The sequence below is a fragment of the Streptomyces toxytricini genome (genome assembly GCF_014649915.1).
Classification (GTDB): domain Bacteria; phylum Actinomycetota; class Actinomycetes; order Streptomycetales; family Streptomycetaceae; genus Streptomyces; species Streptomyces toxytricini.
Window position 1 is genome coordinate 154,644 of record NZ_BMTY01000001.1, and the last position, 57,671, is coordinate 212,314.

The window sequence follows — 57,671 nt, forward strand, 5'->3', positions numbered from 1 at the left end:
TGCCGGTCCCGGCGATCTTCGCCTTGATCTGACCTGGCTCGCGGTCGCGCATCACCGCGTAGGACACGCCCTGGGCCTTCAGCTCTTCGAGCAGTGCTGCCGAGCGCGCCACGGCGCGCCGGGACATGAAGCGGTTGCCGTCGACGCGGTTCGTCTGCGGGTTCCGGCCGCCGTCGATGACCCACTCGCGCACCTGGTCGTACTCCTGCCGGCTCATCTTGTCCATGAGCGCGGTGAGTCCCGTGGCGTCGTCGATCGTCATCGCGCGGCCTGCCTGGAACGGCCGGCCGTTGTCGTCGATGCCCCAGAGCACCATGTTTCCGCGCCGCGGGTCGGCCAGGGCCTCCACCTCGCCGCCGGCCACGCGTCCGATCGTCTCGTCCGGCAGGTACAGCAGCGCGGTTCCGGCGCGCTTCACCGTCGCGCGTTCGGACCAGGCGGGGTCATAGGGGCTGATCGGCAGCCGGGCCGACTGTGAGTCGACCTGGGCACCGACACCGGTGACGCGGGTGAACTCCCGCTGCAACTGCTGGTAGCGCTCGTTCCGGGGGGAATGATCACCGAACTGCGGCTCGTAGTCGGACACCTTCTCCGCGAACGCCTGGTCGATGGCGGAGAGGCAGTCCGCGATGCCCAGCCGGGGGTCGGCCAGTGCGGTGCCCCGCCGGCCGAGGATCTCGTCGACTCGGGCGCGGATCGCCTTGGCCTGCGAGATCGGAATGACCTGTCCGGCCTGCACCCGGGCCTGCTCGACTGCCTTGTAGTAGACGTACTCGTAGAAGTACTTCCGCAGTCCGCGCGCCTTCTTCATAGTCAATCAGCTTCCTGTGGATGCTCCGGGTTGCATAGAGCTTACATCGTCTATTGAAAGAGAGTCGGAAGCTATTCGAAAGGTCAGTGTCGAGGCTGTCTGTCTTGGGTGAGAGATGGCCTCGGCGCCGGCTGTGATCCTTGTCCGGCCCCAAGCGGCCGCCGACTACTTCGAGTTCATCTCGATGGCCATCGCCCTGTCGAACCGGCCGTCGGCCAGCACCTCCCAACTCGGCAGCGAGGCCAGGTACTGGTAGAAGGCCGAGTGGACCCTCACGGTCACCAGCGACTTCAGGTCCTCCTCGGTGACGTCCTCCTCCGCGAACACCCGCGAGTCCTCGTCCTTCACGTGGCCGTTGATCAGGCGGGCGGCCTTGGCGTACGCGTCCGAGCGGATCTGGCTGACGTAGGTCTGAGACCCGTCGGCGCTGCGCAGTTCGCCGTCGCCGCCGACCGAGAAGTGCTCGCGATCCTGTTCCAACTCGGTCTGCGCGGACTTGTAAGCCTCAGCGATCTCGATGTCCAGGCTTTTGACCTTTGCCGAGCCGTCGGGATTGACCAGCATCTCCTTGCTGATCGTCCCCTCCGCATAGAGCAGACGCCGCCGCTCGACGCTGACCGCCTGACTCTCGGCGACTGCGACACCGACCTCGACGTTCTCGATGAACTGGTCCTCGTCGAACATGCTCATCCCCTCGTACTCGTCGGGGTCGACGACCACCGGAGCGTTGGGGTCATGCCCCTCGTCCACCGTGGTCATCGTCGTGATGACCTCCATGACTTCGTCGGCGTAGACGTCCGGGTCCAGGCGCTCGATGTCGACCTCCCGGTAGCCGTAGATCTCCTTGTACTGCGCCTTCGCGTCCGCGGCCTTGACCGCCTGCCGCATGCGCTTCTCCAGCATCTTCACGAAGTCCGGCTGATTCATCCGCACGTCGAAGTCCATGGCACTGGACAGCGTCGGGATCGTCTGGAGTGAGTACGTGTGCCCCGGGTGCTTGATCGTGTCCCTCAGCAGCCGGACCGACATCGGCAGGATCGTCTGGTTGCGGTTCCAGATCGGCGCATCGCCGGCCCGGAAGACGATCGAGTTGCGCGGCGAGAGGAAGGCCATGTCGTTGTAGCTGATCAGCGGCTCTTCCTTGGTGCTCATCGTGTAGGAGACCCGGCCCTCGGTCTTGCCGCCGATGACCTTGTCGAGATCCTGGCTGATCTGCTTGCTGTCCCTGTACGAGCGGTGAGTCCTGCCGCTCATCTTCTCCAGCGTCTCGATCATCGAGTCGTCCGTGGATTTCAAGAAGACGATGTTCGAGGTGTTGCCCTGCACGATCTTGTCGACGCTCTCGCCGTAGACGTCGCGCAGTTGCTGCAGGGTCTGCAGGATGAGCGTGAACTGCTGCTCCTGGCCCAGGCCGATGGAGAGCATCGTCGCGAAGCCGTCGATGCCCTTGCCCTCCGACTGCAGGTTGCCGAGCTCGTCGAGCATGAACCGCGTGCGGTAGAGCGGCTTCTGGTTCGACTTCGTCATGTACGACTGGTCGGCGCTCACGTCGAACAGCTGCTTGACCAGAATCAGGATCAGTTTCGCGTACTTCATCAGGTGAGGCGGAGTCACCAGGAACAGCGCCTTCGGGGACTCCGAGTAGCGAGACAGTTTCTGCGTGATCGCCCGTGCCTGATACGAGACCTTCTCCGGGTTGCCGCCGCCGGAGAAGTCGAGCCGCGTGTCCGGGTAGAGCGTGTCCCCGGCCTGGAAGGACAGGATCTTCCCGTCCCGAGTGCCGCCCTCACGCACCGGCTTCAGCTCGCGCATCACGCCGTTCTTCACGATCTTCTTGCCCGTCACCGGCTCGACCACGTAGTGCCGGCCATTGAGCGAGACCTGGTGGGTCTTCGTGAAGCTGAAGTAGAAGGTGCGCAGCAGCATCTTCGTCTGGGGGTTGACCAGCTCCAGCTTGAGCCAGGTTTCGGCGCCGGGGAACTTGCCCTTGAAGTTGTACCGGGCCCAACCTTCGCGGCCGACGATCTCCTCGTGCTCGAAGTCCTCGCCGAGGTTCTCGGTGAACATCGGGTCCGCGTAGGCGGACCACACGGCCTGTTGACCGACGAGGTGGTCGCGCTTGACGTAGTTCGGCGCGAAGCGCACGCCGAGGCGACGCGGGAAGCTCAGTCCGGCCAGGTCGGTGTTCTGCGACGGCTTGCCCGAGGTCAGCGTCGAGATCGTGGGGTCGGTGAAGAACGACATGGCGGTGATCGCGATGCCGTACACAGAGGCGAGCATCTTCTCTGCGCCGGCCATCGAGCGCAGCGCGTTGTGGGCGTTGCCCACCATCGTGCGCATGTTGTTGCGGGGCAGCGCTTCGCTCGCGTTGAAGTACAGGCTGAGCATGTCCTGATCGGCCTTGCCTTCCCACATGAAGGCCCGGGCCGCAGCCTTCGCCTGCTCCTCGGCCAGGGCGTCCGTGTCGTTGTCGAACTCGCCTGCCTTGACCCGCTTTTCCAGTTCGGCCTCAGGGTTCCTGACCTTCTTTGAGCTCATCTGCACGAAGAGCTGGTAGCAGTTGTAGAGCGTGACCTTGCCCCAGAGGTCATCGAGCTTCTGCTCGAGCAGCACCGGGTCCATGTTCAGCACGGCTGCGGCGCTGCGCAGCTCCCGTTCCTCTTCCAGGTAGAAGTCGATGAGTCCGTAGGCCGCGCGCTTGAAGGCGTTGTTGGCGGCATTGGGCCAGACCGGGTCCTCGCCGCCGTCGAGCGGAAAGAAGATCCCGGCGATGTTCTCCACATACAGTGCGCACTTGGTGAAGTTGCCTTCACGCGCTGCGTCGGCCGCCAGCCCCAGGGGGTTGTAGATGTCGGTCTTCATGGAGTTGATCAGGTTGAACTGCACCGGCTCGAACCCCCGGGTGACCAGGGGCACGTAGTTCTTCACCAGCAGCTCGCCCTTGGGGTCGTTGATGACCATGTTCGAGGGCTTCTTCTCTCGCGACCACATGTCGATGACCGGCTCGATGTACGTCTGGCCCTTACCGGCTCGGGTGATGGCCAGCACCATGGTGTTCACCGGCGCGGTATCGACTATGTACGCCCCGGCAGGGCGCTGGACCTCGTACTCCGGGAAGGTCCAGTCCTCCTTGATCAGGGCGGCGACGGTCTTGTACGTGTTCGATCCGAAGCCGAGTTTGTCCCGGTTCTTGCCGTCAGGGTTGTACGGGATGCGTGTGGCGTCGTACTTCTGTCGCAGGGTCTTGTCAGCGGGGAGGCCGGAAGCCTCGAACAGCTCGTCGCCGAAGACTTCGTCGATGATCGGCAGGGTCTGCGTCAGCGGACTGCCTTCGTCGTCGTCCATGACCTCGCCGGCGTAATAGACGAGGTTCCCCTCCTCATCGGTGACGTCCTCCTTGGCGCGCTGGGCGACCTCGACGGTGCCCAGACCCTTCTGCCTGAGCATCATGTGGCTGAGCATCGAGCTGACCTGCACGCTCGAGTGAGCACCGGCGTCAGGGAACCAGTCGTAGTTCTGCTGGATCTCTTCCGGCAGGGCGATGTGCTGGTCGTTCTGGTACTGGTTGATGTCGCTCGTGGTGTTCATCAGGTTCGCCGCGGCGACCCTCCGCGAGAACCACGTGCCGATGACCAGGGCGACCATCAGACCCGAGCCGAGCGTGATGAAAAGCTTGAACCCCGAGACGTCGGCCAGCTGCTCTTCGACCGTCGTCGTGCTCTTCTCGGGCTCAGCCGGCCTGCCGGCGCCGAGCTTGCCGTCCTTCCCCGCGGTGTACCAGGCGGGGACCGGAACAGCCTCAGCGCTGGGGTGACACTTCGCCTTCACGTCCGGGTTGCCGTCCCGGGTCAGGGGTCGGTAACACTTCACGACCGAGCCGCCCGCACCCGTCATGGTGTCCTGAACGTAGTACGCACTCGGCTTGCCGCTGCCGCTGCCGGACACACCCGAGCCCGCGAACACGCCCGCCGACAGCACCGCCGCGGCGACGAGCGAGTAGAACACCCAGGCAACGACCGTCACCAGCACTCCGGCAATCACCGCGACGACGATGCCCGGTCTGGTCGACCTCAGGGTCAGGAACTTGCTGCGGTCCAACTGCTGGCTGTCGTGCACGTCTCGGTTCGTCAGCGTCTCGCCGGGCTTCCGCGCCGAGATCTTGTCCCAGCTGCTCGCCTTCGGCCGTGCCGCCTTCCGTCTGTTCGTGGCCATCGTGATTCCTTACTCTCGAGCCTCGCCCATCCCGCTGTCCCGCTGTCCGTTGCGCCCGGCTGCGCAGACGGCGACGGCGCATGGGGAACGCGCCCCGTGCGCCGTCAGATCACCCCGTCGGTCATGACCGGATCGCTCAACGGATGAAGACCACCCCGACGATGAAGCCGGCCACACCCATCAGGAGCGAGAGCGTGACGATCATGACGACGAGGATCTTGTTCGAGCGGCTCTGCATCTCGGAAGCCCGCGCCAGCTCGTTGGCGTAGGCCTCCTTGTCGGCCTGCATCTCCGTCAGGCGGGCTTCGTACCGCCTGGCCGCTGACTCCTCGACCGTCGTCAGCTGCTTGAGCAGGTCGGTGACCCGCGTCGCCTGGAAGTTGGTCTTCTCCTTCTCCAGGTTGAGGTTGTGCTGCCACTCGGCGTCCCGAGTCGCCATCTGCGTGATGGCGTCCTTGCGGTTGCGCTCGAGCTCGTCCTCCATTCGGCGGATCCGGTCGGCGTGCTCAGAGCGCATCGATTCCAGGAGGTCCTGCTGTTCCCGGCGCAGGACGCCGATCTCGTCCGTGGTCCGCTGGTGCTCGGCCAGCGCCTCGGACTGGGCGATGTCCGCCTTGCGGTTGGCGTCGACGATTCGCTGGATCTCGGACTTCCACCGGCTCAGGCGCTCTTCCTCGGCCGCCAGGTACTCCGACTGCCGCTCGGCCAGCACCTCGAATATCCGCGTCTGCCCGGTCTGCATCTTCAGCGTTGCGTCCGACCGCCGGACCCGCAGGATCTCCTGCTGGTTGTGCGCGTGGGTGTCCTCGATGTCCCGGTCGATCTGGGCGACGGAGTCAATCTGCTCGCGCTCCATCCGCGAGCGGTTGCGCTCCTTGTACTGCAGCTCCGCCGAAAGCGCCGCCTGCTGCGCCACCTTGGCGGCCTGCGCCTCGTACTCCTTGGCGATCTCCGCCCGGCGGGCTCGGGCCTTTTCCTCCCTCTCTGCCTGCCGCTGCTGGTGCTCGGCCTCGGCCGCGTCCTTCAGCAGCTTGTACCGGGAGCCCTCGCGGTCGGTGGCCACCGCACGGATGACCTGCTCGGTGTGCGCCGACATGAGGTTGACGTAGAGCGCACGCAGCTCAACCTCGTGCGCGGAACGGAGCTGCATCAAGTCCGCGTTGGCTTGCCGGTTGAGCTGGGCGACCTGGTCCCCGAGCCACTCGGTCGCTCCCTCGGGCACGGCGATCTGTACGACCGGTGCGCCGATGGTGAAGGTCGCGTTGAACTCGTCAAGCCGGACGTCCAAGTCCAGCTCCTCGGAGAGGAACCGGCGGGCGATGACGTCGCGTACCTGGGCCTGATCCGCCAGCAGCACGGCGTCGCCGGCTTCCTGGTGGTCGCCTTCGATGTCGTAGCCGGCGTCGGTCTCGTCGAAGCCCTCGTAGCCGGTCACCTCGTCGCCGTCGTAGTCCGGCTCCGACTCGACCGAAACGGTGTCCACGTCGTCCCCGTCGAACACGGTTGCGTCCACCCGTTCATCGTCGTCGACGACGTCGCTGAAACGCGGCTCGTCGTCCAGGCCCTCGTCAGCCCCCTCGTCACCGGGGATCTCATCGAAGATCGCATCCCCCTCGTCCTCATCGAGGAGCGCCGGGGAGGGGTCGGCGGTCCCAGCCTCGGCGACCAGGCCGCTGTGTTCTTCCCACGCCTTCTTACCCACGGCTTCTTCGAGGGTCGTGACACCTGCGGCGACGAAGCGCGCCTGTGCGAAGGTCGCATCGTTCACCAGATCGACGAGCAGATCGCCGCCGGGCTTCTGCCACACGACGGCCCAGGCGTAGGCGGCACCGGTGAGCAGCGAGTACTCCTCCATGCGCGCGAGAGTCTCGTCGGTGGGGATGATGCCGAAGACTTCCTCTTCGAGCATCTCTGCCGTGGCCACCGTGCGGATCTGGTCGGAGCTGATGAGCTCGATGATCGAGCCCTTCGCCTCGTCCCGGCCGTGCCGCGCACTCAAGCCGCCGATCTCCTCGGCAGCAAGCACGAGCATCACCCAGGCCGTGCCGCTGGGAAAGACGAACGGAGTGTTCGACCGCAGCAACTCGACCGCTGCCGGGATCGCCGTCTCTCTCACCACGGAGGCAAGAAGCTCATTGGGCTTCTTCTTCCGTTCCTTCTTCTGGCGGACTGCCGCCGCTCCTAGGATGCCCATTGATGCCGATCTCCTCGCCAAAAGAACACAGTCCGCCTGGTTTACGAGCATCCTATCGTCGCCTTGTCGAAGTAAGCAACTATAGGGCTTCAAAGGGCTATCGACTCGTTAGTCGACTAGGCCCGCCAGCCTTCACCGACTCATCGCACCGCGCTGACCTCGATGTAGGCATCGGAACTCAGCAGGTGCTTGTCGTCGCTGACCAAGTCGCCGACGACGTCGATGCGGATCCGTCGCTCTGAGGGGTGCTCGTTGAGGAAGGTCGCCACCGCGGTGGTGACCTCGTCGGTCAGCCTCGCCACGGCCGCACGCGCGCCGCCGGCATCGGAGTCGGTGTCACCCTTGTCCTCGATGAGGTACTGCAGCACCCTCGCATCGACGTCGATCCGCACGTTGTGCTTGACGAACACCTCCTGCACCATCTGCCGAAGTTTCTTCCGCACGATCTTCTGCTGCGTCGGCAGCGACAGCGGCTGGAAGGGTACGATCGCGTCGATGCGGCCCAGCAGCTCGGGCGGGAACCGGTTGTCGCCTGTCGTCGAGGAGATGGAGCGGCGGATCAGCTTCTCGTACTCCATCAGCTGTTTGCCCGAGCCGGTGTCGTCGGCGGCGTACTGCGAGATGCTCTTGTAGATCTCCGTGCCGGCGTTCGTCGTCAGAACGATGTACGTGTTGAGGAAGCTCACTTCGCGGTTGTTGTCGTCGTTGAGCCGGCCGTCGTCGAGCACCTGTAGCAGCACGCGCGTGACCATCGCCGAGGCCTTCTCGACCTCGTCGAACAGCAGCACGGCGTGGGAGAGGTCCCACACCCGCTTGGTGAGTTCGGAGCGGAAGGCCGCGAATGACGAGTCCTCGGCGTACTCCGTCATGTCGAAACGGATCAGGTGCCGCTGGTCATCGCCGAACAGCAGCTTCGCCAGCTGCTTGGTGAGTTCGGTCTTGCCGACGCCGGTGGAGCCCGTGAACAGCAGGCTCGCCATTGGCTTTCCCTTGTCGTTGAGGTCCGCCACCGCCAGCTGTAGGCGACGCGCCACCGCGCTGGTCGCCCATTCCTGGCTGAACACCTTCTCGTCCAGCTGCTTCTTGATCTTCGCGCCGTCGACCTTGAAGGCCACGTTCACGTTCAGGGTCTCCATGAGCACGTCCGAGAGCAGGTCCCGGTCCATCGGCCGGTGCGTCAGGCGGAACCAGCCGACCATGGAGTCGAGCACGAGGATCGACTTGCGAGGTTGAGCGCTGGCCGGCATGTAGCGCTGGGTGTACTCGTAGATCTGCCGGAAGATGTGGTCGTCGTAGAACTCGTCAGCCACCCCATATCGTTCGGCCATGCCCTGCAGAATCTTGATGGTCGTCGACTGGTCGGGCGGGTTCAGGTTGATGCGTTGCAGTCGCTCGACGAGCGGCTGGTTCGGCGAGATGTGCTTGTGGAACTCCTCGTAGGTTGTCGCTGCGATGATCCTGATGCCGCGGGTTCCCGATGCGGCGAGGACCGGCTTGATCGCCTCGACGGCGGCGTCGGAGAGCTGAGCGACCTGATGGAACTCGTCGATGAAGAGGACCAGTTCGTGCTTCTCGTTTCTGACGAAGTCCTCGGCCTCGTCGAAGAAGCCCTTGAGGATCGCGGCCATGTTCTCGGCGGTGCCCGCCTCGGAGATCATGCGCGCTGGGTCCACTTCCAGGTAGAGGCGGTCCTTGTCCACCACCATCGTGGCCTGGACCAGGGCCGTCTTGCCTGTGCCGGCCTCGGCCAACAGGAGCGCGTTGCACAGCTCGGGACGGCGCAGCGAGGCCAACAGCTGTGTCGTCTCGTGCTCGCGGCCGACGATGTCGCGCTCGGCCTTCTTCAGCGGCTCCGACAGCTTGGACAGGAGCCGGTAGCGCTCGTTGAGCTGCACCTGTTGAAACATGCCACACAAGACCTCTCGACAGGACTGACGATTCGACTGCTAAATCAGTCGAAATCTATCATGAGCCGCATTCGATAGGGCGCTTAATAGGTGTCGAGAAGGGGTCGCGAGGGCATTCAGAGGTGGGTCTTGGAAGGCGGCCGCGCGATCAGTGACCGACATCTCGTAGTCGTAGGTCGTGCTGGGGGTTTCGGTGGTGCGAGCTGGCCGGCAGGCAGCCGCCCCCGCGTAGCCGAAAGGCCCCTGGATGTCATTCCAGGGGCCTTTCGAGGGCTTGACTCGGCCTCCCCCTTGGTCTCAGCCGACCGTCGGCTGGTCGACCTCGGCCTCGGCGGCCTGCTCCCGCTCGGTCTCGGGAGCCGAAGTCTGAGCCCGTGACTCCTTGGCCTCCGCCTCGCGGGCTGCACGCATGGAGGCCAACCCGCGGTCCAGCGTTCTGCTGTCGACCACGAACTCGGAGGCCTCGACGGACTCGTAGATGGTGCCGATCTGGTTGCCGTCCTTGTCCAGGATCGGCTCGGTGTTCGGCCCCGCGGCCTCGGCGATCTCCTCCATCTGACTGGTGGAGTACGGGGCGCCGTTGTTGTTGCGGACCTTGCCGTCCTCGCCCTGAACCCGATCGGACTTCAGATGCAGGTTCGTCTGCTTCATCTCGGCGTCTGCTGTGGTCACAGCCTGATCGACTCGGGCCTGGACCCGCACGACCAGGCCGGCGTCCAGCGAGGAAGCCTTGGACCGCCGCATCCCCTCGGCTTGCTCGCGCCCGGCGCGCAGCTCCGCGATTCGGGAACGCAACATGAGCGAGCCGGATCGCCGGCCCGTCTGCTGGGACGTCAGCTCCCGGGACACCCGTGTCATCGCCGCGACATCGTTCACCGGCAGATCGGCAATTGCCTCTGCCTGACCGGACTGGTCCAGGTAGTCCATCGCCGCCAGCAGCAGCCGTCGGCGATCCCTGGCCGTCTCGACGAAGGCCCGGTGTGCGCGCGCTCCGATGACGACGTCGGTGACGAAGTCGTAGCCCAGGTGATGCAGATCCAAGCCTTTGACCTCGTCGAAGTCATACGCGGTACCGACGACGACCTTGAAGTCCGTGCTGACCGCGTCCGTCTCCGTACTCGCCCGGTCCTCGGCGCCCGACCCCACGCGCAGCACCAGGCCGGAGGAAGCGAGATCGGCCTGGAGGCCGTGCAACTTCCGGTCATAGGACTGCTTCATCGTCCTGATGCGCGCGTCCAGCACCGCCCGGCCGCGCGTGCCCTCGGTCAGGAGCCTGCCGCCGGGCTGACCGTAGATCGTCCGGCCCAGATTCTCGGCCTCCTCGGAGTCTTTCATCCGCTGCAGAGAGGCATCCGCGCGCAGGGCCATGAGCGAGAGCAGCCGCCGGCCGTGAGCCGCCACGTCCTGCTGCTGCTCGTGCCATGCGCCCGCACCGCCGACAAAGGGCAGGAAGTGCCGGTACTTGCTCATCAGCCTCCAGTGGTAGGCCTCCTCGAAGCGGTAGAAGTCGTAGAGCGGGCGCGAATCCTCGGCGGCCACACCGGCCTTCTCGGCCCGTTCCCACTGGTGGGTGAGATCGCGGTAGACCCCGGCCTTCTCCCGGTGATGCCGTAGACGTGAGGCGTAGCTGCGCAGCCGGAAACCGAAGGAGACCAGATCGGCTTCCGTGTTCTGGTGGTCGCCCCGACGATCTGCAGCCAGCGCCGCCATCTGCTGGTAGTCCATCCCCATGACTTCGAGCATCGGCGTGCGCACCCGCAGTTCCGACTCCGGTATGGCCCGAAGCATCTGGTAGATGCCGTTGACGGCGCGCTCCGTGATCTGCGTACGTCCCTGCTCGACCAGCTTCTGCCACTCCTCCGTGCTCAGAGACTCCTTTGCGCGGCGCTCGTTGGCGTAGTCGACGATGCGCTCCATGGCCGCGGGCATCGGGGACCCAGCACGTTCGAGCTGGTCCTTCACGAGCTCGGTCACCAGCTGGTTCGCCTTGCGCATGCGAGCGTCGTCCGAGCCGGCGCGCCAAAGCGTTCGGTCCCCAGGCAGGCAGGCGACCACAAACTGCGGCAGGGACTCGGCACGGATTCGCTCGTGCGCCCACCGCTTGATGAAGGTGGTGACGTTGCGCCGCTCGTAGCCGACGGCGCTGGAGAGGTGAGCGACCGCCTGTTTCTCGTGGAGCCAGGTATCGACGCCGCGGCGGAGCCGGGACTTGTGCCGGTCCAGTAGCTTGCCGCGCTGTGTGCCGTTCTTCGTCACCTGGCCCCGGCCGCCGTCGACCATGGCCAGGTGGCAGTGCACGTGCTCGGTGTCGACCTGGATGACCCCCACGTACCGCAGGTCGTCGAAGCCGCTGGTGCCAGAGCCCATCCGCTCCAGGCCGTACATGATCGCCATGCGCAGCTTCATCTGATCGATGTGGCCGCGGTAGTCACCGCGGGCTTCGCAGCGGAAGTCGACGTCGATGATCTTTTGCTTCCGCAGGTACTCCTCGTCGAAGGACAGCACGGTCTTCAACACGGTGTGCCCCGAATCGAAGTAGTGTTGGATGTCCTTGCCGGCCGCCTTGAGCTGTTCGTCCGAGAGCGAGACCGAGCCGTAGCCGAAGGCCACGCCGCCGTGGCCTTGCGCCTGGCGCATCTCGTGCTTCGTCGCACCCCGTGAGATGCCGACGCGCTCGACGGCGGACTCCCGCGCCATGTAGCGCAGGATGAAGTCGTCGGTGCGCAGACGCTGGATCGGAGCCAGGGACTCCGTCGCCTGCGCGCGGGCCATGTACCGGGTGATGTAGTCGCCCGGCGTCGCGCCGCGCGATCCCTTGCCGTCGGGCAGCGGCACGCTGAACTCATTCACGATCACGATGTCCTGCTTCAGGCCCATCGTCGCTCTCCTTCCTGTCTCGCCACCGATGCACCACGGGCCCCGGCTGCTGTCAGCCGGCTCCACGGGCCGCGCGCGTCATGCCTGATCCGCCCTCAGGAGCCCAAGCTCTGCTCGTCGTCAACGCCGAAGTCCAGATCGGCCGCACGCCGGGCCACTTGGAGCTTGCGCTCGTCCAGGCTCGGGACGGGCTTGGCCCCATGTCGGCGTGCCTCCTCCTCCCGGTCGGGATCGAGGTTCAGGTCGCGTTGCGCCTCACGGGTCGGGACCGAGGAAGCGGACGGCACCCCCTGCTCCTCGGCCTTGTGCAGTGGTGTAGCCACGCGCTCCCGGTAGAGGTTCTCCATGGTGCCCTCGGTGCTCGCACGCTCGGTCTTGTACTGCTCCCGTTCGGCGGCGATCTCCGCCTCGATCTGCCGCAAGCGTGCGTTCATGCCGTCAGCCACCGGCGCTGCCTCGGGCGCGGGAGCTCCGACGACCTGCTTGATCTCGGTGTCCAGGCCCAGCTCGTCCTCGGTGAACAGCGGGTTGATCGCGTCCGAGCGCGACTTCAGCCCACGTGCGTCGGCTACGGCCTCGGCCCGCGGGACGCCGTTCTTGGAGTGGTCGGCGAAGTAGCCGGCGAGGTCGTAGCCGCTGGACTCGAGATCGATCTCCAAGCCCCCGATGCCGTGGATCTGGGTGAAGACCACGGGCACATCGCCTTCGGCCTGCACCTCCGACGGAGCGAGGATGAGCACGTCCGCCGTGGCCGGCAGCTCCCACTCGATCCCGGTGACCTGCTCGGGCACGGTGAAGCCACTCGTGAAGTATCCCTTGCCGGCCAGCACCACCAGCTGCTGGTCGTCGAACTCGTAGAAGGCGTCCACCCTCTCGCCCTGGCCGGGGGAGTAGGTCACCTGGGATATACCGAACGGCAGTGCCTCCGCAGGGGTGACCGAGCGCAGCTCGCCCGTCATGTGCAGATACGGACGGTAGTTTTCCTCCCGGCCCCGATGCTTGAGGTCGAGCGATTCGACCATGACGCCGAGCTCGACGACCACGCCCTCCAGCCGGTACGTCTCCACTCCTCGTTCACGCAGGACACGGTGGGCCCATACGTCGTTCATCGTCAGTCCTGCGGTACGCATCAGTTGCTCCTCTTGCGGTTGGCCCTGCTCTGGTGGGCGGTCCTGGTCGTGGACTCCGGTGTGACGTGGGTCCCGGGCACGTCGCCCCGGGCGTTCTGGATCTTCGCGATCATCCGTGTTGCCCAGCGCCACATGCCGCGCATCACGACGATCTCGCCCGCGACGAGCAGTGCGACCAGGAAGAGGAGCGGCACCAGCCACATGGCGATGGTTCCATCCGCGCTGAGCGCAACCCGGGATGCGCCCGACTGCTGGTGCAGCCATGCGCCCAGCAGCGGGATGATGACCACGGCCGTGATGCATGCCAGCAGGTAGTCGGCGAGAAGGACGACGGCCCGGAAGAACCCCGCCCACACCACGACGGAGACCCCACCGGCCTGATTCCTCGGAGCCAGGCGCCGCCATCCGGTGTGCGGCTTCGGAGCCTTGGGCTCCTTCTCAGGCTTGGACGTGGTCTTCCTCGCCGCCGAGGCCGTGCTCGTCGGGACAGTCGTCTCGGTCTTCTCCAGGGCCTGAGTCGACATCTTCGTGTCCTTACGTCTCGTAGAGGTCTTCTGGGGTGCGTGCCGAAACGGTGGGTGCTTCGCTCACCGTTTCGGCTTGGGGGAGGACTGTTCCCCGCCGGCCCCGACGAGGGCGTCGCGGGTCTTGCCGGAGGCCCGATAGGCGTCCAGCGATGTCGCCGTGCCGTCCTGAGAGGTGGAGTAAGTGAGGACCACGAACTCGCTCTTGGCGGCGCTGCTCTTGTCCGGTCCAACGCGGACCGGATCGAGACGGGCCACCCCCGTGTAGGAGTAGTTCAGGCCCTGCACTCGACTCACATGCACGTCAAGATCGGCAAGCGCGTACGTCGTCCCAGCGCCCTTCGCGGCTCCGGTCGCAGTCATCCACTCCGGCACGAACTCAGTCAGTACCCGGGACTTGTGGTCGAGGAAGCCGTAGCGCGCGTCGAGCAGCGCCTGCTGCTCCTTGACGGTCCGGCTCGACGCCGAGCTGTCCGTGAGGCCGAGCAGAAGGGACCGGCCCGTCGTCCTGTCACGGTTCACCCGCTCGATGTCCACGCCCGGCAACCGGGCCAGCAGCGCCGTGTGCCGTGCTGCGAGCTCGGTCCGGGCGTCGCTGAGGTCGACTTCGAGCTTCTGAAGGACCGCGTTGTCCTGGATGTCCGACACCGCCGGACCGTCGCTGAGCAGGCCGGCTCCGAGTGTGACCACCGAGAGCGCGAGCAGCGCCCCGGTGCCGCCGAGCAGGATCCTCCCGGCGTGCAGGCGCAACTTGTCGTCGATCTCCTCCTTCACGCTGCCCTCACCTCCTGCTCCAGAGCCTTGCCCGTGACCGTCGTTCCGGTCCGGATGTTCACGAATGCGTTGCGGACCAGGTCGTAGTCGGCGCGGGCCCAGGCCAGCACCGCCGGCTTTTCGCCCGCCGCGGTCCTGGTCTCCGTCGCCAGCCAGGTCACCGCGATGGTGCCGTCGTCGTTGACCAGGTAAGGCACCTGGCCGGCCCACTCGAAGCCCGAGTCGAAGCTCATGGGGATCCCGACGCCGGCTGGTACGTCCTTGTCGCCGGCGAGCAGGTACCACGGACCCAGGTCTTCCCGGTGTACCGAGGGGGCAAAGTAGGGGATGAGATTGCGCAGCGTCGACTGAGACGTCGCCGCGTCGAGCTTGCCGCCGTCTGCCGCCACCTTGGGCGTCAGGTAGCGGTAGTCGTTCTGCAGCTTCGCGACGTGACCAGCCGCCTTCAGGGCCGCGGTCAGACCACGCTCGGCGTCGTCGGCCTTCGGTAGCGCCGCGGTCTTCGCCTCGGTGATCCTGAGCTGCTCCCGCAGAGAGGACACCTCCGGTACAGCCGTACCGCGCACCGCGCTCTGGCCGTCGGGTATTCCTGCGGAGAGCAGGAAGCACAGCAGTGCGCCGACACCCATGCTCAGACCGGCCGCAAGGGTGCGCTTGCGCAGGCTGCCCGCGGGCTCCATGCGCTCAGGAGTGTCCCCGTCCTCCTGCGAGGACCTGGGCGTCGCGACGAAGCGCGTCTTGCGTACCGCGGACCCGCCCGACTCATCGGTTTGTGTCGACGCCATCGCTCCTCAACTCGCTGTTCCACTCGAATACCAGTCCGACTCTATCAGTGAGACGAGTCGAAAGGGGGTGTGAGTCATTTGGAATGGCGAGTCTCGCCGCTCGCCGGCACGCCGGAGAGGTTCGCGACCTTGCCCTGGGCGTCGACCGTGACGAAGAGGAGGGCGCGCCGGTACGCCGTGACGCTGGCTTTGCTCGCCTTGTTCTGGGACATCGCGTCGGAGGTGACCTCGACGTCGGCAAGGACGGCGTAGGTGTAGACGCCCGCCTTGGCGTCGATGACCTCCACGTACGGATCCGCGCCGAGGGCCGAGTTCAAACCAACCGCGTCGATGTAGTGGTAACGCCGCCCTTGGGAATCCTCGTTGAACCTCGACGGGGGCATGAACGACTTCAGGAACATCTCGTTCTCGGTGAGGTCGAACCGACTCTTCAGCCTCTCGCGCGCAGCCTCGTAGCTCTGCCCCGAGTCCCACGTGAAGACCATCGAGAGCAGCGACTTGATGCGCTCACGGTCGGTGCTCAGCCGACTCCGGCTGACACCCAGGGCCGCCATCACGTCCGCGTTCACCTGCTCGGCGTCACTCTTCCGGACTGCCGCCAGATGTCCCTCGATCTCGTTGATCCGGGCTTCCTGCTCAACCAGGGCCGCGTGCCGACTGCTCCAGGTCACTCCGCCAACCGTCGCGACCACCGTGAGGACCGCTGCCGTCCCCAGGGTCGAGAGGTTGCGCCGGAAGAATCCCCGTCGCGCGGGTGCTGCCGTCTGCTCCGTCATCGCTTCCCGCCCGCCTCCTGTGTGCCGATGCCGCTGAGTTCGGGTACTCCGGACCCGGCCGGCATCCTGACCGCCGGGTTCTCGTGCGGAGCCCCGGCGGCGGTTACCACGAGGGCCAAGTGGTCGAAGGCCCCCGCCGTGCCATTGCGTACGTAACGCGCGCTCGCCCAGGCGAGCACCTCGCCGCTCGTCGTGTCCCGGCACAGCCAGATGACCCTTGCCTGGTTCGTCGCGCCGGAACCGCCCTTCACGCTCAGATCGGGCATCACCGTCTCGACCTTCCATGCGTACGTGCTCGGGGCAGCCGCCTTGTCGCCGTCGTAGCGGATGTACCAGGCGTGGCGCGGATCGATCTCGGTGGTCGCGTCGAACGGCGTCAGCGACGACGTGCTGTACGCCTCGTTGTCGCTGACGAGGAAGGAGTCCTTGCCGAACAGCGGCGCCAAGTGCCTTCGGTGCTCGATGATTTGCAGCGTGGCCTGGTTCGGAGCCCCGTTCTTCGGGCTGGGCTGGACATCGGCCTGGTGGTACAACTCGGCGAAGGTCTGCTCACCCGCCGCGACCTTCTCCGCGTCGGCGGCTGCCGCCTCGGCGAGCTTTGACAACTGCGCGCCGACGTCCGCCTTCGCGGGCTTGGACTGGGCATCGTCCAACTGTTGCGTGAGCTGGAGGATCCGGGCCTCGTTGTCCGCCGTGGTCGTCTTGAAGCTCTCGCCGGTCACGCCCGCAGTGATGGCCAGGGCGAGGATCCCGGCACTCATCACCGCGGTGACGCCGCGACGGAGCAGGCGCGCGTTGTCCGCCCCGGCGCGGGCCTGGCCCTTCTCCCGCCGGCGCATCATCCAGCCCGCGAAGCGCTCTTCGAGCTCGACTCCGGTGACCTTCGTGTGCGTCTTCGATACCGCGGGCTTCTCCCCGGGCATCGACTCGCTCTCCTGTTCAGGTCCGACGCCCTCGGACTCGTCAGGGCTTGTCGTCACGGAACGCTCCTCACTCCGTGTTGTTTTCATAAACGACCGAAGCCTATACGAAAAGCCATTCAGAGCCGAGTGTGAATCCATTCAGTGAGAGCGTCGAAGGTGGAACCGGCGCGCGGACCTGACTCGGACACGAAGAAGCCGGTGCCCGGATCGCCGAGCACCGGCGTCTTCCTTCCAGGTCAGATGCTGCGCATCAGGCCGTTTTGATCTTGTCGGGGGTGAGCATCGCATCCGACATGTCCACGAACTTCCAGCCCTCGGCGGCCATCCGCGCCGCGCTGTCGACGCGGACCCGGCCCATGTAGGCGCAGTAGCCGGCCTCACCGAGGATGACCTTGTCCCCCTGGACGCCGAGCACCACGAGGGTGTGGCCGACGGAAGTGGATCCCGGCCCGGACCCGACCGAGTAGGGGACGGGGGTCGACTGCATCGTCTTGCCGGTCTCCCTCGCGATCGTGTAGGCCGTCTCCTTGCCATCGCCGACCGGGTAGGCCTGGAACGTCGTGTATTTGTTCACGAAGTAGGTGGAGAAGCTCACACAGTTCATCGCGTGGTTGTCGCCGCAGGAACCGGGGCCGCCGCCCGGACCGTACCGGTCGTCGAGGAACTTGTCGCCCTCCTTGTTGAAGAGGTCGACGAGGGCCTGGGCCTCCTCTTGCGTCATCCCGCCGTCCTTCGGCGAGATGGAACCGCCGGCCGTGGAGGCGCAGTTTCCCAGGATCGTGTTGATCGCGTTCGATATGTTGTCGATGATCCCGCCGACGATGTCCTCGACGCCACCGACGATCGAGCCGTCGACCGACCAGCCGCTCATCTTGCCGAACCACATCTCGGCGTTGTCGCCTCGTACAGCGAGCCCGGCCGCGCCGTCGGCGGAGCGCTCCCAGTTCTCGTGGAAGTGCAGCGCCGCCGCACGCGGCGAGCCCTGCGACTTCCTGAGCATGTCCTTGAAGACCGCAACGTCGCCCGGGTTGTCACCATCGACCATGAACGCCAACTGGGCCTTGATCGTGAACCAGTCGACGCCCTTGCGCTGCGCGTACTGGCGCAGCAGCGTGTTGCGGCCGAACGTCCACTGCCCAAGGCCGATACCGTTGTTCGTGTTCTGCGCGGCGTCGGCCTTCGCGGCGGTCATGGCATACGTCCCCGTCGGAAAGTTCTGCACACTCGTCGGGTCGATACCGGACTCCTGTGACCAGTTCCCGAGGATGCCCGCGATGTTCTCCTTCGGCATCCCCCACGTGCTGAGTACCGAGTAGATCTCCTTGGCGTTCTTCTCCACGTTCGCCGGGACTGTGGCACCGGAACCGGTGCCGACGTTGTCCGCGTTGACGACGCACGCCGCCCTGTTCGCGTTGATGCTGCCCTCGGTCAACGCCGTCGAGTTGAGGACACCGGTCAGGGCCGTGCCCAGCAGGGCCACGGTGGCGGTCATCGCGACCGCACCCGACAGCGTTGCCGCTACAGGGGCCATCGTCGCAGTGACGGTGATGCCCAGGACCGCGCCGGCCCCCTTGGCCAGGAAGCCGCCGATCGCAATGAAGGGTGCGGCGATCGCATGGCCAACCGCCTTGAGGATGTTGACGAAGAGGGTCCACAGCAGCTTCCCGGCGTTGACGGCCATCGCCATGGCTGCGAAGAACATGGACTTGAGCCAGTTCAGTAAGGCCATGGCCATGACCAGGCCCATGGCCGGCGGAGCAGCAGACGCACCACCGCCGATGGCGACGCCCTTGGCCGCCTTCGCGCCCAGGCCCTCGTCTTCCTTCGTCGCACCGCGCTCGTAGCCCGTTCCGCCGACACCCAGCTTGCGCTGGTCGGCCGGCTTGGCGTCCGGGCTGCCGCCGGTGGCCTTGGACACGCCTTTGACCGTGTCCTGGGCACCCTCAACAGCGAGGTTCTTCGCTGCGCCAACGGCGGCTCCCGGGAGCCCGCCGGCCTGTGCGCCGGCCACGGCACCGGAGACAGCAGCTCCCGCGTAACGCCCGACGTTACGACGGGTCGCGTTGCTACCGTCGCCTTCGATCGCTTTCTGGGTCGCGCCTCCGGCCAGGTTCCCGGCGACGCCGTTCATACCCTGCTTGATCGTCGCCCCGGCGTTCGCGGCCCCGGCTGTCTTGCCTGCGTTGTCCGCACTGTCCGGTACCTTCGACCCGGCTTCCGCCATCTCCGGTCGCGCGGGGTTCGCCGTGCCGGAGGGGTCAGAAGGACCGGAAGGACGAGAAGGACCGGAAGGAACGGGAGGGCCGGAAGGAACGGGAGGGCCGGGAGGGCCGGGAGGGCCGGAAGGACGGGAAGGACGGGAAGCACGTGGTGAAGGACGGGAAGGGCCGGAAGGATCAGCTTCCCGCCCCGGGAGCTGCTTGGGCACGGCGGTCTTGCCCTCAGGAGGCTTCTCGATGGCCTCCTTTCGGGTGGGCGCCGCCTTCATCCTGCTGTGCCGGCGCAGGGGCGCCGCCGAATCGAGGCTCTTGGTCCCGCGACCCTGCCGGGGCATCCCCTGACTCGCCGACGCGTCCGGCTGGTCCTTCGTCGTCCCCGTCTCGGAGCTCCGATTCGGCTGGTCGGCGGCCATGCTGGGTTCCTTTCCGGCTCAATCCAGGTAGCAGGATCCGACACTTCTTCGCCGCACTCACTGGAGCGTGGTGAGGAAGTCTTTGTCGTCGCGAACGGTGCTGTTGGACTGCACGTCCCGCAGACTCACGTCCAGTCGGAGCAGTTCGAGTGAGAGGTCCGACTGGTACTTGGACTTGTTCACTGCGTAGGTTTGATACGCATGTGAAAGGTTGTTCATGATGTTCATGAGCGGGCGCATCGTCACGTCAGAGGACTGGTAGTCCTTGGTGAGGCTGGTGCCATCCGAGAGAATCCACTGCATGTCCGAGATCTGCTGAATCGTCGGATCCGACCCCTCGTCACGCTTCTTGGTGAACAACTGGGCGTAGCTCTGTCCGGCCGGCACCAGGGCGTCCAGGTAGCCGTCGTAGACGTTGCCTGTTCGCCAGTTGAGGTCGAAGCCGCCGGGGGCGACGTGCCTGGTCTGCAGCGCCAGCGTCGAGACACCGTCCTTCGCCTCGGCTGCGGAGATCCCCGTGATCTTGTCGGTGGCGATCGAGGCCGGAACGGTCGGCGGACGCAGGAACAAGCCGTCGATCTTCGTCGTCTGCAGGTCGGACGTATAAGACCGAATCTGCGTCAGATTCGCGCGCATCTCGACGAGCTTCTGGTCCAGGGCCTTTCTGGCCTCGTTCTCCTTCTTCTTGAGTGCGACCCAGTAGTAGGCCTGCGCGGGATCGAAGGTCGGAGCGTCGAGCGCCGCGATCTTCTGGACCCCGGACGCACCGGGGTTGAAGAAGACCCGCCATTGGTCGTACTTGGTGAAAGTCTCGTCACCGGCCAGCTTGCCGCTGCTCTGCTTCGGCTGGGCTCCGGGCGCGGTGAGTTCGGCATTCGCACGGACCGTCAGGTTCAACACCTGGCGGTCGAAGGGCCGGTCGGCGTTCAGGAGGACCCCGATGTAGCCGGTCGAGCCGAAGGCGTAGAGGGATCCCTTGATCCCTCTGGTGCTGACCGGCTCGCTGTTGAGTGAGGTGTCCGACCCGAGCAGGAACGCCCTGTAGTCCGCGGCGTTGTACGAGATCTGAGCGGTCGGGTCGAAGTGCATCATCACGAGCGCCTTGTTGCCGCGCTCGTTGGTGTAGACCCCGTCCACGGTGCCGCCGAGATTCGTCTTCGACGTCTTGAAGTCGCTGGTGTACAGCGCCGTCTGTGACAGCGAGTCACGTCCCGCCTGGTATGCAGAGATCCCTGATGCGCTGATCGCGATCGCACCCGTGACCGCGAAGATGCCGAAGAACACCCCAAAACGCTCGATCGCGTGGTGCGAGTCAAGCTTGAACTTCCTGCTGAAGCCCAGTGCCTTGTTCCTGATCCCCATCTTCTGCTCTCTTTCGCGCCTGCACCGTGCTGCGAGCCCGGGTACGGCGAACCGGGTCGGAAGAGGCCTCGCGCCTCAACCGACCCGGTTCGCTCGATGGCTCTGTCACCGTCCGTGTGCGCAGTCCGTGACGGCCCCTTACTTGGAAGGGCCGCTCAGGAATCCGGTGACCTGGTCGAAGGTCCGCGCGATCACCGTGCCGCCGCCGAGATCCGTAATGGTCTGCTGGCCGCCGGAGCCGATCGTCGAGATCAGCGTCCAGCCGCCGGTGCTCAGAGCTCCGCCGACGAGAACGAGGAGCGCGATCGTGCCCCAGCCCTGCTGTTGGCCGGCGGACTGCGGGTTGGCCATCAGCTTCTTGATCAGGAGCACGCCGCCCCAGACCAGGCCGACAACGCCGAGCAGCATGAGTACAGAACCTCCCCAGAGCTGGACCTGGGACTTGGCGTTCTGCAGGAAGCTGGTCAGGTCCCAGGCGGCGCTCGGCAGGGGTGCCTGCATGAGGACGGCTGCCCCGTCGGTCTTCGGCATACTTCTTTCCTCTCGCCTTTCGATTCATTCAGTGGTGTGACATCGAGTCGCAGGGCAACAAGCGCTGACTACCTACCGTGGCAGGTAGCGACAAGGACTGAGTAGGCCGCTGGCATCCATCGACTCCTCTTGCTGGCTCGTATACGTGTGCATCCTGAGTAGTTAACTTACACCATTCGAATCGTCGATCGTAAGGGTGCGCTAGATGTATCGATAGACAGTCGAAAGAGCCTCGGAGACGAGGCGAATCGACGTGGCGGTGCGGGGGCGTGGAGGTGGCGCGCGGCCGTTGACGTGCAGCGGGAGGCTGTGGAATCCGCAGTTCGGGATGTGTAAGGTGCTGCTCCAGCAGTGCCGCGACGTCGGCCTGCTCGATTCAGAGGTGGGGCGCCCCCGCCCGCCCCCCGTCGATCGCGATCTTGACCAGGAAGTGTCAAACCGCCATGAACCCACTGCCCGGTGACCTTTTCGCCCGTCGGCTTCGTCAAGAGCGCGAACGCCTCGGCATCAGCCAGGCAGAGCTGGCGCGCCGTATGGCAGCACTGCTCGGCGCGAACGTCGACGCCACTGCCATCACGCGCATCGAGCAGCAGACCCGTGCGGTCAGGCTCGATGAGGCGGTCACCGCTGCCGAGGCTCTCGGGGTTCCGCTGATCACACTGGTCAGCGACAACTACGCCCGGGATAACGAGGCTGAGATCCAGAAACAGCTCGCCGAGCTCGCCATCGCCGAGCAGGAGCGAGAGAGGCTGCTGCAGAAGATCCACCGGATCACCCGGACCATCCGGCAACTCTCCGCCGAGCGGGAGGCCTTCGTCTCCCACGCGCTGAGCGTCAACCCTGAAACCGCCGGCGACCACGAGCTCGACCCGGAGACCCAGGCCGCTCTCGATGCCCGGATGCGTGACGTCCGCAACAAGCCGGCCGGAGAAGGCCCAGGCCCAGGCCCAAGTGCATGACGCTGTGCGGGCGGCCCGGTTGCACTTCCGGTCGCAGATGTTCACCGTCCCGGTTTCCGTCACCGGCCGGCCTGCATGATCTCCTCGGTGCTCGCGTCGTTCCGCCGTATCCGGGTGACATGACCAGCCCGGTCGTGTGGATCCGTGCGTCGAGGGGCACATCGTCCTGGTCGGCCTTCGGTCGGCCACGGGCCCGTGCATCCGTCGGCGGATGTAGCTCCAGGCCGTGCGGCTGCACGGCCGCAGTGTCCCAAATCACCAGGACAGTCGGACAGTTCGGAATAGGATCGCAGGCATGGGATTTGACTGGGAAAACATACTCGGCACAAGCGGGAACGGTCTCGACGAGGCATACGACAGGGCGGTCTCCTCGGTCGTCTACGGCGAGACCTCGGAGGACGACCACCCGCCACTCCCGATCGGCGAAGAGTTCGACAACACGGATGGCCTGCGCTGACCTGAGGGCGCACGCAGAGACTGCCCGATGAGCCGGGGTTGCTTGTGGGGCTGGGTCCGCTCTGGCGGGCAATGGGGATCAGAGGCTTCTGCCCCGTAATGCACCGGTGGTCAAGCGTGCCATCGGGAACCTCGCCTCGCGGTGTCCGGATGGGCGCGGCACGGGTGGCGAGAAGTCGCGCTCGGACGGCCCGGCGTCCGTCGCCGGCTTCTTCAGCGGGAGCTGAGCCGGCCGGGGAATCGCGGGTCAGGCCGGCACAGCGGAAGTGACTTCGGCTTTCCGTTCGGCTGCAGACACAACTGCTCCTCGCGGCCCTCGGCGCGTACTGAAGTGGCATCGTGCATCCGGCCTGGGCACCTCGCCGGCCGACCGGCCTGCCGATCGTGGAGGGCGAGACTCCGAACAGGACGCGCGGGGGCGGCCGGCGGAGCCTGAGCCCCCGCCGACGCCAGTGGTGCGCCCAGCCGGCCCGTCGCCGCCCGCCGCGCCTTCCAGGCCGCCGGGCATGACCCCGGAGGTAATCGCCACCCCGGTCGTGCGCTGACAGGATCGGACGGACGGCCCGCACCGGCCGATCGACGGGACCGACCAGGGGAGCAGCCCATGACCGCGTACGCCATCGCCCACCTCCGCCCCGAGACGATGCACGAGGACGTCCTCACCTACATCGAGGCCATCCAGTCGACGATGGACCCCTTCCACGGCCGATTCCTGGTGCACGGCAAGCAGGTCGAGGTTCTGGAGGGTCCCTTCCCCGGGACCGTCGTCGTCATCGGTTTCCCCGACATCGAGCGGGCCCGCGCCTGGTACGCCTCCGACGCCTACCAGTCGATCCTCCCGCTGCGGACGCGGCACATGGCCGGCGAAGCCGTCCTCGTCGAGGGAGTCCCCGCCGACTACGACGCCGCGGAGACCGCCGCGGCCCTGCGCGCCGAAGCCGGCCTCTGACGGGCCGTCCGCCTCTGCCGGGCCGTGCCGCCGCCGCGTCGCAGACCCCGGTCCGGGCTCCGCCTTGCCGCAGCTGCCGTGCCGGCCGGTGCCCGCGCTTCCGGGCGTTGGCGGTTTTCGCGGGTACACGGGCCGCAAGGAAAGGACGGCCGGCATGGATGAGTTGCGGATCGGGACGTGTTCGTGGACGGACAAGGCGTTGGTGGCCGGCGGGTGGTACCCGCCCGGGCGGCGTGACGCGGAGGGGAGGCTGCGGCACTACGCCGAACACTTCTCCGTCGTGGAGGTCGACGCCGGGTACTACGCCCTTCCCAGCGTGCGCAACAGTGTGCTGTGGAGCGAACGGACGCCGCCGGGCTTCCGTTTCGACGTCAAGGCGTTCTCCCTCCTCACCGGCCACCCGACCCGCAAGACCGCCCTTCCCGGCGACCTGCGCGACCACGACCTCCGGGACCCGGAGCTGATCGACGAGGTCTGGCACCGTTTCGGCGCGGCTCTGCGGCCCCTGCGCGAATCCGGCCGGCTGGGCGCCGTACTGTTCCAGTTCCCGCCGTGGTTCGGTCCGGGCCCGCGGGCGGAGGCCGTGCTCCACGCCACCGGGAAGCGGGCGTACGAGTGGCCGGTGGCGGTGGAGTTCCGCCATCCCGACTGGTGGCGCGAGGACCGGCGCGAGCGCACCGCCGCCCTGTTGCGGGACCTTGACGCGACCGCGGTGGCCGTGGACACGGTCCAGGGGCTGTCCACCTCGATGCCCGCAGTCACCCCCGTCACGTCCTCGAAGCTCGCCGTGGTCCGCTTCCACGGCCGCAGCGCCGCCTGGGGGACCGGAAGCAAGGAGGACCGCTTCCGCCACATGTATACGCGGGAGGAACTGGCCGGCTGGCTGCCGCGCCTGCGCCTTCTTGCCGACCAGGCCGAGGAAGTGCACGTCCTGTTCAACAACTGCTGCGGCGACGCCGCCGTACGCTCCGCCGAGACCCTGCGCGGTCTGCTGGAACGCACCTGAAGGGATTCGGGTGGCCTGTGGCCGACTGCCGGGGGTCACGCCGCCAGTCCGACGCTCGAACCGCCGTGGGGCTCGGCAGACGAAATCGTCATCAGTTCGATTCCGGGCGCCGGCCGGGCCCCGGGTCGCACCCTCCGAGGACACCGCGGCCGCCCACTTCGCCCGAACCCCTCCGCTGACCGCCTCCGTGCGTCAGCAGGGGCCCTTGTCCTGACCCGTGCCGCACACCGGCCCGGAGTCCGCAAGGATCAGGACCAGGAAGAGCACCCAGGCCACCAGGAACACCGCAATACCGGCGTGCCACAGCATCTCCGCATTGTCGTTTGCCCCTCTGGGGACCTGGCCGCCGTTGTCCTCCTCTTCACCGCTCTCGTTCACAACCCCTCCTTTGTCCGAGTACGCCGGGGAGGTACCCGCGCCGCACCGCCCGCAAGCGGCCCGTGGCCGAGGCGGTACCGCCCCGTGTCCTGCGGGAGGCACCGTGCTCCGCGGGGGGAGGGGCGGGGCGCAGCGAGCCCGCCGCGGTGACCGGGAGGTCACCGCGGCGGGCTCGTCGGCCGTGGGAGGGGCACGGCGGAGGGGGGACGGGTCAGCCGACGCTGCCGCTCCAGCGGCTCGCCGGGGGCTGCACCGAGGACCCGGTGCTCAGGAAGGAGAACAGGGTGTCGACGGGACGGCCGTCGGCGGCCGTGCCGGCGCCGTACAGGACGCCGATGTCGGCCTTCCCGTCGCCGTTGTAGTCGCCGGCCGTGAGCCGGCTCGCGGGCTGGCTGAAGCTGCCGGTGCTGGTCCAGGCCGCCTGCGGGGCGGCGAAGCCCGTGCCGTCGCCGGCGAAGGTGAACAGCGTGGTGGTGCGCTTGCCGTCGGCATTCGCGCCGCGGTCGTACAGGACGGCGATGTCGTCCTTGCCGTCGCCGGTCAGGTCGCCGGAGGCCACCTTGGACGCGCCCCACGAGAACGAGCCGCCCGAGGTCCACGTGGTGCGGGCGGGACCGAAGCCCGTGCCGGTGCTGTTCAGGGTGAACAGCAGCGTCTTGTTGACGCCCTGGTCGTCCGTGCCGCCGTCGTAGAGGACGCCGATGTCGGCCTTCTTGTCGCCGTTGTAGTCGCCGGTGGTGAGCTGGCTCGCGGCCCAGGTGAAGCTGCCCGGGCTGGTCCACACCGAGCGGGGCGCGTCGAAGCCGGTGCCGTTGCCGGCCAGCGTGAACAGGCTGGTGGTCGCCTTGCCGTCGGAGCCGGTGCCGCGGTCGTACAGGACGGCGACGTCGTCCTTGCCGTCGCCCGTGAAGTCGCCGGAGGCCACCTTGGACGCGCCCCACGAGAAGGATCCGCCGGAGGTCCACGTGTTGCGCGGCGGGGCGAAGGCCGAGCCGGTGCTGTCGAAGGTGTACAGGAGCGACTCGTTGTTGCCCTGGGCGTCCTTGCCGCCGTTGTAGAACACGGCGACGTCGTCCTTGCCGTCGCCGTTGTAGTCGCCGGCCGTCAGCTTGCTCGCCGCCCACGTGAACGCGCCGGACGAGGTCCACGACTTCACCGGGGCGCTGAAGCCCGAGCCGTTGCTGAACCAGGTGTACAGCGAGGAGCGGGCCTTGCCGTCCGCGCCGGTGCCGGCGTCGTAGAGGGCGGTGATGTCCTTCTTGCCGTCGCCGTTGAAATCGCCCGAGGCGACCTGCGCGTCACCGGGCAGAGCGACGGTCTGCCGGATCCAGTCGCCGAGGCCGTCGGCGCGGACGGCGGTGGCGGCGTTGCGCTTCTCGGCCGGGTCGGTGCCGAGGCAGCCGGCCTGCCAGGAGCGGCTGCCGAGCCCCACGAGCTCACCGCTCGCGTTGACCACGGGGCCTCCGGTGTCACCCTTGCAGAGAGTGTCGCCGGGTTCCCCCCGGCCCTTGAGTACGAGGGTGGTCGGGTCCACGGCGGTGGTGTCGAAGGAGCCGGTGTGCACCGTCCCGGGCACCCACGCCGTCTTCGTACGGCCGAAGCCGGCGGCCGTCACGACGTCCCCCTGGGCGGCAGCGGCGACGGCCGGCTTCACCGGGGTCACGCCGGCGACCGGCTGGGCCAGCTTGGCGATGACCACGTCGCGGTCGGTGCGGGGCACCAGCAGCGTCACGTCCAGGGTGGTGCCGCCCAGGGTCGCGGTGGCCTTGTGCTTCGGCGTGCCCGCCGGGACGGGGGAGCCCGGCGTGTCGGCGAAGCAGCCGGCGCTGGTGAGCAGCCACTGCGCGGCGACCAGGGCCGCGGAACAGGCGCGGGTGGAGGCGCCCTCGCCGATGTCGAGGCGGGCGGTGTACGCGTACTGGCCGTCGGCCGCCGCGGCACCGGTGACGGCGGAGGCCGGCCCGGCCGCCAGGAAGCCGGCGACCGTGGCGGCGGCGGTGGCGACGGCGGCGCCGCCCGTCCATGCGGCTCTGCGCCGGAGGCTGTCTGACATGTGGTTCTCCGAAAAGTGGTGGTCGAAAGGGACGGGGCGGATCACTCGGTAACCGAGATGTCGACGAGGACGTGGTCGCGGCGCTGCGGGTCCGCGGACTCGCCCACGCCCTTCCATTCGTTCGGGGCCACGGAGATGTTCTGCTCGCTGCCCTCGGCGGTCAGCGTGACCTCGGCCCGGTGCGCGGAATCACCCTTCATCCCGTAGACGGCGGGTATTTCCAGGCTGAGGTGTCCGGTCTTACCGGTGACCTTGAAGCAGACGGTGCCCTTGGTCCGCGAGTACACCTCCATCAGCCCGGAGTTCGGCGCGCAGTCGGCCAGGGTGATGTTCCCGTCGCCGCGCTTGAGGGTGATTCCGCGCTCGGCCAGGATCCTGGCGGCGTCTGGATAGGCGAAGTCCTCGATGGCGTACGGGGGCTGGTCCCCGCCGGCGGGGGTTTCGCTGGCGTGGGTGGCGGTGACCGCGGCGGCGATGCACGCCAGGGCCGCGGCAGTGGTCGCGACGAGGCGCTTTCCGAGCTTCATTTCGTCAATTCCCTTTCAATCGGACGCATGGCGGTACGCGCGGAGCGGACTACCATTCCTTCCAGCCGATGGTGATGAGCAGGATCTCGACCCCCTCGGCGACCTTTTCGCCGACGTGTTTGGCCACGCCGGTCCTTTCGAGGAGGCGTGACTGCCCGGCAAAGGCGGCTCCGCCGAGTACGAACATGCCGAGGGCGCTGTAGAACTCGGCGCTGTCCCAGCCGTACGCGCTTCCCGCGAAGTAGGTGCTCGCCCCCTTGAGGACCACGGAGACGCCGTTGAGCCAGAGGGCCGCCGTTGCCAGGGGGAGCGAGACCGGGGCGGCCGGGCCCGCGAGTCCGGCCGCGAGGCCGAGCCCCAGCGCAGCGGTGCCGGTGATCGTGCTCCAGTGCTTGGTGACCTTCGCCCAGTCCTTGTCGCTGGCGATGTCCCCGGGCCACAGCCCCCAGTCCACGTACCAGGGCTTGTCCTGTTCGGCACTCTGGGCGGGGTGGGTGCCTGCCGCCTCGTACTGCTTCGCCCGCTCGGCCGCCGCCTTCGCGGCGGCTGTGTCCTCGGCCCTCCGCGCTACGGTCGCCAAACGGAGCGCCTCGCTGGCCGCGTCGGCGGCGGCCTTCGCGTCCCGGCCGGCCTGGGCGGCGGAGGCGCTCGCCGACGTGGCGGACGCCTGCGCGTTCGCCGCTTGTGCGACCGCCTGCCGTGCCGAGGCCATCGCCTGCCGCATCGAGTAGTTCGCGGACCGGGCCGCGCCCTGCGCCACGGAGGCCGCCTGCTTGGCGGTGGCCGCGGACCGGGCCGCCGAGGCGGCCGAGGCGTCGGCGGCATCGGCGTTCTTCTTCGCCTCCTGGGCGGAGTCGGCGGCGGCCGTCGCGGACGCCTGGGCCTTCGCCGCCCACTCGACCGCCTCCGCGGCCGCCTTGCGGGCCTCCGCCGCCGCCTTGGACGCGAGGGCGGCGTCCTGCATGGCCTTCGCCGCGACCTTCGCGGCCTGGGCGATGGCCGCCCGCACCGCGGACACGTGGGCGGCGTGGTCCTGGTCCAGCTGCGCCAGGTAGAACTGGTCCCGGACGACGAACTGCCGCCGCATCTCGGCGGGGCCCTCCAGCACGATCTGTGCGGCCGCCCGCGTGAAGAGGCCGCCGGCCGACAGGAGGCCGAACACCGCGACGTGGTCGTCCTCCTTCACCGCCTGCACCAGCTCGACGGTGAGGAAGCGGTGCAGGGCCGCGGCCCTGCCGTCGCTCAGCGCTGCCTCCGCCTTCGCCTTCACCGCCCTGCCGGGGTTCTCGGCCAGGATCCGGAACACCGCGGCGCGGTTCTCCGTCGCGGCCGCTTCGACGACGCCCACGGTGAGGAAGTTGCGGACGGCGTTCGGGTCGTCATCGGCCAGGGCCCGGTGGGCGGCCTCGGCGACGGCGGCCGATGCCGATGCGGCGATCGACAGCACGGTCTCCCGGTCGTCCTGTCGTTCGGCGATGAGGCGGTCGGCCTCGATCCAGTTGGCCACGTCGTGGTCGGAGCCCGCGAGGGCGAACTCGGCGGCCTGCTGGGTCCAGGTGCCCGTCGAGTCCAGCAGCATGACGGCGGCCTTCCGGCCGGCGGCGACGGCCGCGGCCGTGTCTCCCGCCTGCAAGGACTTCGCGGCGGCGGCGAGCAGGTCCTTGACGGCGGAGGCGGTCCTGTCCGCCTGCGTGCGCTCCCGCAGGACGCGGTCGATGTCGTCGGTCTCGGCCTGTGCCCTGGTTCGGGCGGCTTCGGCCGCCCATTCGGCCTCCTCGGCGATACGGGCGGCCTCCGCCGTCCGCGCCGCCTGCTCGACGGCCTGCGCCTGCTTGACCGCGCTGCCGGCGGCGGTGGCCGCCGCCAGCGCCGCCTCGGCATGGGCGGTGGAGCGCTTGGCGTACTCGATGGCCTTGCCCGCGTTCGCCGCGGCCTCCTCCGCCGCCGCGGCCGCCTGCTCCGCGTGGGCCGCAGCGCTGTTGGCGGCGTCGCGCGCCACACCGGCGGCTGCGGCGGCCTTCTGCGCCAGTCCCTGCGCCGTGCCGGCGGCGCGGGTGGCGCGCCTGGCGGCGGCATCTGCCTCGGCCGCCGCCGCCTGTGCCTCGGCGGCCTGGGACTTGGCGACGCCGGAAGCGGAGGAGGCGGCCCTCGCCGCCGATGCGGCGGCGGCCGCAGAGCTCCGGGCGGCGGTCGCGGCGTCCGCGCCCACCTCGACCGCCTTGCCCGCGGCCGCGGCAGCCCGTTCGGCGAGCTCGGCCGTGGTACGCGCCAAGCCGGCGGCTTCGCGTGCGGCCTGGGCGGCCTGGCGGGCAGCCGACGCCTTGCCGGCGTCCCTCGAAGCGTCGATGGCGGCGTTGTAGGCGCGGGCGGCGGCATGCCCCGCGGCAGCGGCGGCACCCGCCGCCGCCTGTGCGGCGTGCGCAGCCCGGTTCGATGCGGACTGGGCGCTACGGGACGCGGCGATCGCCGTGTTGGCGGCGCTCGCGGCACCCCGTGCGGCCCTGGCGGCGTCGTTCGCCGCCGCCGCCGACCTCTTCACGTCGTTCTGGGCGGCCGCCGCCTCCTCCGCCGCCTTCAGCGCGGCCAGTTCCGCCTTGTGCGCGGCCTCCTTGGCGCGGGTCGAGGCGGCGACCGCCTGTTCCGTGTGCAGCTTCGCCCGGTTGCCCTCCCGGACCACGACCTTGACCAGTTGGCCGATGGTCGCGGACTCCTCGTCGCGGGTGCGCGCGATGTGCTGGCCGGAGATGAGGAACTGGTGGACCGCACGCGGCGACCCGTCGCTCAGCGCGCGCTCCGCGTACTTCCTCACCTCGGGCGTGGCGGTGGTGAGGATGGCGAAGACCTCGGCCTTCTCGTCCTCGTACTGCGCGGTGTGCCGGGTCTCCTCCAGGAACTTCCGCAAGGCCGCGTAGGTGCCCGCTTCCAGCGCCTTGGCCGCCTCCCGCTTGACCGCGGTGCCGCCGTTGTCCATGACGGTGAACACCGCCGCGCGCAGGTCCGTCTGCAGGGCCTGACGGTGGCCGTCCCGAAGGTAGGCGGCGATCGCCGCGTCCCCCGCGGTCAGGGCAGCACCGGCCGACTCGCGCACCGACTTGTCCGCGTACGGCAGAGCACTGAAGAGGGCGAACCGCGCGTCGTGCGCCTTCGCGACGGGCAGCTCCGTCGTGAGGAACGCGGAGACGGCCGACGGCGCGCCGGCGAGAGCGGCGGCGGCGGCCTCGCGGACCGACCGGCCTCCCGTCTTGTACGCCCAGACCGCCCTGCCCCGGTCGGTGGCGGGCAGGCCGCTGTCGGCGGCCGGGTCGCCGTCGGCCGCGCGGGCCGGGCCGGCGGCCAGGGTGAGGACGGAGGGCAGCGCGGGAACGGCGGCCACCCCGGCGACTGTGGTGAGCATGCGGCGCCTGCTCCAGAACGACGGCGACGTCACGTGGGCATTCCCCCTAGGGCATCCGAGACGGGCCCGGCGGGCCCGTCGTCCGGGAAGTGAGACGGTCCGTTCGCCGAGCGGGCACCCCATGCCCCTCGCCTACGGACGGACGGCACCGGCGGGCGTGCCCGGAAGGCTCCGACCGCCGGCTCGCTGCCGTGATCGCGATCAACGTAGGCGCGGCCCGCCGGCGGGGCAGAGGCCCACACGCGCCACGACGGGGACCTCACGCGCCACCCGCCGGCGCCGACCGCGCCGGCCCGCCCCCTTATGCCCCGCGGCCTCCCGTATGCCCCGCGGAAGGCCGGCCGGTGCCCCGACGGCGTTTGTTCGACAGGCAGTTCGGGCCGGATGTAGCCTCCGCTGTCCTATGAACGCCTCCGCCATCGACGGCACGGTCTCGGCCCACCTCGCCCGCTCCCTCGTCGGCGCCCTGGCCTCCGCGGGCCGGGGCGGGCCCGCCCGCCGGCCCGACCTCGCCGGCGACGTCCTGGGCAACGACCTGGCCAGGGTCTCGACCCCGTCGCTCATCTCCGTCTGGGAGGACCTGGTCCTCACGGACCCCCGCACGCTCATCGGCCCGCTGATCCTCCAGAAGACCCCCATCGGCGCCTTCGGCGTCTGGGACTACCTGGTCACCACCGGGCCCACCCTGCGTGAATCGCTCACCGGCGCCGTCGACCTCATCGCCGCCATCGGCGACCCGGCCGCCGAGAAGCTGCTCGTCGAGGAAGACGGGCACCACTTCACCGTCCGCCACGCCACCGGCACCTGGGGACCCGACGTGGTGCAGGCGGTCGACCTCTTCGCGCTCTCCCTCTTCCTGACCCGGGCCCGCCACGCCAGCGGCCGAGACATCGCCCCGGCCCACGTCACCATCACCCACCGCCCGCCGGCGCAGGCCCGGCAGCTGGCCCGGCTGTTCGGCACGGACCGCATCCACTTCGACGCCCCGTACAACTCGATCTCGTTCCGGGAGGACGACTTACGGGCCCCGCTGCCCGCCGCCCAGCCGGGCCTGGACCGGCTCCTCGCCCGCCACGCCGAACGCGTCCTGGCCGAGTCCCGTCCCGTCCCCCTGCCGTGGCTCGACCGCTTCCGCACGGTCCTGGCCGCGGCCTTCCGGGAAGACGCCCTCAGCCTGGCGGCCGTCGCCCACCGCCTGGCGATGAGCCCCCGCACGCTTCAGCGGCGGCTCGCCGAAAACGGCACGACGTGGCGTGGGCAGGTCGAGGCCGTGCGGCAGAAACAGGCCCTGGAACTGCTGCGCACGACCGGCCTGCCCCTGCGGTCGATCGCGGACCGGGTCGGGTACGCCGACGTACGGGCCCTGCGGAGGGCGGTGCGCCGCTGGGAGGGCAGCTCCCCGCGGGAGGTCCGCGGCGCCGCGGACCCGGCAGCGGGCTGAACCACCGCCGCTGCGCGGCCGCAGTTCGGAGGCCGGCTTCTCACTTGCGGTGGAGGCGGGCCTTCCCGTGTTCCGGTCCCCTGGGGCCGCCCCTCGGACCGCTAGCATGTTCGGACTGTCCACGAGCACGTCGCAACATGAACATCGGCTGACAATTGATATCCACGGTTTCGCGAGCGTTTTCCCGCGCAGACGGCGCAGTCCGATCCGCTGTACGGGGCCGGCCCCGGGTCCTGCTCTGGGCCGCCGTGGGTGCGGTCGCCCTGGTGTTCCTCGTCGCGCTCGAATTCGCCGCGCGCCGGTACGGCCAGGCCGGGCCGTTCACCGCCCAGGCCCGGGAGGTGCTCTTCGCCCCCCGGTCGGGCACGGTGCTGTACGCCGCGATGGCGCTGATGATGGTCGTGCTGACCTGGCGGCAGCGGTTCGCCGCCGTCGGCGCCGCGATCGCGATCGACCTCGCCCTGTGGCTCGTGCGGGCGCAGCTCGGCGCCGAGCAGATGGCCGGCAGCGGCGCCCTGTGGGTGACCCTCGGCTTCGCCGTGATCGCCGTCACCCGCCGCACCGGTCGCGAGCGGATGCTGCTGCTGAAGGGCGTCGGCCTCGCGCTGCTGCTGGTGGCGGGCCGCAAGACCGGCTACACCTGGCTGCTGCTCACCTCGGAGACGCGGCCCATGGTCCTCGACCAGTACGTCGCCGCCGCCGACCACGCCTTCGGCAACCCCTCCTGGGTGGCCGGCCGGATCGTGGAGGCCACCGGCGCGGCCGGCGCACACGTCCTCGACTGGGTGTACGTCCAGCTGGCCGTGGCCGCCGTCGCGGTCGCCCTGTACCAGCTGCGCAACGTCGCCGCCGAGCGCCGCTTCCCCCGCCACCACCTGGTGCGCAGCTTCCTCGTCATCGGGCTGCTCGGGCCGGGCATCTACATGGTGTACCCGGTCGTCGGGCCGATCTTCGCGTACGGCGCCGACGGCGGGCAGTGGGCCCTCGCGGACCTGTGGCCGAACACGCCCCCGCCGGTCGGGGTCCCGCAGCCGATGCCCTTCGACGGGTTCACCCCGCGCAACTGCATGCCCAGCCTGCACACGGCCTGGGCCACGGCCATCTTCATCCACTCGCGCAGGGCCCCGCGGGCCCTGCGCTACGCAGGAACGTTTTGGCTGATCGCGACCCTCGGCGCCACGCTCGGCTTCGGCTACCACTACGGCGCGGACATCATCGCCGGCGTCGTGTTCACGGTCACGATCGAGACGGCACTGCGCGCCTACGACCGCGGCCGGGACCCGCAGGGCATCCGCCTCGCCGTGTACGGCACCGCGGTGTTCGCCGCGCTGCTCGCCTCGTACCGCTTCCTGTCGGTGGAGATGGCCGCGCTGCCGTGGCTGTTCGGGCCGCTGCTCGTGCTGGCGGCCGGCTCCGTGGTCTACGGGTACGTCCGCACCACCCGGCGCTGGGAGCGGCAGGACGCCCCGGTGCACCTGCCGGCACCGCGCCGCGAGGCGCTGCCCGAGCCGCAGCCCGAACCGGTCTGATCACCAGCGCGGCCGCCGGGGGAGCCCGGCGGCCGGGCCGCCCGGCGGCTCAGGGCTCGTACGCGCCGCTCTTCACGCTCTCCCAGGCGCCCGCCCGGACGGTGTAGACCGTCACCTGCCGGTTCACGATGTCGCCGTACGCGTCGAACGCGACGGGCCCGGTGGCGCCCTCGAACGACACCCGCCCCACCGCGTCGGCCATCTTCGACCGGGCGTCCGCGGGGAGGGTCCCGCCGTTCGCGGCGGCCACGGCCTTCACTCCCTCGATGACGGCCCAGGCCGCGTCGTGCGCGGCGGCGCCGTAGAAGCCCGCGTCCTCCCGGAAGCCGGCCGCCGCGTACCGGGCCAGGAAGGCCCGGCCGGCGTCCGTTTCCTCCGCGGGCACGCCGAGCCACGTCGCCAGGTCGCCCTCGGCCCGGTCGTTGTCCTTCACGAACCGGGTGTCCAGGATGCCGTCCCCGCCCATCAGCGGAATCTGCGCGCCCGACTCCTTCAACCGGCGGGAGAGCGGCGCCGCGGCCGTGTAGTCGCCGCCGAAGTACACCGCCTCCGCGCCGGACGCCTTCACCTGCGCCGCCAGCGCGGTGAAGTCCTTCTCGCCGGCGGCGACGGCGGCCGTTCCGACGACGGTCCCGCCGAGGCCGGTGAACTCGCGGCGGAAGCCGGCGGTGAGGGTGGTGCCGTGGGCGGAGCCGTCGTCGACGGCGAACACCTTCCGCTTGCCCGCGTCCCGGTACAGGTGGCGGGCGGCGAACGGCCCCTGCGCGGTGTCGGTGGGGGTGGTGCGGAAGTAGCCGCGGTGCGGCCGGGACCGGGTGCCCTGGGCCCAGTCCGGGCCGAGCGTCAGGACGGGGTCGGTGTTGGACGGCGAGACCGTGACCACGCCGGCCCGGTCCAGCGGCGGCACCAGGGACCGGGCCACGGACGAGGTGAACGGGCCCACCACAGCGAGGACGTCGGCGGCCCCGGCGAACCGGGAGGCGTTCTCCAGGCCCTTCGCGGGCAGCGCCTCGTCGTCCAGGGCCCGGAGCTCGAAGGTCACCCCGGGGACGAGGCGGCGCTCGTTGGCCGTCCGGACCGCGAGGTCCGCGGAGTTCCGGATGCCCTGGCCGAAGGAGGCCGTGTCGCCGGTGAGCGGCGCGTCCACGCCGATCACCACCTTCACCGGCTCGGCAGCGGCCGGGCCGCCCCGGCCGGGTTCGCCGTCGCCGCGGGACAGCGTCCACGTCAGGCCCCCGCCCGCGGCGAGCACGGCCAGGGCCGCCGACACCACCACCGAACGCCGGCCAGGGAGGCGCCGCCGCGGGCCCGTCGGCGGCCCCTCCGGCACGGGAGGGACCTCACCGCGCCCAGACGCAGCGGGGTCGACGGTGGTCGGGGTGGGCGCCGCCACGGTCGGCGCGGACGGCCCGGCCGGTGTCGGCTGCTCGGCGGGCGCGGGCGCGGGCGCGGGCACGGGCTCCGGGCCCGGCGGCGGGGTCGCGCCGGGCGCCCCCTCCCGCAGGACGGCCGCCAGCAGCCCCGCGGCCTCCTCCGCGCTCGCCCGCTCCGCCGGGTCCTTGGCCAGCAGCGCGTCCAGTACGGGGCCCAGGGGCCCGGCCAGCACCGGCGGCCGGTGCGGGCGGGTGAGCACGGCGACGGCGAGGGCGTGCAGCCCCTCGGCGCCGAACGGCGGGCACCCCTCGACGGCGTGGTAGAGGGTGGCGCCGAGCGCCCACAGGTCGTTCGCCGGGGTGGGGCGCCGGCCCTCCAACTGCTCCGGCGGCATGTACTGCGGGGTGCCGATGACCAGCCCGCTGTGGCTCAGCCGGGTCGCGGAGTCCGCGAGGTGCGCGATGCCGAAGTCGGTGAGGACGACGCGGTCCTTGGCCAGCAGCACGTTGTCGGGCTTGATGTCCCGGTGCACGATCTGCGCCGCGTGCGCCTCGGCCAGGGCGTCCAGCACGGCGGCGCCGATCTCCGCGACGCGCCGCACCGGCAGCGGCCCGCGGTCGCGGATCTCCGCCGCCAGCGACGGCCCGCGGACGAACTCCATGACGATGACGGGAGCACCGCGGTGCTCGACCACATCGTGCACGGTGATGATCCCGGGATGGCTGATTGTGACCGCTGCGCGGGCCTCGCCGGTGAACCGCCGCAGCAGCGCCGCACGGTCCGCCTCCTCCGTCCCGGGCGGGAGGAGGATCTCTTTCACGGCCACCTCGCGCCCGAAAAGCCGCTGGTCGACGCCGCGCCAGACGCGGCCCATGCCGCCCTGGCCGATGCGTTCGACGAGCCGGTACCGGCCGGCGACGAGTTCGGTGTTCTCTTCGGTCACGCGCATACTCTAGGACCGGAATCCAGCCGCTCTTGTGACGGTCCCACAACTCTCCGCCCGGCCTCCCGTAAACCGGTTGCCCGCGGCCCGGCCGGCGGATCCAATGACGGGCACGACCACCCCGGTACGCCCGCCGCGCCGCCGGGCCCGCACCGTCGCAGGGGAGACGCCGCCGATGCACACGCCGCCACCGCCGACGCCCGGAGCGCACCGCGCGGACGGCCCGCCCGTCCGCCTCGGCGTCCTCGTCCCGCTGACCCGGCCCGGCTGGACCGAGGCGGGCCGGCAGCTGCTCGCCGGACTGGAGCTCGGCGTCCGGGACGTGAACGCGGCCGGGGGCATCGCCGGCCGGCCGCTGGAGCTGCTGGTCCGGGACACGGCGGCCGACCCGGCGCGGGCCGCGGCGGCCGTGGACGAACTGGCGGGCCTGGACGACGTCGTCGCCGTGGCCGGCGAGTACCACAGCGTCGTGGCCCGGGCGGCCGCTGCCCGGGCCGACGCCGTCGGCGTGCCGTTCCTCTGCTCGTCCGCGGTGCTCGACGAGCTCACCGACGGGCCGGCGCAGCAGGTCGCCCGCCTGGCCCCGCCCCAGTCGCAGGGCTGGCGGACGTACGCCGACTTCCTCCTCGCCGCCGGGCGGCGGCGGATCGCCGTGGCCTCCCAGCCGAGCGTCTACTGGACCTCCGGGACGCGCATCCTGCGGGACCGCCTGGCCGCCGCGGGCGGCACCCTCCTCGTGCTCGACGCGGACGCGCTCGCCCCCGAGGCCTTGTGCGACGCGCTCGCCGCGGACGGTGCGACGGCGCTGCTCCTGCTCGCCCGCCACCCGGAGCCTGCAATTCCGATCGTCCGGGCCGTGCGGGCCGACCGCCGCCTCGACGGCCTCCTGATCGGCGCCCCTGCCGGGCAGCCGGAGTTCGCCGGATGGGCCGCGGCGCTCGGCGCGGACGGCGCGGGGATCCCGTTCCTGCGCTACCTGCCCGACCGGCTCGGACCGCTCGGCGAACGCGTCGCCGCAGAGCTGCGGACCCGGCTGGGCGGGGCCCCGTCCTTCGTCGCCTTCGAAGGCTGGGACACCGCCGCCGTCCTCGCCGAGGCGCTGCGCACCCGCGGCACCGACCGGGCGGCCGTCGCCGGGGCCTGGCCGCACGTGTCGGCCGAGGGCACCCGCGGGCCGATCCGCTTCACCCGCACCGCGGGCACCGGCGTGTGGCAGTGGGCGGGCGCGCCGGTCCAGGTCGCCGACCGGGACCCGGCACGGCCCGACCGGTTCCGGGTCCGCCACACCGGCTGAGGCCCCGCCCCGGACCGGGGCCTACACCCGCCGCCACAGCGCCGGGGTCGTCGGCGGCTCCCAGCCGACGGTCGCCACGTGCGCCTGCAGGCACGAGTAGGCCGCACCGCCGTACGAGACCCGGTCCCCGGCCCGGTAGGAGCGGCCGGGGGTCCAGGCGTCCGCGGGCGGCTGCGAGCCCGTGGGCGACGGGGAGGGGCCGCCCGCGTCGACGTCGAGGACGAAGTCGAAGGTGCCCTCGCGTCCCGGGCCGCTCTGGCGGACGTTCATCAGCAGGCGCGCGTCGAAGATCGTGTCCGTGGCGTTGCGCGGCTCGCCGGGGAAGTACAGCTGCGTCGTCAGCACCCGCCCGCCGGGGGCCTGCGCCTTGACGTGGATATGCCGGGTGCGTCCCGGGTAGAGGCCGGGGACGATGGTGCGCAGGGTGAAGGCCCCGCGCGAGTCGGTGAACTGGTGGCCGCGGAAGGCGTACCCGGCGTTGTCGTACGCGCCGTTCACGTCGGCCTGCCAGAAGTCCAGCAGGGCGCCCGCCACCGGCCGGCAGTTCCGGCCGAAGACGAACCCGGACACCGTGAGCGGGACGCCCGGGGTCCCCGGGGAGACCAGCGACGTGCGCTGCGGGGAGTTCGGCTTGAAGTACGGGCCCTCGGTCTGCGGGATCGTCGGCGCGTCGCCGTCGTCGCAGGTCGGGGTCAGCTCCAGCTCGGCGCCGGGTGCGGCGCCGCGGTCGCGGGCCAGGGCCGCGCCGCCGCCGATCAGCAGCGGGGTGACTCCGGCCAGGGCGGCGGCCTTGAGCACCGACTTGCGGCTGACGGCCCGGCGCTGCGGGTCCTGGGCGTCGTTGCTCGGGTCTGCGGGAGTGGGCATGCGTCGACTCCTTCCGGTCGTGGGGGTGGCGGGGCCGGAACCGTGCCGCGGTGGGGCGCGACAGCGCCGCGGGCGGCGGCAACCCGCCGGTTCCGGCGCCGCGCTGCCAACCTAGGGGCCGGATGCGGGCCCCGCGATGGACGGGATCCGGGGATCGTGGTGTTTTCCTGCGAGCCCGGCCCGGAACCCGCCGGGAGTCAGGCCGGTCTCGCGCCGGAAGAAGCGGCAGAAGTAGGACGGGTCCGCGAATCCGGCCTGCTGGGCGACCTGCCGCACCGTCATGTCGGTGCCCGCGAGCAGGCGTTTGGCCTCCAGGGTCTGCGCCTTTCGGATCAGCTCCCCGGGTGTCAGGCCCGTCGCCTGCTTCACCGCGGCGTGCAAGTGGCCCGTGGAGACGCCGAGTTCGCGGGCGCATGCGGCCACCGTCAGCTGCGCTCCGCCCGGCCGGGCGGTGATCCGCCCGAACGCCTCGGCGAGGCCGTCCGCCCGGTCGGCGGGCACGTCCGGCGGCGCGACCGCGTCGGCGGCGCGCGTGGCCTCCACGACGAGGATGTGCAGGTAGGCGCGGAGCACGCCGGCGTATCCGGGCCGCAGGGCGCGGTACTCCTCCTCCATCGCGCCGACCAGCCCGGCGATGCGCGGCGCGTGCGGTCCCAGCGGGATGGTGGGCCGTCCGGCGAGCCGGCGCAGGGCCCGGGCGTCCTCGGGGTGCCCGCCGAGGAAGTCCTCGTGGAAGAGGACGACCCGCCCCGCCGGCCCCTCGGCCCCCTCCCAGTGGTGCACCTGGCCGGGGGTGATCACGCACAGCAGGGGCGGGGCGAGGGGGCCGGGCACGAGGTCGAGGACGTGCCTGCCGGTGCCGGCGGTGACGTGGGCGATCTCGTGGAAGGTGTGCCGGTGGGGGAATCCGGCACGGGAGAGGGGGCCGATCGCGTCGAAGGAGCCGACGGCGAAGGGCAGCAGGTGCGGCTGGGGCACCTGGAGGCGGTGCAGGGGCAGTTCGGCGGCGCTTCGGCCGGTGGGCTTCATGGGTCCTCCCGCATCAGGCGTCACGGCAGTGTGCGCCACCCGCGCGGGATTGGTACAGACCACCGGCCGACCGGGTCCCCGTCCCCGCCCCGCCTCAGCGGAGGTGCGCCGACGCCTCGGCGAACGGCCGTGCGGCCGATGCCGGGACGGCGAGGACCGCCACCCAGGACCCGTCCGTGAACTCGACGTCCATGCGCCCCTTCTGCGCCGTCCCGCGCGGGTTCGCCCGCAGCGCGGAGACGGCCTGCCGCGGCACCTCCCAGAACTGCCGCATGACCGGCGTGGACCGCCACAGGGGGGAGACGTCCGTCAGGGCGAACCAGCGCCGGTCCGTGACGGCGAGGACCCCGCCCGCCGAGCCGTGGGCGTTTGCCCGGCTGACGAGGAAGCGGCCGGCGGCGCTCTCCCAGCCGCCTTCCATTCCCGCGCCGCGCGGCGTCCGCGAGCCCGGCGCGTCCAGGGCGTCCGGCAGGCGGTGGGTCGTCTCCGCCGCTGCGGAGGGGCGCAGGTGGTGCGGATCGGCCGCCTTCGCGTGGACGAGCTGGCGCAGGGGGCGCGGGATCCGTGCCTCTATGCGCCGGGAAAGCGCCGGGGGCTCCGGCGGCGCGAGGAGCGACTCGGGCGGGTACGGCACGCCCGGGTCGAGTTCGAAGGCGCAGGCGGCGACGAGCCGCTCGTCCTGCCGGAGGAAGTGCTGGGCCTGTTCGCGCGTCGCCTGGTTCAACGCGTGCGCTCCTGTTCCGTGCGTGTCCGTGAGGAGGCGAGCCGACGAGTGGCGGGGCTCTGCCGAAGATCATTCTGCCCCCCGGGGAATCACTGGTTCCGCGCGGGGTACCGGCCAGTAGCAAACCACGGAAAATCGGCCCCGACCGGCACACAAACGGGTTTCGGACAGAAACGCAGGACTCAACCCGGTTGTCCTGTCCGGATCATGACCTGCTGTCAAGTGCCGTGCACGGAGCCGCTAAGATTCCGGGCCGTTGTCCTATGATCATTCGCTTTCGATCGTTTGAGGGTTCTGATGGTTCGCGTGGGATCGTCGCCCGGTAGTCCAGGGGCCACCTCACCCGTCGTATGGGCGCTTCCCGCCCTGGCGACCGCAGTTGCCGCGGCGGTCGCCGTCGCAGCGGTCTCCGCACCCGCCCGCACGCCCGTCGCCTGGGTCGGCGCCGTCGCCTTCGCGGCGGTCGCCCTCGCCTGCGCCGTGGCCGCCCGGCGCAGCAGGGCCGTCGCCGTCCTGCGCGCCGCCGTCGCCGCACAGGAGGCGGCCCTCGCCCGGCAGCAGACCGAGACCGTCCGCCTGGCGCAGGAGCTCCTGCCCGACGTCGTCGAGCGGCTGCGCAAGGGCGAGTTCCCCGAGGAGGTGCTCGCCTCCCTGGAGGAGCCCGGCACCCACGGGCCCGGGCTCACCCCGGAGTTCCGCGCGGCCCACCAGGCCGTGCTGCGCTCCGTCCTGGAGGCCGTCGTCGCGGAGGAGGACCTGCGCGACTCCGCGCAGCGCGCCTTCGTCAACATCGCCCGCCGCGTCCAGGCCATCGTCCACCAGCAGGCACAGGAACTGCGCGACATGGAGGACCGCCACGGCCGCAGCCCCGACGTCTTCGGCGACCTGCTGCGCCTCGACCACGGCACCGCGCTCATCGGGCGCCTCGCCGACTCCATCGCCGTCCTCGGCGGCGCCCGCCCCGGCCGCCAGTGGTCCAAGGCGGTCCCGCTCTACAGCGTGCTCCGCGGCGCCATGTCCCGGATCATCGACTACCAGCGCGTGGAGCTCCACTCGGTCTCCCAGGTCGCCGTGGTCGGCCCGGCGGTCGAACCGCTCATCCACGCCCTCGCCGAGCTCCTCGACAACGCCACCCGCTACTCGCCTCCGCAGACCAAGGTGCACCTGACCGCCGTCGACGTGAACTCGGGCATCGCCGTCGAGATCGAGGACGGCGGCGTCAGCATGAGCGAGGAGGCCCGCAGGCGCGCCGAGCGGATGCTGCGCCAGGCGCAGGAGGGCATCGACCTCGCCGACCTCGGCGAGACGCCCCGCCTGGGCCTCGCCGTCGTCGGCCGGCTCTCGCAGGCGTACGACTTCCAGGTCTCGCTGCGGGCGTCGGCGTACGGCGGCGTCCGCGCCGTCCTCGTCATCCCGCAGGCCCTGATCACCGCCAGCTCGGCGGCGAGCGGCGTCGCCCACGGCATCGGCACCGCCTCCGGCCCGCGGGCCGCCCTGCCCGCCGCCGGGGCCGAGGCCCCGCCCGCAGCGGTCGAGGCCGCGCCCGCAGCGGTCGAGGCCCGGCCCGCCGCCGGGGAGCATGCGGCGGCCTCCGACGACGCGCCCGCCGCGGTCCGCCCGCCGGCCGCCGCCCGCCCCGCGACGGGCCCCCGGCACCCCGAGGACGACGACGTGCCCCTGGTCACCGAGCGGACCGCGACCGGCCTCCCGCAGCGCCGCCGCCGCACCCGCGCCGCAGCCCCGGACGAGACCGCCGCGGCCGCACCCGCGGCGCCGGCCGCACCCGCCGCGGCCGCCGCCGCACCCGAACCCGAACCCGGCATGTGGCTGGCCGCCTTCCAGGGCGGCCTCACCGGGGACACCAGCAGCAAGACCGTCCCGAGCCGCCGCGCCGCAGCAAGCCCGAACACAGACGCCTCGCCGAACACGGCGAGCAAGGGGGAACAGCCATGAGTCAGCAGCAGAGCAACATGGACTGGATGCTCAAGGACCTGGCCGAAAGCGTTCCGCAGACCCGCCACGTCGTCGTCCTGTCCGCCGACGGCCTGCGCATGGCCCAGTACGGCACGGAGACCGACACCGCCGACCGGCTCGCCGCCGCCTGCGCCGGACTCCAGAGCCTCGCCGGCGCCGTCGCCGCCGAACTCCCGCACAGCAGCGGCCGGATGCGGCTCGTCGTGATCGAGATGGACGGCGGCTTCTTCTACCTGATGGCGGCCGGAGCGGGCGCCTACCTGGCCGTCCTGGCCGACGAGGGGGTCGACGCCGGCCTGATGGGCCAGCGCATGCGCGACCTGGTCGCCCGTATCGGCGAGCACCTGAGCAGCCCGCCGCGGGTCGGAGACGCCCCCGGAGCCACCGCTCCCGGGGGAGGGCTGACCGCGTGAGCAACCCAGGCCGGGACTGGGAAGACGGCACTCCCGAGCGGCTCTACGTGATCACGGGCGGGCGGAGCGGACCGGTGTCCCCGGTCCCCCTCGACCTCGTCACCCTGATCATCGCCAAAACGGGGCCCAGGCCCGGGATGCAACCCGAGCACGCAGCGATCATGAGGATGTGCAGATCACCCCTCTCGGTCGCCGAGATCTCCGCGTACCTCGCCCTGCCGGTCAGCGTGGTCACCGTCCTGCTGGGCGACCTGATCACCGCCGGCCACGTGCTCTCACGCCCGCCCGTCGCCCCCGCCAAACTCCCCGACCTGGCACTGATAGAGGCAGTCATCGATGGACTACGCAAGCTCTGAGCCGCCGCCCCCGGCCCCCCACCGCGGACATCCCCCGGCCGGTCCCCGGAGCGAGGACGCCCTCCCGGCCACGGCGGCGGCCGCCGTCAAGGTGGTCATCGTCGGCGGCTTCGGCGTCGGCAAGACGACCCTGGTCGGCTCCGTGAGCGAGATCCGCCCGCTCACCACCGAGGAGACGATGACGCAGGCCGGCGTCGGCGTCGACGACACGGCCGGGGTGGAGCGCAAGACCTCGACCACCGTGGCCATGGACTTCGGCCGCATCAGCATCAACGAGGAACTGGTGCTGTACCTCTTCGGCACCCCAGGGCAGCAGCGCTTCTGGTTCCTGTGGCGCGGCCTGTTCGAGGGCGCCCTCGGCGCGGTCGTCCTGGTCGACACCCGCCGGCTGGAGGTCAGCTTCGACGTCATCGGGCGCCTGGAGGAGCGCGGCGTGCCCTTCGTCGTCGCCGTCAACGCCTTCCCCGACGCGCCCGAGCACCCGCTGGAGGACCTGCGTGCCGCGCTCGACCTGCCCGATTCGGTCCCGCTCGTCGTCTGCGACGCCCGCCGCCGCGACTCCAGCCGCGACGTCCTCATGACGCTGATGCGCTACCTGCACTCCCTCGCCGCATCCCCCGAGGCCCTGTAGGCGCGCCCGTCCGGCCGGGAAGGGCGCCGGGTCGCAAAGGAGCGGCCCGGCGCCCTTAAGATACGAACATGCGTACGAATGACGGGGAGGTCCGTCCCTCCCTGACGGCGGAACTGACCGGGGCCGAGCTGCAGCGCTGGTACTGGACGCTCGCCGAACTCGCCGCGTTCGCCCGCACCCTGGGCGTCCCCGCCGGCGGGGGCAAGGACGCCCTGACCGCGCGGCTGGCCTCCGCGCTCGACGGCCGCCCGGCCGCCCGGCCGGCCCGGCCCGCCCCCCGGAAGGCGGGCCGGCAGCTCGCCGCGCCCGTCGACGGCCGTACGGTCATCCCGCCGGGCCAGCGGTGCAGCCAGGTCCTCAGGGAGTTCTTCACCCGTGAGATCGGGCCGGCCTTCCACTTCGACGCGGCCATGCGGGACTACGTCGCCCAAGGCGCCGGCCGCACCCTCGCCGAGGCCGTCGCCCATTGGCACGCCACCCGCGACGCCGCCGCGCAACCCCGGGAGATCGGCGAGCAGTTCGAGTTCAACCGCTTCCTGCGCGACTGGCACGCCCGCCACCCCGGCAGACCCCGCGCCGACGCCCTGGCCGCCTGGCGGGCCCACCGCTCCCGCCCCCGCAGCCGACCCTCCATACTGGCTGCCGTGAACAGCGAAGACGCCGCCGACCACGTCCTGACCCACCGGCAGGGGCGCACCGGGGTGATCACCCTCAACCGCCCCCGCGCCCTGAACGCCCTCACGCACCCCATGGTGCTGCGGATGGAGGAGGCCCTCCGCGCCTGGGCGGACGACCCGCTGGTGGAGCAGGTCCTCGTCCGCGGCGCCGGCGAGCGCGGCCTGTGCGCGGGCGGCGACATCCGGGCCATCCACGACGACGCCAAGGCCGGCACCTCCGCCTCGGCCGCCTTCTGGCGCGACGAGTACCGCCTCAACGCGCTCATCGCCCGCTACCCCAAGCCGTACGTCGCCCTCATGGACGGCATCACCATGGGCGGCGGCGTCGGCATCTCCGCCCACGGCAGCGTCCGCGTCGTCACCGAACGCTCCCGCGTCGCCATGCCGGAGACCGGCATCGGCTTCGTCCCCGACGTCGGCGGCACCTGGCTGCTCTCCCGCGCCCCCGGCCTGCTCGGCACCCACCTCGCGCTCACCGGCTCGGCCGTCGGCGCCGCCGACGCGCTGCTGTGCGGCCTCGCCGACCACCACGTGCCCGCGGAGCGCCTCCCCGACCTGGCCGCCGCCCTCGCCGAGGCCCCCGCCCGCGAGGCGGTCGCACGGTTCGCCACCGAACCCGCCCCGGGCGTCCTCGCCGGGCGGCGGCACTGGATCGACCGCTGCCACGCCGCCGACACCGTCGAGGAGACCGTCGACCGGCTCCTCGCCGAGGGCGACCCGGTCGCGAAGGAGGCCGCCGAGACGATCCTCGCCAAGTCCCCCACCGCGCTGAAGGCCACCCTCGCCGCGATGCGCCGCACCGCCGCCCTCTCCTCGCTGGAGGAGGCCCTCGCCCAGGAGTACCGGGTCTCCTGCAACGCCCTGCGCTCACCCGACCTCGTCGAGGGCATCCGCGCCCAGGTCGTCGACAAGGACCGCGCCCCGCGCTGGAACCCGGCCGCGCTCGCCGACGTGTCCGACGCCGACGTGGCCCGGTTCTTCGACCCGCCGGCCGGCGGGGCCGGGCTGTTCCCGGCCGATCAGCGGTAGCCGGCCGTGTCCGCCGGCAGGTCCGGGTCCTGGACCTCGACCAGGTACCGCCAGGCGTCCGGCCGGCTCCCGTCCACGTCCGTGAAGCCGTACACCCGGGCGAGCTGCCCGCTGGAGAGCGACTGCCCGTTCCAGCGGGCCACCTCGGGGTCGGCTGCGAGCGCGGCGACCGCCCGGCCCACGTACGCGGGGCTCTCCGAGATCGCGAAGTGCGGGACCCGCTCCAGGGCGTCCCGCCAGTTCGCCTCCGTCACGCCGAACCCGTCGAGCATCATCTCCGAGCGCAGCCAGCCCGGCGTCAGCGCGACCGCCGTCGCCCCGCGCGGGCCCAGCTCGTGCCCCAGCGCGAACGCCATCCGCAGCACCGCCGACTTCGCGACGTCGTAGAAGAACGACACCCTGTACCGGCCCGCGTTGTACTCGGCGGTGCCGTCCGTCATCTCCACCACCAGCCCGCCCGGCCGGCGCAGCAGCAGCGGCATCGCGAAGTGGCTGGTGATGGCGTGGGTGTCGACGGCGAGCCGCAGCAGCCGCAGCCCGTTGTCCAGGTCGTGGTCCCACACGGTGCCGTCCCACTCGAACAGCAGCTCGCCGCCCCAGATGTCGTTCACCAGCACGTCCAGACGCCCCTGTTCGGCGTCGATCCGCCCGACCAGGGCCTCCACCTGCTCGGGCACCAGGTGGTCCGCGACGACCGCGATCCCCTTCCCGCCCGCCGCCGTGACCAGCTCCGCGGTCTCCTCCACCGTCTCCGGCCGGTCGTACTCCGAGCGCCGGCCGCGCGTGCTGCGCCCCGTCACGTACACCGTCGCGCCCTGCGCGCCCAGTTCGACCGCGATGCCGCGGCCCGCGCCCCGCGTCGCCCCGGCTACCAGGGCGACCTTCCCGTCAAGGGTCTGCTCCGTCTGCGCCATGGCCCGACCCTACGCCGCGCCGCCCCACCCCGGTGGAACAACGTCGACGGTCACCGTGTGCAGGCCGGTCGCCCCGTCGGGGAGGACGGGGGCGCGGGCCTCCGTCTGCACGGCCCCGGTGCCGTCAACCGCCCGCACCCGGAGGGTGTGCCGGCCGGGGGAGGCCTCCCACGGCCACGACCACAGCCGCCAGGTGTCCACCCCGTCCGCGGCGGCGAGCCGGGCCTGCTGCCACGGCCCGCCGTCGACCCGCACCTCCACCCGCGAGATTCCGCGGTGCTGCGCCCACGCCACCCCGGCCACCGCGATCCGGCCCGCCGCCGGCCGCGCGGAGGGGCGCGGCGTGTCGATCCGGGACTGCGTCTTGACGGGCGCCCGCGCAGCCCAGGACCGGCGCACCCAGTACGCGTCGTACGCGGCGAAGGTCGTCAGCCGCAGCTCCCGCAGCCACTTGCAGGCCGACACGTACCCGTACAGCCCCGGCACGACCATCCGGACGGGGAAGCCGTGCGCGAAGGGCAGCGGCTCGCCGTTCATCCCGACGGCGAGGAGCGCCTCCCGGCCGTCCATGACGGTCTCTACCGGCGTGCCCAGCGTCATCCCGTCCACCGACCGCGCCACCAGCTGGTCGGCGGGGCCGCCCTCGGACGGCGGCCGCACGCCGGCCTCGCGCAGCAGGTCGGCCAGACGGACGCCGAGCCAGCGGGCGTTGCCCGCGTACGGGCCGCCGACCTCGTTCGACACGCAGGTCAGGGTGATGTCGTGCTCCACGAGCGGGCGTTGCAGCAGCTCGCGCAGGCCGAGCTCCAGCGGGCGGGTGACGCCCGCGCCGTGGATCCGCAGCCGCCATGCCTCGGCGTCCACCCGCGGCACCACCAGGGCGGTGTCCACCCGGTAGAACTCCCGGTTCGGGGTGAAGAACGGGGACGCCCCCAACACCCGCGGGTCGGTGCCGGGGGGCACCGGCGGCGCGGGCAGCGCGGGCGGCGGCAGGACCAGCGCGGCCCGCGAGGCCGTGGCCGCGGCGGAGCCGTGCGCGCCGAGCCGCCGGCCCGCGTACCCGGCGACCGCCGACGCGGCGAGGACGCCCGCCGCGAGCCGGCCGAAGCCCCGCCGGTCCATCGCCCACGCCCCGCCCCCGGGCGGGGCGCCCGCGGGCCCGGGCCGGCGCAGGGCGCGGGCGAGCCCGTAGAGCACCGCCGCGGCGGCGAGGCCGCCGGCCGTCGACGGCAGCGCGTCCCTCCAGGCCGCCCCCGGCCGGCCGAGGGCGGCCGCCGCGCCGAGGAGCCCGATGCCGGCGGCGACGGCCGCGCCGGCCCGGGGGCGGTGTGCGGCGAGCACGCCGGCCGCCGCGGCGACCGCGGCGAGGACGAGCAGGATCCCGGCGGCCAGCAGCGGCTTGTCGGCCGTCCCGAACGTGCGGACCGCCCACTCCTTCACGGCCGCCGGGGCGAGGTCGACGAGCGTGCCGCCCACCGCGGCGACCGGGGCCGCCTCGGGGCGGACCGCCGCCGCGCCCAGCTCCGCCGCGGCCAGGCCCGCGCACGCCGCGAGGAGTCCGCAGACGGCGCCGCCGAGGAGGAGGCGCCGCCGCCCGGATACCGTCTTCCCGCCCGTCATGTTCAGTCCGTCCGCCGACCGGTCGCCCGACGCCTCCAGTGTCCCGCCGCGGGCTCCCTCCGGCTCAGACGCGCGGGTGGCCCTCCGCCGCGACGCGCTCGGCCGCCTGCCGGGCCACCGTCTCCAGCCGGTCCTCCGCGTCCGGTCCGCGGTCCTCGGCCGCCGGGCCGGCCAGGCGCGCGGCGAGCCCGCCGCGCTTGCGGAGCTCCACCACCCCGTCCGTCGGCAGCTCGATCGGATCGCCGGGCTGGGGCACGGCCGGCATCCGGCCGGCGCCCTCCCCCAAGGGGTCCGGCACCCGCTCCCCGGCGGCGGGCGGAGCCGGCGCAGGCGGCGCGACGGCTGCCTCCCGGCCCTCCGCTGCGGCCGGTGCGCCCTGCGCGGGGCCCTCCTGCCCGGACCGGCCGGGCCGCTCGTGTCCGGTGTGGGACATGCTCGCTGCACTCCTGCTCGTGTCGTGCCGTCACGGCGTCGGAAGGGGCGGCCGCCGGATCTCCCGGCGGCCGCCCCTGTTCCCTTCCGGGACAGTGAAGCGAGTGCCCGCCCCGGGCGGTGGTCGGACGCCGGGTTCTCCCCTCCCGGAGGCGCCCAATTCCCCCGAACGGGTGAAGCCGGTGCGGGCGGTCCGGCTACCCGGCGTCCGCCAGCAGCCGGGCCACGCCGGAGGCGAGCGCGTACGGGTCCCCGGCGGGCCCCTGCGCCCCGGAGGAGTGCCGGGTCGTGCGCCGGGCCCACTCCTCCTCGAAGGCGTGCCAGTCGATCTCGCGCGGCGCGGTCCCGGCGACCAGCGCCTCCTCCAGCGAGGCGAAGTACGCCGCCCAGCGCGGTGCGTACAACTCCCGTACCAAGCCGCCCCATTCGCGGTTCGCGTAGTCGTGCAGGAACCCGCCCTCGCTGGTGCTGCGCCGGCCCCACACGCTCAGGATCGAACGGGCGTCGTACTCGTACCGGTCCTGCTCCGCCCGGTCCGCCCCCCAGGAGCGGGCGGCGGACAGCCAGGTGCCGAGCCGCAGGTTGGGGTCGGAGCCCGCCAGCGCGTCCAGCCGGCGCTCGGCGTCCTGCCAGGCGGCGGTCAGCTCGCGGAACGCGGCCAGGTCGCGGGCCGCGTACGCGGCGCGGATCCGCGGCAGCAGCACCCGCGAGTGGTTGGCGAGCGCCTGCCGGGCGGTGTCCACCAGGTCGAACCGGTAGGCGCTGGAGCCGCGCAGCCGCGGATCCACCTTCAGGAGGTGGTCCAGCGCCCGGCGCACCGAGTCGGCCGGATAGCGCATCGACCGGGGGCTCCAGTACGCGGCCGTGGCCGCGGTCAGGCTCGGCCGGGCCGTGAACAGGCTGTCCTGCGACTCCGACCACAGCCCGGACGAGGTGCTGTACGGCCCCTTGCGCAACTCCTCCCACGCCGCGGCCGCCTCCTTGTCGGGCCTGCCGTACCGCCGGGCGGCGAACGCCGCGAACCACGCCCGGTGGTCGATCGGGCCCGGTTCCCAGGCGAGGTCCGTGAACAGGTCGAACGCGGCCGGGTTCGTACCGGTGGCCTCGGGCAGGTAGGCCGTCCCGCGCAGCGCGCTGTCCTCCTTGGCCCGCCACGCGCCGAACCGGTCCAGCCACACGGAGGTGTTGGCGCCGACGGTGGTGTGCCCGCCGAAGTTGTAGATCGTGCCGAGCGCGTACGGGGCGCCGCCCCAGCGGGCCTCGCGGTCCAGGCGGTTGTACCGGTCGGACAGGCCGTCCAGGATGAGCAGCTTCGAGGTGTCCGTCCCCGCGAGCAGCTCCTGGCGGGGGCTGTCCTGCCAGCCCAGCACCGCCCACAGCGCCCCGGGGTGCGCGGCGTTCAGGGCCGCCTGGACGGCGCCGGAGGCCGCCCGTACGTCCACCGGGCCGGCCGTGCCGCCCTCGTGGAGCGGGCTCATCCGGTACATGGTGCTGTCGCCGAACACCGCGCGCTGCTCGGCGTAGTAGGCGGCGGCCACCTTGGCGAACACCGGGGAGGAGGGGTCCAGCCAGTCGGGCCGCTCGAAGCCCGCCCAGTCACCCTGCGGCACCGTGGCCGCGCCCGGGTTGCGGGCGGCGAAGCCGGGCGGGACGGTCCCGTAGTAGCCGGGCAGCACCGGGGTCATGCCGAGGCCGCGGAGCTGCCCGGCGATCTTGCGGCCGATGGCGGCGCGCTCGCGCATCACGCGCTCGGAGACGGGCCCGCCGAAGCCGCTGAGGTTCTGCAGCAGCCACCAGCTCTGGTGGGCGGGGCCGGGGATCCACGCGCGCAGCTCGGCGGCGGTGTAGCCGAAGCGCTGGAAGGTCCGGTAGTACGGGTACTCGGCGCCGACCTGCACGAACACCTCGTTGACGCCGTGCAGGGCGAGCAGGTCGATCTGCCGCTGGTGCTGCGCGAAGGTGCGGTACGGGCCCGAGTAGCCGTCGTCGGTGTCGTTGAGGGCGTACCGGTGGGGCACCCGGGCGCTGCGGGTGACGGGCGCGGGCACGGCGGGCAGGCGGGCGGGCAGCATGCCGGTGCTCTCGCCCGGCCAGCCGATGTCGACTCCGGCGACGTGCTGGAGGTACCAGCCGACTCCGGTCAGCAGCGTCGCGCCGGTCGAGCCGCGGACGGTGATCGCGCCGGTCCGCCCGGAGACGGTGAAGGTGTCCGGGCCGGCCGCCGGGTCGGGTACGAGGGTGAACTGGGCGGCGTGCCGCGGCAGCAGGCGCCGCAGGGCGGCCCGCGCGGGGCCGGCGTCGAAGGCGCGGGGCGCCTCGGCGCCCGTACCGTGCGGCGTCGGCGTCGGCGCGGGCGCGGGTTGAGGCGCGGCCGCGGCCCGGGCGGGGGCCGGGCCGGGGAGGGCTGCGGCCAGTGCGAGGGCGAGCAGCGCGGCGGGGACCGCGGCCAGGGTGCGGGGGCGGACGCGGGTGCTTGAGGCGGGGCGGGCGGCCCGCCGGCGCAGGCGCGGCCGAGCGCTGCCCGCCGCCGGGCGTTCGGGGTGGTTCGTCATGGCTCCGTCGCGTGCGGGAGGCGGGACAAGGGGGGGGATGGGGGCGGGCATGAGGACACGGGTGGGCTCGGGCGTCGGGGCACGGGTGGTCCGGGCCCGGAGCAGGGCAGGGGCGCCGGGCGGGTGCGGACGGACGCCGCCGGGCGGGCGCCCGGCGGCCGCGCCGCACGGCACCCGCCCGGCGTACCGTCAGACCGGCAGCGACCAGGCCTGGTCGACCCGGTGGTCGCCGCAGCCGGCGAGCCGCAGGCGCTCGGCCGGGGCGTCCGCCGTGGCCGGCGCGGCGGGCGCGGTCAGGCAGAGCCCGTACGCCGCCGAGACGAGCGCCCCGTCGCGGCGGTGCGTCCAGCGCTGCCCGGGCTGCCGGGTGGCGCAGCGCGCGAGTCCGACGACGCCGTCGGCGCCCGCGGTCAGGCACTGGCCGGCCAGCCGGAGCGTCGCGTCGGGGGCGACGACCCACCGCTGGTCGGCGGCTGCCGTGCACGCGGCGAGGACGACCGCGCCGACGCCCGTGGTGTTGGCGCCGTCCGCGCACTTCACGCCGTCACCGGTGATCTGGCCGGTCGGAACGGCGTCCCCGCAGCCCTCGTGCGGGGTGAGCCGCCAGACCGCCGTGTCGTGCCCGGCGAGCTTCCCCGCCAGGTTGCCTGAGACCTCCGTGCGGCCCCCGCTCCACAGGTCCTTCGCGGTCACCGTGCAGCCGTACAGCCCGATGTCGGCGAGCGGGACCGAGATGTCGCGGGTGGCGGCGGACCGGTTGAGGACGGCGACGGCCCGGTCCCCGTTCGCCAGCGGCCGGGCGAGCACCTCGAAGGTGGCGTTCGCCGAGACCACCGCGCCCTGGCGGCCCATCGGGTCCTGGTCCAGGGCGATCAGGTCGGTGTTGCCGAGCGCGGCGAGCCCGCCGGGGGTGAGCGCGGAGACGTCGGAGGACAGGATGAACGGCGCGGCCATCATCGCCCACAGCGCGACCTGGCTGCGGCTCTCGGCATCGGTCAGGCCGGGGGCGCCCGCGATGAGGAAGTCGGGGTCGTTCCAGTTGCCGGGGCCGGCGTACCGGCCGAGCCAGCGGTTGTACCCGTAGTTGCCGAGGACGGAGCTCCAGCGCGAGGTGGCCGGCGCGGCCGGGCTGAAGACCTTGATGTCCTTGCCCTCGCGCCACAGCTGCCCGGTCTCGCCGACCCAGTCGATGACCTTGTGCCAGTCGGCCGAGCCCCATTCGCCCTGCTGGAAGTAGGCCGGTGCGGATGCGGACAGCACCATGGGCCGGCCGGTGTCGCGCAGTGCGCGGGCCACCGCGTTGTAGGCGTCGCGGTAGGCCTGCTCCTTCGTCTTGCCGGGCGGCACCCACAGGTTGCAGCCGTCCATCTTGACGTAGTCGACCTCCCAGGACGCGAACAGCCGGGCGTCCCGCGCGTAGTGGTCGGGGCCGCCGCCCTCGGGGGAGCCGCTGCCGGGGTACTTCTCGCAGGTGAGCGAGCCGGCGTCCTGGTAGATGCCGAACTTCAGCCCCTTCGCGTGCAGGTACTCGCCCAGCCAGGCCATGCCGTGCGGGAACTTCTCCGTGTCGACGACGAGGTCGCCGTCCGCGTCCCGGCTCTTCGTCATCCAGCAGTCGTCGACGGTGACCGTGTCGTAGCCCTTGGCGGCCAGGCCGCTCGCGACGAGCGCGTCGGCGTTGGCGACGACCTTCGCCTCGTCGATGTCGCACATGTAGTGCGCCCAGTTGTTCCAGCCCATCGGCGGGGTCAGGGCGAGCGGCGTGTCCGAGGTCGCGGTGGGCTCGGCGGCCGCGGGGGCGGGGGACAGGCCGAGGGCGAGCAGGGCGGCCGCGGTGAGGCAGGGGAGCGACGCACGCAGGCGAGGCGGCACGGAGACTCCTTGCGAGGGGGCGGTGGTGCGCCCAGTGCAGCGGTGCGACTACCCGCTGTCAACACAAGCCGATGGTTTGTGCCGTGATGACCAGCAATATGGGTGTAGGGGCCGTCACGCGAACCGGCGACGCGCGAGGGTGTGTGACAGTGGCTGATACGCTGTATCACATGCCGCGCAGATCACCCGCCCTGGACCGTGCGACCCCGTCCGCGATCGCCGAGGCCGCCCTGCGGATCATCGACGAGGACGGCCCCGGCGCCCTCAGCTTCCGCGCCCTCGCCGACCGGCTCGGCGTCTCCCACGCCACCGTCCAGCGCCGCTGCACCGACCTCGCGGGCCTGCTCGACCTGTGCACCGACCACCTCGCGCGCCGCCTGCCCGACGTACCCCCCGGAACCGGCTGGGCCGAGGCCGCGGAGATCCGTTTCACCGCCCTGTACCGGCTGCTGGTCGCCCACCCCGGGCTCCTGGTGCTCCGCGGGAGCCGCCCGTGGACCGGCCGCGAGCTGCTGGCCCGGCTCGTCGAACCCTCCCTCGCGGACAGCACGGCCGCCGGGATGGCGCCCGCCGAGGCGATGGCCGTCTACCGGGGCATGTACCTGCTCACCCTCGGCTGCGCCGCCTTCGTCGACCACCGCGACCCGGCCGCGGCCACGGCCGCCTCGCGGACCGCGATCGCCGCCCTCGACCCGGAGGAGTTCCCCGTCCTGACGGCCGCCCTGCCCGAGATCCTGCCCGTCCTCACCGACCACGCCGTCTACGCCGCCGCCCTGCGCCGGCTGATCGACGCCGCCCGGCCCGACACCGGGCGGCAGTAGGCCGGCACAGCCCCCGCCCCCACCCGAAAGGGGTCCGTTTCCGTGGAGAAGCAGCTCGACCCGGCGGCCGTCCGCGCCGCCGCAGCCCGGATCGCCGGGGCCGTCCGGCCCGCCGCCGTCGTGTCCGCCGGCCGAGGCGTCTGGTACGCCCTGGAGTACCTCCAGCACACCGGCTCCTTCAAGGCGCGCGGCGCCCACAACTTCCTGGCCGCGCACCGCGCCGCCGGGACGCTCCCCGATGCCGGCGTCGCCATCGCCTCGGGCGGCAACGCCGGCCTCGCCTGCGCCTGGGCGGCCCGCGCCCAGTCCGTCCCCGCCACCGTCTTCCTCCCTGCCACCGCGCCCCGGATCAAGGTGGACCGGCTGCGCGGCTACGGCGCGGACGTCCGGCTCGTCGGCGAGCGGTACGCCGAAGCGCAGGCCGCCTGCGCGGAGTTCGCCGCACGCAGCGGCGCCCTCGCCTCCCACGCCTACGACCACCCCCTCATCGCGGCCGGTGCCGGAACCCTGCTGGAGGAGGTACGGGCCGCCCTGCCCGGCCTGGACGCGGTCGTCGTCGCCGTCGGCGGCGGCGGACTGCTCGCCGGGGTCGCCACCGCCGCCCGGGAGCACGGCGTACGCGTCACCGCGGCCGAACCGGAGGGCTGCCGGGCCCTGGCCGCGGCGCTGGAGGCGGGCCGGCCCGTCGACGTCCCGGTGGACTCGGTGGCCGCCGACTCGCTGGGGGCCACCCGCGTCTCGGCGGACGCCCTGGCCGCCGCCCGCGCCGGGGGCGTCCGATCGGTCCTCGTGCCCGACTCCGCGATCACCGCGGCCCGGCGGAGGCTGTGGGAGGAGCACCGGATCGTCGTCGAGCCGGGCGCCGCGACGGCCCTGGCCGCCGTACGGGCCTCCCCCGAACCGCTCGGCGAGCGCGTCGCCGTGGTGCTGTGCGGGGCGAACACCGACCCGTCGGACCTGGCGGCCGGGAGCTGAACGCGCCCGGCCCGTACGGCAGTCGGCGCCCATCGGCGCGACGATCGTTGCGCCGACCTGCGACTTTCGGGGACAGCGTGGCCGCCTCCCGCCCTGCGAAAGTCTGCGTGTCAGAAGGAAAAACCCCACGGCACGCGGAAGACGCACGGAGGAACGGGCATGGCACGGCGCAAGGGATGTCTCATCGGCTGCGGAGTGGCGCTGGTCATCGGCATCGCCGGCGCGGTCGCGCTGGCGTTCGGCCTCACCAAGGTGGTCGACGCCGCGAACAAGACCATGATCGACCCCGCGGCGTACGCCGCCCTGCAGGTCGGCGACGCGGAGGACACCGTCCGCGCCAAGCTGCCGTCGGGCGACTCCTTCATGAAGGAAGCCCTCAAGGCCGGCGGCCCGGCCGAGCCCGCGGGCAGCACCTGCTCCTGGTTCGTCAACGGTGAGGGCGAGTCGGCCGGCGAGACCGTCTACCGCCTCTGCTTCAAGGACGGCAAGCTCGCCGAGAAGGTGCAGTACCCGCTCAAGTGACGGCCGCAGCCGGTCCGGCCCGCGCCCCGTCGGGGTTGCAGGCCGGACCCGCCTACTTCCCGAACGACAGCAGTGCGTGGTGGACGAGGCCGGGCTCCGGGCTCTTCACCCGGCCGTTCAGCAGGAACAGCCGCCCCCCGGCCCACGCCGTGTGCGCGCCGTGCGGGAAGAAGACCCCCTGCGCGCCCGCGGCGCCGGCCGGGCTCTGCAGGAACACCTCCAGCGCGCCGTCCGCCGGCTTCAGCGCGGCCATCGCCCCCGCCGCCTTGCCTTCGGGCCACACGTAGGCGACGACCCTGCCGTCCTGCATGGCCAAGGGCCAGATCCGGCGGCCGTCGGGGGCCTTCGCCCGCCACTTCTCCTTGCCGCTGGCGAGGTCCACGGCGATGACGTGGTCGGTGAGGTCGATGCCCAGTTCGCGGCCCGGGGTGCCCCCGGCGAGGTACAGGGTGCCGGCGTCGGCCACCGCCGCGGGGCAGTCGCCCAGTTCGCCGCTGCCGTCGCCCCAGCCGTTGCACCGCTTGTCGGTTCCGAACGGCACCTCCCCGTGCGAGCGGACCTTGCCGTCCGCGGTGAACGCGGTGAGGCTCCACACCTTCCGGCCGCTGTGGTAGGCAGCCGCGACCAGCGGGTCGGCGGACAGGACCCGGCCGACGGTCCAGCCGCTCTCGAAGGTGTGGCCCCACTTCGCCGCACCCGTGGCCGGGTCGACCTCCTCCAGCAGGGGCCGCCCTGCTCCCGGCGCTCCGCCCGCGTCGGGGCACTGGCGGACGAGGACCAGCCGGGCACCGCCGCCGAAGGCCACCGGGTAGCAGCCGCCCGTCTTGGAGGTCCCGAAGAGCTTCCTGCCGTCCGTGGCCGAAAACCCGCTCATGACGGCCGACCGGGCGACGGCCACGGTGTCACCCGAGACCGCCATCTGCAGCTCCAGCGCCGTGTCGTAGTCGTTCTCCTTCGGCACGGGGACCTTCCAGCCCGCCTTGCCCGCCGCGAGGTCGATCTGCTGGAGCGCATTGCAGTGGGTCGTGGGCCCCTGCCCCTCACGCACCGCGACGACGAGCTTCCCGCCGGCGGCGGGTTCCTTCGGCACCCCGCACACCGGGGTCTCCAGCTGCACCTTCCACTTCTCCCGGCCGTCGGCCGCCCCGTACCCGGCGACCTCCTTGTCCAGGGCCCTGACCACCACCTCGCCCACGCGCCACGGGCCGTACTGCCGGGCGCCCGCCCCGGCGACCTCCACGCGGTTCTCGACCAGCCAGATCGGGGCCTCGCCGGGCTTGATCCCGGCGTTGGGGTCGACGGTGTCGGGGCCGGTGCCGGTCCCCTTGCCGTCGCCCTTGTCCACGGGGGCCGAGGGGGAGGCGGGCGGTGACGCGGACGCCGCGCCGCCCGCGGACGGCTCCGGATCGCCGCCCGTGCCGCCGAGGGCCGCCCAGCCGAACCCGGCGAGGGCGAGCGCCGCCGCGGCCAGGGCCGCGACCACCGCGGCCCGCTCGCCCCGCAGCCCGCGCCGGGGTGCCCGTACGGGCGCCGCGGGGGCGTACGGATGCGGCGCCGGGCCGAACCCGGCGGGTGTCGGCGGCTGCTGCGGAGGGACGTCGGGCCGGGGCGGCTCACCGTGATCTTGACCGGTCATGGGAAGAGTGTGGCCGGTGGGGCGCCCGCAGGGGACGGCATTTCCGGACTTCCGCCCGGCCCGCGGCGGTCCCGCGCCGCCTTCCCCGCCCCGGGGCGAACCGCATCGGCGGCCGCCCCGACCGTACCGCCCATATGAAGTCAACATGCGGCGCCGGACCGCCTCCCGCACCGCACGGCGGCAGTCCGTCCGGACCACGCGCCTCATCCGCATCAGCCCAGGCCGCCGCCCCCTTGACCCGGCCGCCCCGCGGGGTCCCGGGCCGCAGTATGGGGCAGGGCTCCCCGGCCACCCCGCGCGGGGCCGCATTGACGCGGTCCCCCGCCTGGCCCAGCGTGGGCCCCGCGCTCCGGCAGCGAGGCCGGAACTCCCCCTAAGGCGGCCGACGATGACCCGTTCGCACCTGCCCGCACGCCCGCCCCGCACCGCCCGCCCCCGCCGCACCGCCGTCCGCTCCGCGCTCCTGGCCGGCGTCCTCCTCGCCGCCACCGCGTGCGGGCTCGACGGCGCACCCGACGGAGGGGAGACCCGCCGCACCGGGAAGGCGTCCGGGGAGATCACCTTCCGCACGCTCCAGCTCAAACCCAAGTACACGGCGTACGTACAGGGCCTCGTCGACGCCTTCGAGGCCGAGCACCCCGGCGTCCGCGTCCGCTGGGAGGACGTCCCCGGAGACGGCTACAACGAGAAGCTCGTCGCCGACGCCCAGGCGGGCGCCCTCCCCGACGTCGTCAACCTCAACACCGACTCCTTCCAACTCCTCGCCGACCGCGGCCTGCTCGCCGACGTCGCCGCCCTCGACCCCGGCGCCGCGAAGGAGTACGTCCCCGGCGCCTGGGAGCAGTTCAAGCTTCCCGGCCGCGGCGACAGCGTCTTCGCCTACCCC

43 protein-coding genes and 2 pseudogenes (1 of these 45 only partly in view) are annotated in these 57,671 nt (G+C 71.7%); 17 read left to right on the forward strand and 28 right to left on the reverse strand.

Annotated elements, in window-relative coordinates; all coding sequences use genetic code 11:
* The 14 genes and pseudogenes from IE170_RS32315 to IE170_RS00730 all read right to left on the reverse strand — a co-directional run.
* A pseudogene (locus tag IE170_RS32315) lies at window positions 1-811 on the reverse strand (hypothetical protein); the annotation flags it as partial.
* A gap of 165 nt (window positions 812-976) precedes the next feature.
* Window positions 977-5,023 (reverse strand): type IV secretory system conjugative DNA transfer family protein, encoded by a 4,047-nt coding sequence (locus tag IE170_RS00670; protein ID WP_189807311.1) that lies wholly within the window; start codon window positions 5,021-5,023, stop codon window positions 977-979.
* Window positions 5,024-5,159: 136 nt separating this feature from the next.
* The gene (locus IE170_RS00675) at window positions 5,160-7,217 is read right to left on the reverse strand and encodes a coiled-coil domain-containing protein (RefSeq protein WP_189807312.1); all 2,058 of its coding nucleotides are present in this window, start codon (window positions 7,215-7,217) and stop codon (window positions 5,160-5,162) included.
* A gap of 140 nt (window positions 7,218-7,357) precedes the next feature.
* Complete coding sequence (locus IE170_RS00680; RefSeq protein WP_229884534.1) at window positions 7,358-9,112, reverse strand: AAA family ATPase; 1,755 nt, start codon at window positions 9,110-9,112, stop codon at window positions 7,358-7,360.
* Between the two features lie 309 nt (window positions 9,113-9,421).
* Complete coding sequence (mobL, locus tag IE170_RS00685; protein ID WP_223856615.1) at window positions 9,422-12,001, reverse strand: relaxase MobL; 2,580 nt, start codon at window positions 11,999-12,001, stop codon at window positions 9,422-9,424.
* Between the two features lie 95 nt (window positions 12,002-12,096).
* Window positions 12,097-13,131 (reverse strand): hypothetical protein, encoded by a 1,035-nt coding sequence (locus IE170_RS00690; RefSeq protein ID WP_189807314.1) that lies wholly within the window; start codon window positions 13,129-13,131, stop codon window positions 12,097-12,099.
* Window positions 13,131-13,655, reverse strand: coding sequence for a hypothetical protein (locus tag IE170_RS00695; RefSeq protein ID WP_189807315.1), 525 nt, complete (start codon window positions 13,653-13,655; stop codon window positions 13,131-13,133). The genes IE170_RS00690 and IE170_RS00695 overlap by 1 nt, the downstream gene beginning before the upstream one ends.
* A gap of 63 nt (window positions 13,656-13,718) precedes the next feature.
* Window positions 13,719-14,429, reverse strand: a complete 711-nt coding sequence (locus IE170_RS00700; RefSeq protein WP_189807316.1) for a hypothetical protein — start codon at window positions 14,427-14,429, stop codon at window positions 13,719-13,721.
* A complete protein-coding gene (locus IE170_RS00705) occupies window positions 14,426-15,214 on the reverse strand; it encodes a hypothetical protein (protein WP_189807317.1) in 789 nt (262 codons plus the stop codon). Before IE170_RS00705 ends, IE170_RS00700 begins: the two co-directional genes overlap by 4 nt.
* A gap of 74 nt (window positions 15,215-15,288) precedes the next feature.
* Entirely contained in the window at window positions 15,289-15,990 is a 702-nt protein-coding gene (locus IE170_RS00710; RefSeq protein ID WP_189807318.1) for a hypothetical protein, read from the reverse strand.
* Window positions 15,987-16,970: a hypothetical protein gene (locus IE170_RS00715; protein ID WP_189807319.1), complete on the reverse strand. Its 984-nt coding sequence runs from the start codon at window positions 16,968-16,970 to the stop codon at window positions 15,987-15,989. Before IE170_RS00715 ends, IE170_RS00710 begins: the two co-directional genes overlap by 4 nt.
* A gap of 193 nt (window positions 16,971-17,163) precedes the next feature.
* Window positions 17,164-19,044: a phage tail tip lysozyme gene (locus IE170_RS00720; RefSeq protein WP_189807320.1), complete on the reverse strand. Its 1,881-nt coding sequence runs from the start codon at window positions 19,042-19,044 to the stop codon at window positions 17,164-17,166.
* A gap of 558 nt (window positions 19,045-19,602) precedes the next feature.
* A complete protein-coding gene (locus IE170_RS00725) occupies window positions 19,603-20,907 on the reverse strand; it encodes a hypothetical protein (protein WP_189807321.1) in 1,305 nt (434 codons plus the stop codon).
* Between the two features lie 138 nt (window positions 20,908-21,045).
* Complete coding sequence (locus tag IE170_RS00730) at window positions 21,046-21,438, reverse strand: hypothetical protein (RefSeq protein ID WP_189807322.1); 393 nt, start codon at window positions 21,436-21,438, stop codon at window positions 21,046-21,048.
* A 443-nt stretch (window positions 21,439-21,881) separates the two neighbouring features.
* Between IE170_RS00730 and IE170_RS00735 the strand changes: the two genes are divergently transcribed.
* The 4 genes from IE170_RS00735 to IE170_RS00750 all read left to right on the forward strand — a co-directional run bounded on the left by IE170_RS00735 (window position 21,882) and on the right by IE170_RS00750 (window position 24,808).
* Entirely contained in the window at window positions 21,882-22,397 is a 516-nt protein-coding gene (locus tag IE170_RS00735) for a helix-turn-helix domain-containing protein (RefSeq protein WP_189807323.1), read from the forward strand.
* A gap of 295 nt (window positions 22,398-22,692) precedes the next feature.
* Window positions 22,693-22,854: a hypothetical protein gene (locus IE170_RS00740; protein ID WP_189807324.1), complete on the forward strand. Its 162-nt coding sequence runs from the start codon at window positions 22,693-22,695 to the stop codon at window positions 22,852-22,854.
* Window positions 22,855-23,457: 603 nt separating this feature from the next.
* Window positions 23,458-23,802, forward strand: coding sequence for a DUF1330 domain-containing protein (locus tag IE170_RS00745; RefSeq protein WP_189807325.1), 345 nt, complete (start codon window positions 23,458-23,460; stop codon window positions 23,800-23,802).
* Between the two features lie 154 nt (window positions 23,803-23,956).
* A complete protein-coding gene (locus IE170_RS00750) occupies window positions 23,957-24,808 on the forward strand; it encodes a DUF72 domain-containing protein (protein WP_189807326.1) in 852 nt (283 codons plus the stop codon).
* Window positions 24,809-25,000: 192 nt separating this feature from the next.
* Here IE170_RS00750 and IE170_RS00755 read toward each other — a convergent pair whose 3' ends face one another.
* The 4 genes from IE170_RS00755 to IE170_RS00770 form a co-directional block, all read right to left on the reverse strand.
* Window positions 25,001-25,186, reverse strand: coding sequence for a hypothetical protein (locus tag IE170_RS00755; protein ID WP_189807327.1), 186 nt, complete (start codon window positions 25,184-25,186; stop codon window positions 25,001-25,003).
* A 211-nt stretch (window positions 25,187-25,397) separates the two neighbouring features.
* Window positions 25,398-27,239: an FG-GAP-like repeat-containing protein gene (locus IE170_RS00760; RefSeq protein WP_189807328.1), complete on the reverse strand. Its 1,842-nt coding sequence runs from the start codon at window positions 27,237-27,239 to the stop codon at window positions 25,398-25,400.
* Window positions 27,240-27,280: 41 nt separating this feature from the next.
* Complete coding sequence (locus IE170_RS00765; protein WP_189807329.1) at window positions 27,281-27,766, reverse strand: hypothetical protein; 486 nt, start codon at window positions 27,764-27,766, stop codon at window positions 27,281-27,283.
* 49 nt (window positions 27,767-27,815) lie between these two features.
* On the reverse strand, window positions 27,816-31,160 hold the full coding sequence (locus tag IE170_RS00770; RefSeq protein ID WP_189807330.1) for an ALF repeat-containing protein: 3,345 nt from the start codon (window positions 31,158-31,160) through the stop codon (window positions 27,816-27,818).
* Window positions 31,161-31,563: 403 nt separating this feature from the next.
* On the opposite strand from IE170_RS00770, the gene IE170_RS00775 reads away from it, so the two are divergent.
* Window positions 31,564-32,601, forward strand: coding sequence for an AraC family transcriptional regulator ligand-binding domain-containing protein (locus IE170_RS00775; protein ID WP_189807331.1), 1,038 nt, complete (start codon window positions 31,564-31,566; stop codon window positions 32,599-32,601).
* Between the two features lie 233 nt (window positions 32,602-32,834).
* Window positions 32,835-34,130: a phosphatase PAP2 family protein gene (locus tag IE170_RS00780; protein ID WP_189807573.1), complete on the forward strand. Its 1,296-nt coding sequence runs from the start codon at window positions 32,835-32,837 to the stop codon at window positions 34,128-34,130.
* Window positions 34,131-34,179: 49 nt separating this feature from the next.
* Here IE170_RS00780 and IE170_RS00785 read toward each other — a convergent pair whose 3' ends face one another.
* Window positions 34,180-36,447: a bifunctional serine/threonine-protein kinase/ABC transporter substrate-binding protein gene (locus IE170_RS00785; RefSeq protein ID WP_189807332.1), complete on the reverse strand. Its 2,268-nt coding sequence runs from the start codon at window positions 36,445-36,447 to the stop codon at window positions 34,180-34,182.
* Window positions 36,448-36,622: 175 nt separating this feature from the next.
* Here IE170_RS00785 and IE170_RS00790 point away from each other — a divergent pair, with 175 nt between their 5' ends.
* Window positions 36,623-37,741: an ABC transporter substrate-binding protein gene (locus IE170_RS00790; protein WP_189807333.1), complete on the forward strand. Its 1,119-nt coding sequence runs from the start codon at window positions 36,623-36,625 to the stop codon at window positions 37,739-37,741.
* A gap of 21 nt (window positions 37,742-37,762) precedes the next feature.
* Here the strand turns inward: IE170_RS00790 and IE170_RS00795 are convergent, their stop codons facing one another.
* From IE170_RS00795 to IE170_RS00805, 3 genes are all read right to left on the reverse strand, one after another.
* The gene (locus IE170_RS00795) at window positions 37,763-38,608 is read right to left on the reverse strand and encodes a dioxygenase family protein (RefSeq protein WP_189807334.1); all 846 of its coding nucleotides are present in this window, start codon (window positions 38,606-38,608) and stop codon (window positions 37,763-37,765) included.
* Window positions 38,609-38,719: 111 nt separating this feature from the next.
* Window positions 38,720-39,637: a helix-turn-helix transcriptional regulator gene (locus IE170_RS00800; protein WP_189807335.1), complete on the reverse strand. Its 918-nt coding sequence runs from the start codon at window positions 39,635-39,637 to the stop codon at window positions 38,720-38,722.
* A gap of 94 nt (window positions 39,638-39,731) precedes the next feature.
* Window positions 39,732-40,361 (reverse strand): hypothetical protein, encoded by a 630-nt coding sequence (locus IE170_RS00805; protein ID WP_189807336.1) that lies wholly within the window; start codon window positions 40,359-40,361, stop codon window positions 39,732-39,734.
* A gap of 297 nt (window positions 40,362-40,658) precedes the next feature.
* Here IE170_RS00805 and IE170_RS00810 point away from each other — a divergent pair, with 297 nt between their 5' ends.
* The 6 genes and pseudogenes from IE170_RS00810 (at window position 40,659) to IE170_RS00830 (ending at window position 45,441) form a co-directional block, all read left to right on the forward strand.
* Window positions 40,659-42,314 carry a sensor histidine kinase gene (locus tag IE170_RS00810; RefSeq protein ID WP_189807337.1) on the forward strand — a complete coding sequence of 552 codons (1,656 nt, stop codon included), beginning with the start codon at window positions 40,659-40,661 and terminating at the stop codon, window positions 42,312-42,314.
* Complete coding sequence (locus IE170_RS00815) at window positions 42,311-42,748, forward strand: roadblock/LC7 domain-containing protein (protein ID WP_189807338.1); 438 nt, start codon at window positions 42,311-42,313, stop codon at window positions 42,746-42,748. The genes IE170_RS00810 and IE170_RS00815 overlap by 4 nt, the downstream gene beginning before the upstream one ends.
* Window positions 42,745-43,104, forward strand: coding sequence for a DUF742 domain-containing protein (locus IE170_RS00820; protein ID WP_125543168.1), 360 nt, complete (start codon window positions 42,745-42,747; stop codon window positions 43,102-43,104). The genes IE170_RS00815 and IE170_RS00820 overlap by 4 nt, the downstream gene beginning before the upstream one ends.
* Window positions 43,085-43,735 (forward strand): GTP-binding protein, encoded by a 651-nt coding sequence (locus IE170_RS00825; RefSeq protein WP_189807339.1) that lies wholly within the window; start codon window positions 43,085-43,087, stop codon window positions 43,733-43,735. The genes IE170_RS00820 and IE170_RS00825 overlap by 20 nt, the downstream gene beginning before the upstream one ends.
* A 68-nt stretch (window positions 43,736-43,803) precedes the next feature.
* A pseudogene (locus IE170_RS33100) lies at window positions 43,804-44,151 on the forward strand (DUF6434 domain-containing protein); the annotation flags it as partial.
* A gap of 228 nt (window positions 44,152-44,379) precedes the next feature.
* Window positions 44,380-45,441, forward strand: coding sequence for an enoyl-CoA hydratase/isomerase family protein (locus tag IE170_RS00830; RefSeq protein WP_229884556.1), 1,062 nt, complete (start codon window positions 44,380-44,382; stop codon window positions 45,439-45,441).
* Here IE170_RS00830 and IE170_RS00835 read toward each other — a convergent pair.
* From IE170_RS00835 to IE170_RS00855, 5 genes are all read right to left on the reverse strand, one after another.
* Entirely contained in the window at window positions 45,432-46,355 is a 924-nt protein-coding gene (locus IE170_RS00835; RefSeq protein WP_189807340.1) for an SDR family oxidoreductase, read from the reverse strand. The two genes, IE170_RS00830 and IE170_RS00835, sit on opposite strands and share 10 nt — an antisense overlap.
* A 9-nt stretch (window positions 46,356-46,364) precedes the next feature.
* Window positions 46,365-47,975, reverse strand: coding sequence for a molybdopterin-dependent oxidoreductase (locus IE170_RS00840; protein WP_189807341.1), 1,611 nt, complete (start codon window positions 47,973-47,975; stop codon window positions 46,365-46,367).
* A 64-nt stretch (window positions 47,976-48,039) separates the two neighbouring features.
* Window positions 48,040-48,408: a hypothetical protein gene (locus tag IE170_RS00845; RefSeq protein ID WP_189807342.1), complete on the reverse strand. Its 369-nt coding sequence runs from the start codon at window positions 48,406-48,408 to the stop codon at window positions 48,040-48,042.
* 196 nt (window positions 48,409-48,604) lie between these two features.
* On the reverse strand, window positions 48,605-50,959 hold the full coding sequence (locus IE170_RS00850) for an alpha-N-acetylglucosaminidase (RefSeq protein ID WP_189807343.1): 2,355 nt from the start codon (window positions 50,957-50,959) through the stop codon (window positions 48,605-48,607).
* A 189-nt stretch (window positions 50,960-51,148) separates the two neighbouring features.
* Complete coding sequence (locus IE170_RS00855; RefSeq protein WP_229884535.1) at window positions 51,149-52,831, reverse strand: ricin-type beta-trefoil lectin domain protein; 1,683 nt, start codon at window positions 52,829-52,831, stop codon at window positions 51,149-51,151.
* Between the two features lie 170 nt (window positions 52,832-53,001).
* On the opposite strand from IE170_RS00855, the gene IE170_RS00860 reads away from it, so the two are divergent.
* From IE170_RS00860 to IE170_RS00870, 3 genes are all read left to right on the forward strand, one after another.
* Window positions 53,002-53,652 carry a TetR/AcrR family transcriptional regulator gene (locus IE170_RS00860; protein ID WP_189807344.1) on the forward strand — a complete coding sequence of 217 codons (651 nt, stop codon included), beginning with the start codon at window positions 53,002-53,004 and terminating at the stop codon, window positions 53,650-53,652.
* A 42-nt stretch (window positions 53,653-53,694) separates the two neighbouring features.
* A complete protein-coding gene (locus tag IE170_RS00865) occupies window positions 53,695-54,627 on the forward strand; it encodes a serine/threonine dehydratase (RefSeq protein ID WP_189807345.1) in 933 nt (310 codons plus the stop codon).
* Between the two features lie 159 nt (window positions 54,628-54,786).
* Window positions 54,787-55,149: a hypothetical protein gene (locus IE170_RS00870; RefSeq protein WP_189807346.1), complete on the forward strand. Its 363-nt coding sequence runs from the start codon at window positions 54,787-54,789 to the stop codon at window positions 55,147-55,149.
* 52 nt (window positions 55,150-55,201) lie between these two features.
* On the opposite strand, the gene IE170_RS00875 is transcribed toward IE170_RS00870, so the two are convergent.
* Window positions 55,202-56,785 (reverse strand): outer membrane protein assembly factor BamB family protein, encoded by a 1,584-nt coding sequence (locus IE170_RS00875; protein ID WP_189807347.1) that lies wholly within the window; start codon window positions 56,783-56,785, stop codon window positions 55,202-55,204.
* A gap of 388 nt (window positions 56,786-57,173) precedes the next feature.
* Here IE170_RS00875 and IE170_RS00880 point away from each other — a divergent pair, with 388 nt between their 5' ends.
* Window positions 57,174-57,671 carry the start of an ABC transporter substrate-binding protein gene (locus IE170_RS00880; protein ID WP_189807348.1) on the forward strand. 867 nt of this gene lie beyond the right edge of the window, so the window shows 498 of its 1,365 coding nt (coding positions 1-498); it begins with the start codon at window positions 57,174-57,176; its stop codon lies off the right edge, out of view.

Coding starts and splice junctions, on each gene's coding strand:
- IE170_RS00670 (WP_189807311.1), bottom strand. CDS start 5,023: ATGGCCACGAACAGACGGAAGGCGGCACGGCCGAAGGCGAGCAGCTGG.
- IE170_RS00675 (WP_189807312.1), bottom strand. CDS start 7,217: ATGGGCATCCTAGGAGCGGCGGCAGTCCGCCAGAAGAAGGAACGGAAG.
- mobL (WP_223856615.1), bottom strand. CDS start 12,001: ATGGGCCTGAAGCAGGACATCGTGATCGTGAATGAGTTCAGCGTGCCG.
- IE170_RS00690 (WP_189807314.1), bottom strand. CDS start 13,131: ATGCGTACCGCAGGACTGACGATGAACGACGTATGGGCCCACCGTGTC.
- IE170_RS00695 (WP_189807315.1), bottom strand. CDS start 13,655: ATGTCGACTCAGGCCCTGGAGAAGACCGAGACGACTGTCCCGACGAGC.
- IE170_RS00705 (WP_189807317.1), bottom strand. CDS start 15,214: ATGGCGTCGACACAAACCGATGAGTCGGGCGGGTCCGCGGTACGCAAG.
- IE170_RS00710 (WP_189807318.1), bottom strand. CDS start 15,990: ATGACGGAGCAGACGGCAGCACCCGCGCGACGGGGATTCTTCCGGCGC.
- IE170_RS00720 (WP_189807320.1), bottom strand. CDS start 19,044: ATGAACGGCGTCGCCGGGAACCTGGCCGGAGGCGCGACCCAGAAAGCG.
- IE170_RS00725 (WP_189807321.1), bottom strand. CDS start 20,907: ATGGGGATCAGGAACAAGGCACTGGGCTTCAGCAGGAAGTTCAAGCTT.
- IE170_RS00730 (WP_189807322.1), bottom strand. CDS start 21,438: ATGCCGAAGACCGACGGGGCAGCCGTCCTCATGCAGGCACCCCTGCCG.
- IE170_RS00735 (WP_189807323.1), top strand. CDS start 21,882: ATGAACCCACTGCCCGGTGACCTTTTCGCCCGTCGGCTTCGTCAAGAG.
- IE170_RS00740 (WP_189807324.1), top strand. CDS start 22,693: ATGGGATTTGACTGGGAAAACATACTCGGCACAAGCGGGAACGGTCTC.
- IE170_RS00745 (WP_189807325.1), top strand. CDS start 23,458: ATGACCGCGTACGCCATCGCCCACCTCCGCCCCGAGACGATGCACGAG.
- IE170_RS00750 (WP_189807326.1), top strand. CDS start 23,957: ATGGATGAGTTGCGGATCGGGACGTGTTCGTGGACGGACAAGGCGTTG.
- IE170_RS00760 (WP_189807328.1), bottom strand. CDS start 27,239: ATGTCAGACAGCCTCCGGCGCAGAGCCGCATGGACGGGCGGCGCCGCC.
- IE170_RS00765 (WP_189807329.1), bottom strand. CDS start 27,766: ATGAAGCTCGGAAAGCGCCTCGTCGCGACCACTGCCGCGGCCCTGGCG.
- IE170_RS00770 (WP_189807330.1), bottom strand. CDS start 31,160: ATGCTCACCACAGTCGCCGGGGTGGCCGCCGTTCCCGCGCTGCCCTCC.
- IE170_RS00775 (WP_189807331.1), top strand. CDS start 31,564: ATGAACGCCTCCGCCATCGACGGCACGGTCTCGGCCCACCTCGCCCGC.
- IE170_RS00790 (WP_189807333.1), top strand. CDS start 36,623: ATGCACACGCCGCCACCGCCGACGCCCGGAGCGCACCGCGCGGACGGC.
- IE170_RS00795 (WP_189807334.1), bottom strand. CDS start 38,608: ATGCCCACTCCCGCAGACCCGAGCAACGACGCCCAGGACCCGCAGCGC.
- IE170_RS00800 (WP_189807335.1), bottom strand. CDS start 39,637: ATGAAGCCCACCGGCCGAAGCGCCGCCGAACTGCCCCTGCACCGCCTC.
- IE170_RS00810 (WP_189807337.1), top strand. CDS start 40,659: ATGGTTCGCGTGGGATCGTCGCCCGGTAGTCCAGGGGCCACCTCACCC.
- IE170_RS00815 (WP_189807338.1), top strand. CDS start 42,311: ATGAGTCAGCAGCAGAGCAACATGGACTGGATGCTCAAGGACCTGGCC.
- IE170_RS00825 (WP_189807339.1), top strand. CDS start 43,085: ATGGACTACGCAAGCTCTGAGCCGCCGCCCCCGGCCCCCCACCGCGGA.
- IE170_RS00835 (WP_189807340.1), bottom strand. CDS start 46,355: ATGGCGCAGACGGAGCAGACCCTTGACGGGAAGGTCGCCCTGGTAGCC.
- IE170_RS00840 (WP_189807341.1), bottom strand. CDS start 47,975: ATGACGGGCGGGAAGACGGTATCCGGGCGGCGGCGCCTCCTCCTCGGC.
- IE170_RS00845 (WP_189807342.1), bottom strand. CDS start 48,408: ATGTCCCACACCGGACACGAGCGGCCCGGCCGGTCCGGGCAGGAGGGC.
- IE170_RS00850 (WP_189807343.1), bottom strand. CDS start 50,959: ATGACGAACCACCCCGAACGCCCGGCGGCGGGCAGCGCTCGGCCGCGC.
- IE170_RS00860 (WP_189807344.1), top strand. CDS start 53,002: ATGCCGCGCAGATCACCCGCCCTGGACCGTGCGACCCCGTCCGCGATC.
- IE170_RS00870 (WP_189807346.1), top strand. CDS start 54,787: ATGGCACGGCGCAAGGGATGTCTCATCGGCTGCGGAGTGGCGCTGGTC.
- IE170_RS00875 (WP_189807347.1), bottom strand. CDS start 56,785: ATGACCGGTCAAGATCACGGTGAGCCGCCCCGGCCCGACGTCCCTCCG.